This is a genomic window from Klebsiella sp. JB_Kp031 (genome assembly GCF_040064295.1).
GTDB lineage: Bacteria > Pseudomonadota > Gammaproteobacteria > Enterobacterales > Enterobacteriaceae > Klebsiella > Klebsiella quasipneumoniae.
Window position 1 is genome coordinate 55,907 of sequence record NZ_JBEAJW010000023.1, and the last position, 55,199, is coordinate 111,105.

General features: G+C 56.4%; 58 protein-coding genes, 1 pseudogene and 1 other annotated feature (2 of these 60 running past the window's edge). Of the genes and pseudogenes, 33 read left to right on the plus strand and 26 right to left on the minus strand.

Going from position 1 to position 55,199, the window contains the following annotated elements; genetic code table 11:
* The 3 genes in view from trpCF to ABLV64_RS08320 are tightly spaced (at most 3 nt apart) and all read right to left on the minus strand, a layout consistent with a single transcriptional unit that may run on beyond the window.
* Positions 1–981, minus strand: partial view of a bifunctional indole-3-glycerol-phosphate synthase TrpC/phosphoribosylanthranilate isomerase TrpF gene (gene trpCF / locus ABLV64_RS08310; RefSeq protein ID WP_004203862.1) — the 5' portion only. Its footprint begins 378 nt before the window's first position; 981 of the gene's 1,359 nt are visible here — the first part of the coding sequence; it begins with the start codon at positions 979–981; its stop codon lies beyond the left edge, outside the window.
* A gap of 3 nt (positions 982–984) precedes the next feature.
* Entirely contained in the window at positions 985–2,580 is a 1,596-nt protein-coding gene (gene trpD, locus ABLV64_RS08315) for a bifunctional anthranilate synthase glutamate amidotransferase component TrpG/anthranilate phosphoribosyltransferase TrpD (RefSeq protein ID WP_004148109.1), read from the minus strand.
* Positions 2,580–4,142, minus strand: a complete 1,563-nt coding sequence (locus ABLV64_RS08320) for an anthranilate synthase component 1 (RefSeq protein WP_023289326.1) — start codon at positions 4,140–4,142, stop codon at positions 2,580–2,582. Before ABLV64_RS08320 ends, trpD begins: the two co-directional genes overlap by 1 nt.
* Before the next feature lie 33 nt (positions 4,143–4,175).
* Positions 4,176–4,271, minus strand: a sequence feature (Trp leader region).
* Between the two features lie 159 nt (positions 4,272–4,430).
* On the opposite strand from ABLV64_RS08320, the gene rnm reads away from it, so the two are divergent.
* On the plus strand, positions 4,431–5,294 hold the full coding sequence (rnm, locus tag ABLV64_RS08325; RefSeq protein ID WP_004203866.1) for an RNase AM: 864 nt from the start codon (positions 4,431–4,433) through the stop codon (positions 5,292–5,294).
* A 16-nt stretch (positions 5,295–5,310) separates the two neighbouring features.
* Positions 5,311–5,931, plus strand: coding sequence for an L-threonylcarbamoyladenylate synthase (locus ABLV64_RS08330; RefSeq protein WP_002901738.1), 621 nt, complete (start codon positions 5,311–5,313; stop codon positions 5,929–5,931).
* A gap of 21 nt (positions 5,932–5,952) precedes the next feature.
* Here the strand turns inward: ABLV64_RS08330 and ABLV64_RS08335 are convergent, their stop codons facing one another.
* Positions 5,953–6,861 (minus strand): DMT family transporter, encoded by a 909-nt coding sequence (locus ABLV64_RS08335; protein WP_053810527.1) that lies wholly within the window; start codon positions 6,859–6,861, stop codon positions 5,953–5,955.
* Positions 6,862–6,972: 111 nt separating this feature from the next.
* On the opposite strand from ABLV64_RS08335, the gene gcvA reads away from it, so the two are divergent.
* On the plus strand, positions 6,973–7,869 hold the full coding sequence (gcvA, locus tag ABLV64_RS08340) for a transcriptional regulator GcvA (RefSeq protein WP_069135682.1): 897 nt from the start codon (positions 6,973–6,975) through the stop codon (positions 7,867–7,869).
* A gap of 287 nt (positions 7,870–8,156) precedes the next feature.
* Positions 8,157–9,059: a 23S rRNA pseudouridine(2605) synthase RluB gene (rluB, locus tag ABLV64_RS08345; RefSeq protein ID WP_004203870.1), complete on the plus strand. Its 903-nt coding sequence runs from the start codon at positions 8,157–8,159 to the stop codon at positions 9,057–9,059.
* A 60-nt stretch (positions 9,060–9,119) separates the two neighbouring features.
* Here rluB and cobO read toward each other — a convergent pair whose 3' ends face one another.
* Both cobO and ABLV64_RS08355 read right to left on the minus strand, forming a co-directional pair.
* Positions 9,120–9,710: a cob(I)yrinic acid a,c-diamide adenosyltransferase gene (cobO, locus tag ABLV64_RS08350; RefSeq protein ID WP_004203871.1), complete on the minus strand. Its 591-nt coding sequence runs from the start codon at positions 9,708–9,710 to the stop codon at positions 9,120–9,122.
* Complete coding sequence (locus ABLV64_RS08355; protein ID WP_004203872.1) at positions 9,707–10,468, minus strand: YciK family oxidoreductase; 762 nt, start codon at positions 10,466–10,468, stop codon at positions 9,707–9,709. The genes cobO and ABLV64_RS08355 overlap by 4 nt, the downstream gene beginning before the upstream one ends.
* 254 nt (positions 10,469–10,722) lie before the next feature.
* Here ABLV64_RS08355 and sohB point away from each other — a divergent pair, with 254 nt between their 5' ends.
* A complete protein-coding gene (sohB, locus tag ABLV64_RS08360; RefSeq protein WP_136084526.1) occupies positions 10,723–11,769 on the plus strand; it encodes a protease SohB in 1,047 nt (348 codons plus the stop codon).
* Positions 11,770–11,831: 62 nt separating this feature from the next.
* Here sohB and ABLV64_RS08365 read toward each other — a convergent pair whose 3' ends face one another.
* A complete protein-coding gene (locus ABLV64_RS08365; protein WP_002901761.1) occupies positions 11,832–12,083 on the minus strand; it encodes a YciN family protein in 252 nt (83 codons plus the stop codon).
* Between the two features lie 406 nt (positions 12,084–12,489).
* On the opposite strand from ABLV64_RS08365, the gene topA reads away from it, so the two are divergent.
* The 4 genes from topA (at position 12,490) to acnA (ending at position 19,880) form a co-directional block, all read left to right on the plus strand.
* On the plus strand, positions 12,490–15,087 hold the full coding sequence (gene topA, locus ABLV64_RS08370; protein WP_136084525.1) for a type I DNA topoisomerase: 2,598 nt from the start codon (positions 12,490–12,492) through the stop codon (positions 15,085–15,087).
* A 343-nt stretch (positions 15,088–15,430) separates the two neighbouring features.
* Entirely contained in the window at positions 15,431–16,405 is a 975-nt protein-coding gene (gene cysB, locus ABLV64_RS08375) for an HTH-type transcriptional regulator CysB (protein ID WP_004203875.1), read from the plus strand.
* Between the two features lie 245 nt (positions 16,406–16,650).
* A complete protein-coding gene (locus ABLV64_RS08380) occupies positions 16,651–16,818 on the plus strand; it encodes a YmiA family putative membrane protein (RefSeq protein ID WP_017898677.1) in 168 nt (55 codons plus the stop codon).
* Positions 16,819–17,207: 389 nt separating this feature from the next.
* Positions 17,208–19,880: an aconitate hydratase AcnA gene (gene acnA, locus ABLV64_RS08385; protein WP_049116277.1), complete on the plus strand. Its 2,673-nt coding sequence runs from the start codon at positions 17,208–17,210 to the stop codon at positions 19,878–19,880.
* Positions 19,881–19,927: 47 nt separating this feature from the next.
* Here the strand turns inward: acnA and ribA are convergent, their stop codons facing one another.
* Positions 19,928–20,530: a GTP cyclohydrolase II gene (ribA, locus tag ABLV64_RS08390; RefSeq protein ID WP_004203877.1), complete on the minus strand. Its 603-nt coding sequence runs from the start codon at positions 20,528–20,530 to the stop codon at positions 19,928–19,930.
* Between the two features lie 163 nt (positions 20,531–20,693).
* Here ribA and pgpB point away from each other — a divergent pair, with 163 nt between their 5' ends.
* The 5 genes from pgpB to yciH all read left to right on the plus strand — a co-directional run bounded on the left by pgpB (position 20,694) and on the right by yciH (position 24,336).
* On the plus strand, positions 20,694–21,461 hold the full coding sequence (gene pgpB, locus ABLV64_RS08395; RefSeq protein WP_217324970.1) for a phosphatidylglycerophosphatase B: 768 nt from the start codon (positions 20,694–20,696) through the stop codon (positions 21,459–21,461).
* A 135-nt stretch (positions 21,462–21,596) separates the two neighbouring features.
* The gene (locus ABLV64_RS08400) at positions 21,597–21,905 is read left to right on the plus strand and encodes a LapA family protein (RefSeq protein ID WP_002901780.1); all 309 of its coding nucleotides are present in this window, start codon (positions 21,597–21,599) and stop codon (positions 21,903–21,905) included.
* 6 nt (positions 21,906–21,911) lie between these two features.
* A complete protein-coding gene (lapB, locus tag ABLV64_RS08405; RefSeq protein ID WP_004203879.1) occupies positions 21,912–23,081 on the plus strand; it encodes a lipopolysaccharide assembly protein LapB in 1,170 nt (389 codons plus the stop codon).
* A gap of 191 nt (positions 23,082–23,272) precedes the next feature.
* Positions 23,273–24,010 (plus strand): orotidine-5'-phosphate decarboxylase, encoded by a 738-nt coding sequence (gene pyrF, locus ABLV64_RS08410; RefSeq protein ID WP_069135680.1) that lies wholly within the window; start codon positions 23,273–23,275, stop codon positions 24,008–24,010.
* On the plus strand, positions 24,010–24,336 hold the full coding sequence (yciH, locus tag ABLV64_RS08415) for a stress response translation initiation inhibitor YciH (RefSeq protein ID WP_004203881.1): 327 nt from the start codon (positions 24,010–24,012) through the stop codon (positions 24,334–24,336). The genes pyrF and yciH overlap by 1 nt, the downstream gene beginning before the upstream one ends.
* 129 nt (positions 24,337–24,465) lie before the next feature.
* Here the strand turns inward: yciH and osmB are convergent, their stop codons facing one another.
* The 7 genes from osmB to ABLV64_RS08450 form a co-directional block, all read right to left on the minus strand.
* Entirely contained in the window at positions 24,466–24,684 is a 219-nt protein-coding gene (osmB, locus tag ABLV64_RS08420; RefSeq protein ID WP_002901783.1) for an osmotically-inducible lipoprotein OsmB, read from the minus strand.
* Between the two features lie 275 nt (positions 24,685–24,959).
* A complete protein-coding gene (locus tag ABLV64_RS08425) occupies positions 24,960–25,709 on the minus strand; it encodes a DNA-binding transcriptional regulator YciT (RefSeq protein ID WP_004203882.1) in 750 nt (249 codons plus the stop codon).
* Between the two features lie 73 nt (positions 25,710–25,782).
* Positions 25,783–25,962, minus strand: a complete 180-nt coding sequence (locus ABLV64_RS08430) for a hypothetical protein (protein WP_004203883.1) — start codon at positions 25,960–25,962, stop codon at positions 25,783–25,785.
* 161 nt (positions 25,963–26,123) lie between these two features.
* Positions 26,124–28,058 (minus strand): exoribonuclease II, encoded by a 1,935-nt coding sequence (locus ABLV64_RS08435; RefSeq protein WP_004203886.1) that lies wholly within the window; start codon positions 28,056–28,058, stop codon positions 26,124–26,126.
* A gap of 81 nt (positions 28,059–28,139) precedes the next feature.
* The gene (locus ABLV64_RS08440; RefSeq protein WP_004203887.1) at positions 28,140–29,297 is read right to left on the minus strand and encodes a carboxymuconolactone decarboxylase family protein; all 1,158 of its coding nucleotides are present in this window, start codon (positions 29,295–29,297) and stop codon (positions 28,140–28,142) included.
* 188 nt (positions 29,298–29,485) lie between these two features.
* Positions 29,486–30,274 carry an enoyl-ACP reductase FabI gene (gene fabI, locus ABLV64_RS08445; protein ID WP_064189265.1) on the minus strand — a complete coding sequence of 263 codons (789 nt, stop codon included), beginning with the start codon at positions 30,272–30,274 and terminating at the stop codon, positions 29,486–29,488.
* A gap of 198 nt (positions 30,275–30,472) precedes the next feature.
* Positions 30,473–31,015, minus strand: coding sequence for a HutD family protein (locus ABLV64_RS08450; protein ID WP_062913813.1), 543 nt, complete (start codon positions 31,013–31,015; stop codon positions 30,473–30,475).
* 209 nt (positions 31,016–31,224) lie between these two features.
* Between ABLV64_RS08450 and ABLV64_RS08455 the strand changes: the two genes are divergently transcribed.
* From ABLV64_RS08455 to hutH, 5 genes are read left to right on the plus strand one after another with little or no spacing between them, the layout of a single operon-like run.
* The gene (locus ABLV64_RS08455) at positions 31,225–32,070 is read left to right on the plus strand and encodes a transporter substrate-binding domain-containing protein (protein WP_004203890.1); all 846 of its coding nucleotides are present in this window, start codon (positions 31,225–31,227) and stop codon (positions 32,068–32,070) included.
* A gap of 11 nt (positions 32,071–32,081) precedes the next feature.
* Positions 32,082–32,801, plus strand: coding sequence for an ABC transporter permease subunit (locus tag ABLV64_RS08460; protein ID WP_004203892.1), 720 nt, complete (start codon positions 32,082–32,084; stop codon positions 32,799–32,801).
* 9 nt (positions 32,802–32,810) lie between these two features.
* On the plus strand, positions 32,811–33,542 hold the full coding sequence (locus ABLV64_RS08465) for an ABC transporter permease subunit (RefSeq protein WP_004203893.1): 732 nt from the start codon (positions 32,811–32,813) through the stop codon (positions 33,540–33,542).
* A gap of 1 nt (position 33,543) precedes the next feature.
* On the plus strand, positions 33,544–34,338 hold the full coding sequence (locus ABLV64_RS08470; RefSeq protein WP_060657071.1) for an ATP-binding cassette domain-containing protein: 795 nt from the start codon (positions 33,544–33,546) through the stop codon (positions 34,336–34,338).
* Positions 34,335–35,834: a histidine ammonia-lyase gene (gene hutH, locus ABLV64_RS08475; RefSeq protein WP_023318042.1), complete on the plus strand. Its 1,500-nt coding sequence runs from the start codon at positions 34,335–34,337 to the stop codon at positions 35,832–35,834. Before ABLV64_RS08470 ends, hutH begins: the two co-directional genes overlap by 4 nt.
* A 29-nt stretch (positions 35,835–35,863) precedes the next feature.
* Here hutH and sapF read toward each other — a convergent pair whose 3' ends face one another.
* The 3 genes from sapF to sapC are packed head-to-tail and all read right to left on the minus strand — an operon-like array spanning position 35,864 to position 38,557.
* A complete protein-coding gene (gene sapF, locus ABLV64_RS08480; RefSeq protein WP_004203898.1) occupies positions 35,864–36,673 on the minus strand; it encodes a putrescine export ABC transporter ATP-binding protein SapF in 810 nt (269 codons plus the stop codon).
* A gap of 1 nt (position 36,674) precedes the next feature.
* On the minus strand, positions 36,675–37,667 hold the full coding sequence (gene sapD / locus ABLV64_RS08485; RefSeq protein WP_004203899.1) for a putrescine export ABC transporter ATP-binding protein SapD: 993 nt from the start codon (positions 37,665–37,667) through the stop codon (positions 36,675–36,677).
* The gene (gene sapC / locus ABLV64_RS08490) at positions 37,667–38,557 is read right to left on the minus strand and encodes a putrescine export ABC transporter permease SapC (RefSeq protein ID WP_004151901.1); all 891 of its coding nucleotides are present in this window, start codon (positions 38,555–38,557) and stop codon (positions 37,667–37,669) included. The genes sapD and sapC overlap by 1 nt, the downstream gene beginning before the upstream one ends.
* A 146-nt stretch (positions 38,558–38,703) precedes the next feature.
* On the opposite strand from sapC, the gene ABLV64_RS08495 reads away from it, so the two are divergent.
* Positions 38,704–39,921 carry a site-specific integrase gene (locus ABLV64_RS08495; RefSeq protein ID WP_038991425.1) on the plus strand — a complete coding sequence of 406 codons (1,218 nt, stop codon included), beginning with the start codon at positions 38,704–38,706 and terminating at the stop codon, positions 39,919–39,921.
* A gap of 220 nt (positions 39,922–40,141) precedes the next feature.
* Here the strand turns inward: ABLV64_RS08495 and ABLV64_RS08500 are convergent, their stop codons facing one another.
* The 5 genes and pseudogenes from ABLV64_RS08500 to ABLV64_RS08520 form a co-directional block, all read right to left on the minus strand.
* Complete coding sequence (locus ABLV64_RS08500) at positions 40,142–40,381, minus strand: DUF4060 family protein (protein WP_022631172.1); 240 nt, start codon at positions 40,379–40,381, stop codon at positions 40,142–40,144.
* A gap of 40 nt (positions 40,382–40,421) precedes the next feature.
* Positions 40,422–41,581, minus strand: a pseudogene (locus tag ABLV64_RS08505) (RecT family recombinase).
* On the minus strand, positions 41,544–44,540 hold the full coding sequence (locus tag ABLV64_RS08510) for a RecE family exodeoxyribonuclease (protein WP_348843057.1): 2,997 nt from the start codon (positions 44,538–44,540) through the stop codon (positions 41,544–41,546). Before ABLV64_RS08510 ends, ABLV64_RS08505 begins: the two are co-directional and overlap by 38 nt.
* A gap of 137 nt (positions 44,541–44,677) precedes the next feature.
* A complete protein-coding gene (locus ABLV64_RS08515) occupies positions 44,678–44,833 on the minus strand; it encodes a YdaE family protein (RefSeq protein ID WP_265240764.1) in 156 nt (51 codons plus the stop codon).
* An 8-nt stretch (positions 44,834–44,841) separates the two neighbouring features.
* Entirely contained in the window at positions 44,842–45,033 is a 192-nt protein-coding gene (locus ABLV64_RS08520; protein WP_004179600.1) for a YebW family protein, read from the minus strand.
* 292 nt (positions 45,034–45,325) lie between these two features.
* On the opposite strand from ABLV64_RS08520, the gene ABLV64_RS08525 reads away from it, so the two are divergent.
* Positions 45,326–45,556 (plus strand): hypothetical protein, encoded by a 231-nt coding sequence (locus tag ABLV64_RS08525; RefSeq protein WP_153591391.1) that lies wholly within the window; start codon positions 45,326–45,328, stop codon positions 45,554–45,556.
* 452 nt (positions 45,557–46,008) lie between these two features.
* On the opposite strand, the gene ABLV64_RS08530 is transcribed toward ABLV64_RS08525, so the two are convergent.
* The 3 genes from ABLV64_RS08530 to ABLV64_RS08540 form a co-directional block, all read right to left on the minus strand.
* Positions 46,009–46,842 carry a hypothetical protein gene (locus tag ABLV64_RS08530; RefSeq protein WP_123806441.1) on the minus strand — a complete coding sequence of 278 codons (834 nt, stop codon included), beginning with the start codon at positions 46,840–46,842 and terminating at the stop codon, positions 46,009–46,011.
* Positions 46,805–46,984, minus strand: a complete 180-nt coding sequence (locus ABLV64_RS08535) for a hypothetical protein (protein ID WP_072044363.1) — start codon at positions 46,982–46,984, stop codon at positions 46,805–46,807. Before ABLV64_RS08535 ends, ABLV64_RS08530 begins: the two co-directional genes overlap by 38 nt.
* A gap of 193 nt (positions 46,985–47,177) precedes the next feature.
* Positions 47,178–47,591 carry a helix-turn-helix domain-containing protein gene (locus tag ABLV64_RS08540; protein WP_040206289.1) on the minus strand — a complete coding sequence of 138 codons (414 nt, stop codon included), beginning with the start codon at positions 47,589–47,591 and terminating at the stop codon, positions 47,178–47,180.
* 72 nt (positions 47,592–47,663) lie between these two features.
* Between ABLV64_RS08540 and ABLV64_RS08545 the strand changes: the two genes are divergently transcribed.
* The 12 genes from ABLV64_RS08545 to ABLV64_RS08600 all read left to right on the plus strand — a co-directional run.
* Positions 47,664–47,891: a YdaS family helix-turn-helix protein gene (locus tag ABLV64_RS08545; protein WP_117130946.1), complete on the plus strand. Its 228-nt coding sequence runs from the start codon at positions 47,664–47,666 to the stop codon at positions 47,889–47,891.
* 2 nt (positions 47,892–47,893) lie between these two features.
* Positions 47,894–48,430, plus strand: a complete 537-nt coding sequence (locus tag ABLV64_RS08550) for a toxin YdaT domain-containing protein (protein WP_117130947.1) — start codon at positions 47,894–47,896, stop codon at positions 48,428–48,430.
* Positions 48,431–48,558: 128 nt separating this feature from the next.
* On the plus strand, positions 48,559–49,353 hold the full coding sequence (locus ABLV64_RS08555; protein WP_040199677.1) for a ParB/RepB/Spo0J family partition protein: 795 nt from the start codon (positions 48,559–48,561) through the stop codon (positions 49,351–49,353).
* Between the two features lie 17 nt (positions 49,354–49,370).
* On the plus strand, positions 49,371–50,258 hold the full coding sequence (locus ABLV64_RS08560; protein ID WP_207770034.1) for a hypothetical protein: 888 nt from the start codon (positions 49,371–49,373) through the stop codon (positions 50,256–50,258).
* A gap of 2 nt (positions 50,259–50,260) precedes the next feature.
* The gene (locus ABLV64_RS08565; protein ID WP_023322443.1) at positions 50,261–51,010 is read left to right on the plus strand and encodes an ATP-binding protein; all 750 of its coding nucleotides are present in this window, start codon (positions 50,261–50,263) and stop codon (positions 51,008–51,010) included.
* A 7-nt stretch (positions 51,011–51,017) separates the two neighbouring features.
* Entirely contained in the window at positions 51,018–51,386 is a 369-nt protein-coding gene (locus ABLV64_RS08570) for a DUF977 family protein (RefSeq protein WP_053810491.1), read from the plus strand.
* Positions 51,386–51,643 (plus strand): hypothetical protein, encoded by a 258-nt coding sequence (locus ABLV64_RS08575; protein ID WP_108433268.1) that lies wholly within the window; start codon positions 51,386–51,388, stop codon positions 51,641–51,643. Before ABLV64_RS08570 ends, ABLV64_RS08575 begins: the two co-directional genes overlap by 1 nt.
* Positions 51,640–53,493, plus strand: coding sequence for a DNA cytosine methyltransferase (locus ABLV64_RS08580; protein WP_265240768.1), 1,854 nt, complete (start codon positions 51,640–51,642; stop codon positions 53,491–53,493). Before ABLV64_RS08575 ends, ABLV64_RS08580 begins: the two co-directional genes overlap by 4 nt.
* Positions 53,494–53,920: 427 nt before the next feature.
* Entirely contained in the window at positions 53,921–54,154 is a 234-nt protein-coding gene (locus tag ABLV64_RS08585; RefSeq protein WP_023304767.1) for a hypothetical protein, read from the plus strand.
* 35 nt (positions 54,155–54,189) lie between these two features.
* A complete protein-coding gene (locus ABLV64_RS08590) occupies positions 54,190–54,786 on the plus strand; it encodes a DUF1367 family protein (protein ID WP_108433266.1) in 597 nt (198 codons plus the stop codon).
* A complete protein-coding gene (locus tag ABLV64_RS08595; protein WP_108433265.1) occupies positions 54,786–54,992 on the plus strand; it encodes a hypothetical protein in 207 nt (68 codons plus the stop codon). The genes ABLV64_RS08590 and ABLV64_RS08595 overlap by 1 nt, the downstream gene beginning before the upstream one ends.
* A 2-nt stretch (positions 54,993–54,994) precedes the next feature.
* On the plus strand, positions 54,995–55,199 hold the 5' portion of the coding sequence (locus tag ABLV64_RS08600) for a DUF1364 domain-containing protein (protein ID WP_348843056.1). Its footprint extends 92 nt past the window's final position; 205 of the gene's 297 nt are visible here — the first part of the coding sequence; it begins with the start codon at positions 54,995–54,997; the stop codon falls past the right edge of the window.

A 55,199-nucleotide genomic window follows, 5' to 3' on the forward strand; every position in this document is an offset into this window, starting at 1 on the left:
CTCCAGGGCCTGGGCGCGGGCGACCACCTCATCCAGCGGCGCATTGCGGAAGACGCCGACGTACTGCAGCGGCGCGGCGGCGATCACCGCTTTAGCCTGGGCGTCATTTACCGCCCGCGGCGAGGTCGGGACGAAGATCAGCCCACCGTAGATGGCGCCAGACTCCCAGGCCACCTGCGCATCCTGCGGGCGCGTCAGGCCGCACACTTTGTTCTCGCCGAGCAGCACGCGCTTGACCGCCGCTTCCAGATCCGCCTGCTCCATCAGGGCGGAGCCGATCAGGAAGCCATTGGCGAAGTGGCTCAGCTCACGCACTTCGGCATAGGTATGGATGCCGGATTCGCTGATCACCGTGACATCCGGGCCGAGACGCGCCGCCAGCTGACGGGTGCGGTTGAGGTCAATCGACATATCGCGCAGGTCGCGGTTGTTGATGCCCACCACCTTCGCCTTCAGGGCGATGGCGCGCTCCAGCTCCTCATCATTGCTGACTTCTGTGAGCACGCCCATATTCAGGCTGTGAGCCACCGCCGAGAGCTGACGATACTGTTCATCGTCGAGCACCGACAGCATCAGCAGGCAGGCGTCGGCCTGATAGTAGCGCGCCAGGTAGATCTGGTAAGGGTCGATGGTGAAGTCCTTACACAGGATCGGCTGCGGCGCGACCTTGCTGACGATCGGCAGAAAATCGAAGCTGCCCTGGAAATATTTCTCATCACACAGCACCGAGATCGCCGAGGCGTAGTGTTTGTAGATGCTGGCGATCGCCGCCGGATCGAAATCTTCGCGAATCAACCCCTTCGACGGCGAAGCCTTTTTGCACTCGAGAATAAACGCGGTGCGGGTGCCGGCCAGCGCGTCATAGAAATTGCGCTGCGTCGGGACGACCTCATTCTGAAAACTGGCTAAAGGTTGTTGTTGTTTGCGGGCTTCCACCCAAATCGCTTTGTCGGCAACGATTTTTGCTAAAACGGTCTGCATTCTTTACCCTCTTGCCGCTAAGGCGGTCACTCTGTCATAGGCCGCGCCGCTGTGCAGCACATCCAGTACCTGCTGAGCGTTAGCTTTCAGATCTTCATGCCCGTGTAAACGCATCAACATGGCGACGTTGGCGGCGACGGCGGCTTCGTGAGCGGCTTCACCTTTACCTTGTAGCAAGCGCGTCAGAATGTCACGGTTTTCTTCCGGCGTGCCGCCCGCCAGCTGCGCCTGATGGTAAGGCGTCAGGCCGAAATCGTCGGCGGTCAGCTGATAGCTTTTAATTTCCCCGTTATGCAGCTCGGCGACCACCGTGGGCGCATGCAGCGAGACTTCATCCATCCCGCCGCTGTGCACCACGGCAGCGCGCTGATAACCGAGTACGCGCAAGGTTTCCGCAATCGGCAACACCAGTTCCGGGCTGTAGACGCCAATCAGCGCCAGCGGTGGATGCGCCGGGTTGATCAGCGGGCCCAGCACGTTAAACAGAGTACGGGTCTTCAGCTGCTGACGGACCGGCATCGCGTGGCGGAAACCGGTGTGGTACTTCGGCGCGAACAGGAAGCAGACGCCCAGCTCATCGAGCGCCGCGCGGGATTTATCGGCGTTCATATCGAGATTAATGCCGAAGGCCGCCAGCAGGTCAGAAGAGCCTGATTTACTGGAAACGCTGCGGTTGCCGTGCTTCGCCACTTTCAATCCACAGGCAGCGGCGACAAACGCGCTGGCGGTGGAGATATTAATGCTGTTGCTGCCGTCGCCACCGGTGCCGACGATGTCGGCAAACAGGTAGTCCGGGCGCGGGAACGGCGCGGCGTTTTCCAGCAGCGCGGTGGCGGCGCCGGCAATTTCCTGCGGCTGCTCGCCGCGCACTTTCATACTGACCAGCGCGGCGGCCAGCTGTTCAGGCTTCACTTCGCCGCGCACGACGGCGGAGAACAGCTGGTGGCTCTCCTGCTGGCTCAGGGTTTCCGCCTGGTACAGCTTCTCAAGGATCGGCTGGAGGGTGTTGGTATGCTCCAGCTTCTGCAGCGCCCAGGCCAGGGTCTGCTCCAGCAGTCGCGCGCCCTGGGTGGTGAGGATCGATTCCGGGTGGAACTGGAAGCCGCACACCCGATCCGCATCGTGACGCACCGCCATCACCATGCCATTGAAATTGGCGTTAATCGTCAGCCCGGCGGGAATATTGCTGCCGACCAGCGAGTGGTAGCGCGCCACCGGCAGCGGGTTAGCCAGACCGGCAAACATCGCCTGGCCGTCGTGCTCAATGCTGGAGGCTTTACCGTGAAGGATCTCGCCCGCCTGGCCGACATAGCCGCCGTAGGCTTCGACAATGGCCTGGTGGCCGAGGCAGATGCCGATGATCGGCAGCTTGCCCCGCATGCGGGTCAGCAATTCCGGCATGCAGCCGGCTTCGCTTGGCGTACCCGGGCCAGGGGAGAGCATCAGCACCGGATTGTCCATGGTGCCCAGACGCTCAATCAGCGCCTGCGCCGGAACGGAGTTACGGTAAATCACCACGTTATGGCCGTTGGCGCGCAGCTGGTCTGCCAGGTTATAGGTGAAAGAATCGATATTATCGAGCAGCAGAATGTCAGCCATCAGAAAATCTCCTTCGCGTGATGGGCCTGGGCAATGGCGCGCAGCACCGCGCGGGCTTTATTTCGGGTCTCATCCGCTTCCGACTGGGGAACCGAGTCGAGCACAATGCCGGCTCCGGCCTGGACGGTAGCGATACCCTCCTGCACGTAGGCGGAACGGATGACGATGCAGGTGTCGAGGTCGCCGTGGGCAGTGAAATAGCCCACCGCGCCGCCGTAGCTGCCGCGTCGTTTACCTTCGGCGGCGGCAATCAGCTGCATGGCGCGAACCTTCGGCGCGCCGCTGAGAGTGCCCATGTTCATGCAGGCGCGGTAAGCGTGCAGCACATCGAGATCCTGACGCAGTTCACCCACCACCCGGGAGACCAGATGCATCACGAAGGAGTAACGGTCAACCTTGGTTAAATCGGCGACATAGCGGCTGCCCGGGGTACAGATGCGGGCCAGATCGTTGCGCGCCAGGTCCACCAGCATCAGGTGCTCGGAAAGCTCTTTGTGATCGGTACGCATTTCCAGTTCGATACGGCTGTCGAGATCGCGATCCAGCGAACCGTCGGCGCGGCGGCCGCGCGGCCGGGTGCCGGCGATGGGGTAGATCTCAATCTGACGGCTGACGGCATCGTACTTCAGCGAGCTTTCCGGCGAGGCGCCGAACAGGGTGAAATCGTTGTCCTGCATAAAGAACATATACGGGCTGGGGTTGCTCTTCTTCAGCACATCATACGCGGCCAGCGGCGACGGGCAGGGAAGCGAGAAGCGGCGGGAAGGGACCACCTGGAAGATTTCCCCGGCGCGGATCGCGCGCTGCATTTTGCGCACCACCGCGCCGTACTCTTCATCGCTCTGGTCAACGTCGCAGCGCATTTCGGCCACGGTAGTGACCGGCAGCGGCAGCGGTGGCTCGTTCAGCTGCTGGCGCAGCTGGCTCAGGCGCTGCTCCAGGCGCTGTTTTTCACTCTCCAGCGGCGTGAACAGGCTCGCCTGGATGCGGGTATGCTTGGTCTGATGGTCGATGACCAGCAGGGTCTCCGCCAGATAGAAGCAGTAGTCCGGGCAGGCGGTGTCGCTCTGCAGGGGCGGCAGATCTTCAAAGCCGGCCACCAGGTCATAGGCGAACAGGCCGCCAAAGAACATCGCTTCACGCTCGTTGGCAGGGACGGTCACCAGCTCCTGCAGGAGACGGAAGGCGTCAAACACTGACAGCGAGCAGAGGCGGGCGTCTTCATCGAGCAGGGAACTGACCGCCGGGAAGGTCAGGATCCGGCCGTTGGGCTGGCGCTGATTGGCGATCCCGGAGGGCAGCGCGCCGTCCAGCAGCTCCAGCAGCGCGGCGCCGTTGGCGGAGAGGGCCTGAATGGTGACAGTGTCACCGAGAGCGGTGATGCGCAGCGCGCTGTCCACCAGCAGCAGGCTTTTTAAGTCATCTTTGCTGTCGATGTCAGCCGATTCCAGCAGCAGCGTGGCCGGACGGGCGCCGCACAGTTGGTGGAATAACGCCGTCGGGTTCTCCCGGTAGATGGCGTCGCTGGTGAGAAGCTCGAGTGCCGGTTTGGATGTTTGCATTATTGTTCTCGCCTGTTCGTATTATTTTTGTCCAATAAAAAGCCCGCTCATTGGCGGGCCGGGTATCTGTATGCTGAATGCAAAACGCGATCACGCCGCCCGTTATCAGGAGGTGCGCCACCAGCTGTGCAGAGTGATAAAGTGCATTTTCATCGTGATACCCCTTCATGTGAACTTGCGTACTAGTTAACTAGTTCAATGGAATAAAGTCAACCCTTGTTTGCAGATTTTCTCTGCCTGTCGGTATGATAATGCGCTTATTTACGTTGATGTCCAGCAGGAGTCCTTTTGAGCGACAGCCAATACGCAGTGATTTACGATCTGCACAGCCATACCACCGCCTCTGACGGGCGGCTGACTCCGCAGGAACTGGTCCATCGCGCCCATGAAATGCGCGTAGGCACGCTGGCGATCACCGACCATGACAGCGTGGCGGCGATCCCCGCGGCCCGGGAGGAGATCGCCCGCGCCGGATTACCCTTGACCCTGGTGAACGGCGTCGAGATTTCCACCCTCTGGGAGAATCACGAGATTCATATTGTGGGTCTCAATATTGATATTGCGCACCCTGCGATGACCGCCCTGCTGGAGGAGCAGAAAGCGCGGCGCCAGCAGCGCGGCCAGATGATTGCCGAGCGTCTGGAGAAGGCGCGCATCCCCGGCGCCTGGGAAGGGGCGCTGCGGCTGGCGGACGGTGGCGCCGTCACCCGCGGCCATTTTGCCCGTTTTCTGGTGGAGGCCGGCCACGCGAAGAACATGGCGGAGGTCTTCAAAAAATACCTTGCCCGCGGGAAAACCGGTTACGTGCCGCCGCAGTGGTGTACAATAAAACAAGCAATTGATGTCATTCATCATTCTGGCGGTAAGGCGGTGATAGCCCATCCCGGGCGTTACGATCTTTCCGCCAAGTGGCTTAAGCGGCTGTTGGCCCACTTCAGCGAGCAGGGCGGTGATGCCATGGAAGTGGCCCAGTGTCAGCAGGCGCCCCATGAACGCGCCCAGCTGGCCGCCCTGGCCGTGCAGTTTGGTCTTCTGGCGTCGCAGGGTTCCGATTTCCATCAGCCCTGCGCGTGGATCGAACTTGGCCGTAAGCTCTGGCTCCCTGCCGGCGTGGAAGGCGTCTGGCACAGCTGGGAAGCGGCCACCGAATAAAAATTGAGAGGGAAGTATGAGCCAGTTTTTTTATATCCATCCGGATAACCCGCAGGCGCGGTTGATTAACCAGGCGGTGGAGATTGTGCGTAAGGGCGGGGTGATCGTATATCCTACCGACTCCGGCTACGCGCTGGGCTGCAAAATTGAAGACAAGGGCGCGATGGAGCGGATCTGCCGCATCCGTCAGCTGCCGGACGGCCACAACTTCACCCTGATGTGCCGCGACCTGTCCGAACTGTCAACCTACGCTTTTGTGGACAACGTGGCGTTTCGCCTGATGAAAAACAATACGCCGGGCAACTACACCTTTATCCTCAAAGGAACGAAAGAGGTACCGCGCCGGCTGCTGCAGGAGAAGCGTAAAACCATTGGTATGCGCGTCCCGTCCAACCCCATCGCTCAGGCGTTGCTTGAGACCTTAGGCGAACCGATGCTCTCTACCTCGCTGATGCTGCCCGGCAGCGACTTTACCGAATCCGACCCGGAAGAGATCAAAGATCGTCTGGAGAAAGTCGTGGACCTCATTATCCACGGCGGTTTCCTGGGGCAGCAGCCGACCACGGTTATCGACCTGACGGAAGATACCCCGGTGGTGCTGCGCGAAGGCGTGGGCGACGTGAGGCCGTTTCTCTGACACTACCTGCCGGGCGGTGCCTCATGCGCCGCCTGGTACCCTCTCTTTTCTCCCCGACGGCACGACCATCATCCACAGCGCCAGGCAGACCAGCAGCGCGCCGAGAATTAACCCACTCTCCACAATCTCTCCAAGAAAAAGATAGCCCCACAGCACCGCAAAAGGCGGGATCAAAAAGGTCACGGACAGTGAACGCAGCGGTCCAATATCAGCGATCAGGCGGAAATAGAGGATATACCCTGCCGCCGTGCAGACGACACCCAGCATAAGCATTGCCATCCACGGCAGGCCCTGACCCCAGTCCACAGCCAGCCCATGCCCGCAGGACCAGAGAAAGAAGGGGCATAAAAACAGCGTGGCGCCGATTTGGCTGCCCAACGCGACGCGCTCCGCTTCGAGGCCGCCGCGCTGTTGGATCCAGCGGCGGGTCAGAAAGCCGGCCAGGCCATAGCAGGCGGTGGCGGTCAGACAGGCGCCGACGCCCGGCAGCAGCTGGGCGGCGCCGAGGCCGGTAGTCGGGCGCGCGATCACCGCCACGCCAATAGCGCCCAGCGCCGCGCCAGCGCCTTTGCGCAGGGTCAGCGGTTCCGCAAAGCAGAGTGCGCCAATCAGCACCCCCATCATCGGCGCCGTGGCGTTGAGCGTGGCGGAGTACCCTGCCGGTAGCCATTGCGCGGCAAGGCAGTACATCAGAAAAGGGAGGCCGGAATTGATGACCCCCAGCTTCAGAGTGGCGATGAATTTACCCTCATACCCGCCCCATTTTCCGCGCGCGCCGGCCAGCAACCCTAAAGCGACGGCGGCGAACAGCACGCGCAGAAAGGCGCTGTTTACCGCGCCGAAAGCCGGGGTGGTGATGCGCATAAACAGAAAGCTGGCACCCCAGAGGGCGGCAAGCAGCAGCAGGCGACCACAGTCGATAACACGCATGATTGACTCCTTGTGAACGGTAAGGAAGCTAACTGTAGAGCTCTCGTGCAATGGCCGACAAACGCGTTATGCTTACATGATTAAGTTTTTCTTAACTGAGGTTCCATAGCCATGAAACTCCCGCCGCTGAATGCGTTGCGCTGTTTTGAGGCGGCGGCGCGGCTGCTCAGCCTGAAGCTGGCCGCCAGTGAACTTTGCGTCACACCCAGCGCTGTCAGCCAGCAGATTGCCCGCCTGGAGGAGGCGCTGAATGTCCCGCTATTTATCCGTACCCCCCGACGGTTACAGTTAACGGAGGTGGGGGAGATCTACCTCCGGGCCGTGCAGCCCGCGTTTCATCAGATAGCTGCCGCCACCCGGCGTCTGCAGGTGCCCCCGGGGCCGGAAAAAGTGACTGTCAGTTGTACCAGCGGCTTTGCTATTCAATGGCTGCTGCCGCGGCTGGCTGATTTTGAACGGCGCTATCCACAGATAGAGATCCTGATCGGCACCACCAACCGGCGAGTGGATTTGCTGAGCGAAGAGATCGATTTTGCCGTGCGGCATGGCGTCGGGGGCTGGCCGGAACTGCAGGCTTATCGTCTGCTGGATGACGATCTGATGCCGGTCTGTAGTCCGCAGCTGATTACTCCGCACCGGACCCTCGCCGATGCCAGCGGTCTGCTAGAGTATCCGCTGCTGCACGATGAACATCGTGAGGACTGGGCGCTGTGGTGCGAGGCCGTGGGGCTGGAAGCGCACCGCGCGCGCCGTGGCCCGGTGTTCACTGATTGCAACGGCGTAACGGAGGCGGCATTAGCCGGTATGGGGATGGCTTTACTGCGACGTTCATTCATAGCGCCTGCGCTGACGCAGGGGCGGCTGGTGAATCCTCTGGCGCAGCCCATCGCCTGTCCGCTGGCCTATCATCTGGTTTACCACGAGACCGCGCTGCTGGCCCCTGCCAACCGCTGTTTTCGTGACTGGCTGCTCGCCCAGCACTCTGCCGTCGCGCAAGAGCAGGCGTAGCGCAGGGAGGCGCTCTCTGTCCGACTAAGACCAACACAGGTGAGGGTAGACAGGAGAATAAGGAAAATCTGTTCCATACTAAAGGCGCGGTGTGGCGAACAGAAGCTTTCCCGGCGAAGTTAGTGTAGTATGTTCGGCCACGAATACGGGCTCGCGGCGAATGTTTTGCGCATGCCGGCGAGACTTTACGTACAAAGTATATACGTAACAATGAGTTGCTGATACAGGCCTCATTGTTTCATAAAGCATACCAGACGCCTGGGAAGGCGACACCTTAAGGAAGCTCAATGAGCGAGAAACTGCAAAAAGTGCTGGCCCGCGCCGGCCACGGCTCCCGCCGTGAAATTGAAGCGAAAATCGAAGCTGGCCGCGTCAGCGTCGACGGCAAAATCGCCACCCTCGGCGACCGTGTGGAAATCGTCCCCGGTTTAAAAATTCGTATCGATGGCCATCTGATCTCGGTGAAAGAGTCCGCCGAGCAGATCTGCCGCGTGCTGGCGTACTACAAGCCGGAAGGCGAACTGTGCACCCGTAACGATCCGGAAGGACGCCCGACGGTGTTCGATCGTCTGCCTAAACTGCGCGGCGCGCGCTGGATTGCCGTTGGTCGTCTGGACGTCAACACCTGTGGCCTGTTGCTGTTCACCACCGACGGCGAACTGGCAAACCGCCTGATGCACCCGAGCCGTGAAGTCGAGCGTGAGTACGCCGTTCGCGTTTTCGGCCAGGTAGATGAAGATAAGCTGCGCCAGCTGTCGCGCGGCGTACAGTTAGAAGATGGCCCGGCGGCGTTTAAAACCATCAAATTCACCGGCGGCGAAGGGATTAACCAGTGGTATAACGTTACCCTGACCGAAGGGCGTAACCGCGAAGTGCGTCGCCTGTGGGAAGCGGTCGGCGTGCAGGTCAGCCGCCTGATCCGCGTGCGCTATGGCGATATTCTGCTGCCGAAAGGCCTGCCGCGCGGCGGCTATACCGAGCTGGACCTGGCGCAGACCAACTATCTGCGCGAACTGGTGGAACTTACTCCGGAAACCAGCTCCAAGGTCGCCGTTGAAAAAGATCGTCGCCGGTTGAAAGCCAATCAGATCCGCCGGGCGGTGAAGCGTCACAGCCAGACCAGCGCTAACCCGCGCCAGGGTAATAACAGCAACCGCCGTTCCAGTACCCGCAATAAGACCAACGGTTAATGTTGCGCGTTCCGGTGGTTTTGCGCCGGAACGCGGACTTCCTTTCGCCGTATCCGGTCCTCAGTAGTCAATCCCCATCTGCGCTTTAATGCCGGCATCAAAGGCATGTTTCACCGGGCGCAGCTCGCTGACGGTATCCGCCATTTCAATAATATCGCGATGACAGCCGCGGCCGGTGATGATCACCGACTGGTGGGCAGGACGCTCACGCAGAGCGCTCAGCACCGCCTCCAGCGGCAGGTAATCGTAGGCCACCATATAGGTCAGCTCGTCCAGCAGCACCAGATCGAGCTGGTCGTCGGCAAGCATACGGCGGGCATGTTCCCAAACCGCCAGACAGGCGGCGGTGTCGCTGTCGCGGTCCTGAGTGTTCCAGGTAAAGCCTGTCGCCATCACCTGGAATTCGACGCCGTGGGGCTCCAGCAGATTACGCTCGCCGTTAGGCCAGGTCCCCTTGATAAACTGGATCACGCCGACTTTTTTGCCGTGGCCGACGGCGCGGGTCGCGGTGCCAAAGGCGGCGGTAGTTTTTCCTTTGCCGTTGCCGGTAAAGACCATCACAATGCCGCGCTCGTCCTGGGCCGCCGCCACCCGGGCATCCACTTTATCTTTCAGCCGCTGCTGGCGTTCGCGGTAGCGTTCATCACTCATTGGGCAATTCCTGGTTTACGCCCCGGTTGGGCGTCGAAGGTCATTCCCGTCTTGCGACGACTGTCGTCGCCCATCAGCCACAGATAGACGGGCATAATGTCAGCGGGGGTTTTCAGTTTCAGCGGATCTTCCGTCGGGAACGCGCTGGCGCGCATGCCGGTGCGGGTGCCGCCGGGGTTGATACAGTTCACCCGCAGGTGGCGGCTTTGGTACTCGTCGGCCAGCACCTGCATCATCCCTTCGGTGGCGAATTTGGAGACGGCATAGGCGCCCCAGTTGGCGCGACCCTGACGACCGACGCTGGATGAGGTAAAGACCAGCGAACCAGATTCGGAACGGAGTAATAAAGGAAGAAGCGCCTGGGTCAGCATAAAGGTGCCATTGACGTTCACCTGCATCACCTGCTGCCAGACCTCCGGTTTCTGTTCATCCATCGGGCAGATGTCGCCGAGCAAGCCAGCATTGTGCAGCACGCCGTCAAGGCGGGGATAGTGGATGCTGATCTGCTGCGCCAGCTGCTGGCACGCCTGCGGCGTGCAGGTGAGCAGGTCGAGAGTAAACCAGCGGGGAGGAATACCGCCCTCACGCTCAATCTCCTCGGCGACGGCGCGCAGTTTGTCGTCGTTGCGACCCAGCAGGATAACGCTGGCGCTGTAGCGGGCGTAGGTCAGGGCCGCTTCACGACCAATTCCATCGCTGGCCCCGGTGACCAGAATGATGCGATCTTTCAGCAAGTGGCGTTGCGGTTGATAATGCACGGCGACTCCTTTGGCGATCGGCTCTCGATCGCGCTTCATCTTTGGTATCTCACTTTTGCGCTGTTATGCCTGAAAGCGCCCGCCATTGCAATCGGCGAAGCGGAAAGTATTCACAAAATTAATATCTTGCAACGATTTCAGCCTCGCCTAAAAAAACGGAATCCGCTGCGCAGAGGACACAAAGCACAAAGACTTCTCGCCAGGGGCTGATGTACACTGTGAAGCAACGTCAGTGCTTTACACAAGGTGAAAACGTGGAATTACTTGCTCAATATGGCTTATTTTTAGCCAAGATCGCGACCGTTGTCGTCGCTATCGCGGTGATTGCCGCTATTATCGTCAACCTGGCCCAGCGCAAGAAACAGCGCGGTGAGCTGCGGGTAACGAATCTTAGCGAGCATTATAAAGAGATGAAGGAATCGCTGGCGGTGGCCCTGCTGGACGGCCCGCAGCAGAAGCAGTGGCATAAGTCGCAGAAGAAAAAGCAAAAACAAGAGGCGAAGGCGGCGAAAGCGCGGGCGAAGCTGGGTAATACCGAGCCGGAAGGCAAGCCGCGCGCCTGGGTGCTGGATTTCAAAGGCAGTATGGATGCTCATGAAGTCACCAGCCTGCGGGAAGAGATCACCGCGGTGCTGGCGGCGGCGAAAGCGCGCGATCAGGTGGTGATTCGTCTGGAAAGCCCCGGCGGGGTGGTGCACGGCTACGGGCTGGCTGCCTCTCAGCTGCAGCGCTTGCGTGACAAACAGATCCCGCTGACGGTGGCGGTCGATAAAGTGGCGGCCAGCGGCGGCTATATGATGGCCTGCGTGGCGAACAAAATTGTCTCGGCGCCGTTTGCGATCCTCGGCTCTATTGGCGTGGTGGCGCAGATCCCAAACCTGCACCGTTTCCTGAAGAACAAGGATATTGATATCGAACTGCACACCGCCGGACAGTACAAACGAACGCTCACGATGCTGGGTGAAAACACTGAAGAAGGACGGCGCAAGTTTCGCGAAGACCTTAATGAGACGCACCATTTGTTCAAGGATTTCGTCCAGCGGATGCGCCCGGGCCTTGATATTGAGCAGGTGGCCACTGGCGAGCACTGGTACGGGGTACAGGCGCTGGAAAAAGGGCTGGTGGATGCGGTTGAAACCAGTGATGAGCTGCTGCTGGGACTCATGGAGAGCCACGAGGTGATCGGAGTGCGTTATCAACAGCGTAAGAAAATGCTCGATCGCTTCACCGGTAGCGCGGCGGAGAGTGCCGATCGACTGCTGCTGCGCTGGTGGCAGCGCGGACAGAAGCCGCTGATGTAGATGATAAAACGCGAGGCTCTGCCTCGCGTTCTCGTTTAGAGCGGTCTTAATCTACGCCGGTCTTAATCGACCAGGTGATATTTGTCCGACAGCTCATGGGCGAGGTACTTAAACATATTAAATACCGCTGTACTCTTTGGCGTCGGCAGACCCTGCTCATCAAGATAAAACTCACCGCTAAACACCAGGACATTGTTGCGCTGAACGACGTCGGTGGCTTCGATACCGGCTAACGTATCCTCATGTTCGCGAATAAGTTTGTTGGCTTTTTCGAGCAGCGTCTGGCGATCGATTGGTTGGGTTGTACCTTGCATAACGGACTCCTCTTTTTCTCCGGGCGTAGTTTACGCCGCGCGGCGGCGCGGGGCAAATTTTCCATGGACAAAACAGGGGTAATCGTAACCAGTGGAGAAACAGCCGTTTACTGGCGTGATTCGCTTTTGCATGCTAATAAAGTTGCGTAACGAATTTTATCAGGTACAGTGTGACGCTTTCGGCGATCTGGCAACAGATTTGCTTGACATTCGGCCAAAAATTCTTCGTGCTATGTCACCTGACGAAAAAAGGTCAGTAAACTCAAGCGCCTGGTTTTACGGAGATGAAACAGGTGTTCTGGGTTGATATTCACCGACGGTGCCGCAACATATGAGGCAGTCGCCAGTGGAGGGTGTATGAATGTGCGATGTATTCCTGGATGAATCAAATTAGGTAAAGGTGAATATGGGTAAAGCTCTCGTTATCGTTGAGTCCCCGGCAAAAGCCAAAACGATCAATAAGTATCTGGGTAATGACTACGTGGTGAAATCCAGCGTCGGTCATATCCGCGATTTGCCGACCAGTGGATCAGCTTCCAAAAAGAGCACCGACTCTACCGCCACCAAAGGGGCTAAAAAGCCTAAAAAGGACGAACGTGGTGCTCTGGTTAACCGCATGGGCGTGGACCCATGGCATGACTGGAATGCGCACTATGAAGTACTTCCGGGTAAAGAAAAGGTAGTTTCAGAACTCAAACAGTTGGCGGAAAAAGCTGACCACATCTATCTCGCAACCGACCTTGACCGCGAAGGGGAAGCCATTGCCTGGCACCTGCGGGAAGTTATCGGCGGCGATGAACAGCGTTACAGCCGCGTGGTGTTCAATGAGATCACCAAAAACGCCATTCGTCAGGCTTTCGAAAAGCCGGGCGAACTGAATATCGATCGGGTTAACGCCCAGCAGGCGCGTCGCTTTATGGACCGCGTGGTGGGTTATATGGTTTCGCCGCTGCTGTGGAAAAAAATCGCCCGTGGTCTTTCTGCCGGGCGCGTACAGTCCGTCGCGGTCCGCCTGGTGGTGGAGCGTGAGCGTGAAATCAAAGCATTCGTCCCGGAAGAGTACTGGGAAGTTGATGCCACCACCACCACGCCGGGCGGCGACGCGCTGCCGCTGCAGGTGACCCATAAGGACGATAAGCCGTTCCGTCCGGTCAGCCGCGATGAGACCATGGCGGCGGTATCGCTGCTGGAAAAAGCCAGCTACAGCGTACTGGAGCGGGAAGACAAGCCGACCAGCAGCAAGCCGGGCGCGCCGTTCATCACCTCCACCCTGCAGCAGGCGGCCAGCACCCGTCTCGGCTTCGGCGTGAAAAAGACCATGATGATGGCTCAGCGCCTCTATGAGGCGGGGCACATCACCTATATGCGTACCGACTCCACCAACCTGAGTCAGGATGCGCTGAACATGGTTCGCGGCTACATCAGCGACAAGTTTGGTAAAAAATATCTGCCGGAAAGCGCGAATCAGTACGCCAGCAAAGAAAACTCACAAGAAGCACACGAAGCGATTCGTCCGTCTGATGTGAACGTGCTGGCGGAAACGCTGAAAGATATGGAAGCGGATGCGCAGAAGCTGTATCAGCTGATCTGGCGCCAGTTTGTCGCCTGTCAGATGACGCCGGCGCAGTACGACTCCACGACGCTGACCGTGGCGGCGGGCGATTACAAACTGAAAGCGCGCGGTCGTACCTTACGCTTTGACGGCTGGACCAAAGTGATGCCGGCCCTGCGCAAGGGCGATGAGGACCGGACTCTGCCGCTGGTCAAACAGGGCGACCAGCTGAGCCTGGTCGAGCTGACGCCTGCCCAGCACTTTACCAAACCGCCGGCTCGCTTCAGCGAAGCCTCGCTGGTTAAAGAGCTGGAAAAACGCGGTATCGGTCGTCCGTCCACCTATGCCTCGATTATCTCCACCATTCAGGATCGTGGTTACGTGCGAGTGGAAAACCGTCGTTTCTACGCGGAGAAAATGGGCGAGATCGTCACCGACCGACTGGAAGAGAACTTCCGCGATTTAATGAACTACGACTTCACCGCGCAGATGGAAGATCGTCTCGATCAGGTGGCTAACCACCAGGCCGAGTGGAAAGAGGTGCTGAACCACTTCTTTGGCGATTTTACCGCCCAGCTGGAGACGGCGGAGAAAGATCCGGAAGAGGGCGGCATGCAGCCGAACCCGATGGTGCTCACCAGTATCGACTGTCCGACCTGTGGCCGTAAAATGGGCATCCGTACCGCCAGCACCGGCGTGTTCCTCGGCTGTTCGGGCTATGCCCTGTCGCCGAAAGAGCGCTGCAAAACCACCATTAACCTGGTGCCGGAAAACGAAGTCCTCAACGTGCTGGAAGGCGATGACGCCGAAACTAACGCGCTGCGCGCTAAACGCCGCTGCCAGAAGTGCGGTACGGCGATGGACAGCTACCTTATCGATCCCAAGCGTAAACTGCACGTCTGCGGTAACAACCCGACCTGCGATGGCTATGAGATTGAAGAGGGCGAGTTCCGCATCAAGGGCTATGACGGTCCGGTAGTGGAGTGCGAGAAGTGCGGCTCCGAGATGCACCTGAAGATGGGGCGTTTTGGGAAGTACATGGCTTGTACCAACGACGAGTGTAAGAATACGCGTAAGATCCTGCGCAATGGCGAAGTGGCACCGCCGAAGGAAGATCCGGTGCCGCTCCCGGAGCTGCCGTGCGAGAAGTCTGACGCCTATTTCGTGCTGCGTGACGGGGCCGCGGGCGTCTTCCTGGCGGCAAACACCTTCCCGAAATCACGGGAAACGCGTGCGCCGCTGGTGGAAGAGCTGTACCGCTTCCGCGACCGTCTGCCGGAAAAACTGCGTTATCTCGCCGATGCGCCGCAGCAGGATCCGGAAGGCAATAAGACGCTGGTGCGCTTTAGCCGTAAAACGAAGCAGCAGTATGTGGCGTCCGAAAAAGAGGGCAAAGCGACCGGCTGGTCAGCCTTCTTTATCGACGGCAAATGGACGGAAGCTAAAAAGTAACTGACCATTATCAGGCAGGAAAAGGGCGCTTTTCCTGCTCTGGCGGCCGACAGGGGCCATGGATGCCTCTGCCGTGTCGTTTTCCTTTCTCTCCGCGCTTTCCGCCCCCTTATAACCACCTATATTATTTTTCGTTACCGGCTATACACTGTTGGTATAAATGATATAGTGGTTATAGTTAATACCTTTTTTATTATTAAAACGTCTTATACATCATCGCTTTCAGGATGCGTTGCGGCGCCACTATGGCCAACTGCCGGGAGGCCTGGCCTTCACAGGCGACAAGTTGCCTGAACGTAAAGTGTATTAAGCGGCTTCATTTTACGCGCAAACGGATATCAGCATGAAACTACAACAGCTTCGCTACATCGTTGAGGTGGTTAACCATAACCTGAATGTTTCATCCACCGCCGAAGGGCTTTATACCTCCCAGCCAGGCATCAGTAAGCAGGTGCGTATGCTGGAAGATGAGCTCGGCATCCAGATCTTTGCCCGCAGCGGCAAGCATTTGACTCAGGTGACCCCTGCCGGGCAGGAGATCATCCGTATTGCCCGCGAGGTGTTGTCGAAAGTCGATGCCATCAAATCTGTCGCCGGGGAGCATACCTGGCCGGACAAGGGGTCGCTGTATGTGGCGACCACCCATACCCAGGCGCGCTATGCCTTGCCGGGGGTGATCAAGGGCTTTATTGAACGCTATCCGCGGGTGTCGCTGCATATGCATCAGGGTTCGCCAACCCAGATCGCCGAAGCCGTGTCGAAAGGCAACGCCGACTTCGCTATTGCTACTGAAGCGCTGCATCTGTATGACGATTTGGTGATGCTGCCATGCTATCACTGGAACCGGTCGATCGTGGTGACGCCGGAGCATCCTCTGGCCTCCAGGGGCTCGGTGTCAATTGAAGAGCTGGCGCAGTATCCGCTGGTAACCTATACCTTTGGCTTCACCGGCCGTTCGGAACTGGATACCGCGTTTAACCGTGCGGGCCTGACGCCGCGCATTGTTTTTACCGCCACCGATGCCGATGTCATCAAAACCTATGTTCGCCTGGGACTCGGGGTAGGGGTGATTGCCAGTATGGCGGTGGATCCGGTCTCCGATCCGGACCTGGTGAAGCTGGATGCGAACGGTATCTTCAGCCACAGCACCACTAAAATAGGCTTCCGCCGTAGCACTTTCTTACGAAGCTACATGTATGATTTTATTCAACGTTTTGCACCCCATTTGACCCGGGATGTGGTGGATACCGCGGTGGCCTTGCGGTCGAATGAAGATATTGAAGCGATGTTCAAAGATATAAAACTACCGGAAAAATAACCCTGTAAAAAATAATGGCATTCCCTGTGGGGAGTGCCATTAACTAGCATGGTCCTTATTTAACAACTTAAACCTCGAACCAATCACAAAATTAATAATTTCTCGCAACACGTTTGTCATTATGCCCACCGCGATCAAATAACCGGTTAAATATATTCCATCAGACCTAATTTAGCTGGATTAATCTTTTATCCATAATTAAGATTTATCTGTACCTGATGATTTGAGCAATTGGTGGTGACAATATGATAAGTAATCTCGATTACATGAAACTGGCGATGTCATACGAAAATGACAAAACCGAAATCGATCCCGTTCTGCGTAGTCGCGTATGGGGCGTAGTGTTGGTAGGGCTGGCGATGTTCTGGAGTATCATCGCGCTCACCATCTGCAACATCTGGATTGTCAGCTAAAGCTGTAGGTCATCGTTGTAGATACATGTCATTTTTATGACAGTGAAAGGAAACTGTAATATAAAATCAGCGACCGGCAATACAGGGAGAATATATTTTGCCGTGGGATTCATCCAACCTGAAATCAATCACAAGAGCTAATCAGCCAACAGGCAATGATTAGCTCTTTTTTTGTCCTCGTGTACTAATACAATATCGCTTAAACGACTCCTCTGCACTATTTTGGTGCTATTTCCTCTGCGCTCTGATAATTGTCTTTTAATCCCTCTCCGTCCTATCGCATTTAGCAATTTGGGTTGTTATCAAAGTGTTATGCCCAGCATGTGTTATCTTTAATGGAGACCCTGAGGAGAATCGGGGTATGCCATCCCTGAGATAAAGGAGGAGCTATGTCGTCAACCCTACGAGAAGCCAGTAAGGACACGCTGCAGGTCAATGAGAAAACCTGGCATTACTACAGTCTGCCGTTGGCGCAGAAGCAGCTGGGCGATATCAGTCGACTGCCCAAGTCGCTGAAGGTGCTGATGGAGAACCTGCTGCGCTGGCAGGACGGTGACTCGGTAACTGAAGAAGATATTCGTGCCCTTGCCGGTTGGCTGAAACAGGCCCATGCCGACCGGGAGATCGCCTACCGTCCGGCTCGCGTCCTGATGCAGGACTTTACCGGCGTGCCGGCGGTAGTGGATCTGGCCGCCATGCGCGAGGCGGTGAAACGCCTGGGCGGCGATACCGCGAAGGTGAACCCGCTTTCGCCGGTCGACCTGGTGATCGACCACTCGGTGACCGTCGACCGCTTCGGCGACGACGAGGCCTTCGAAGACAACGTCCGCCTGGAAATGGAGCGGAACCACGAACGCTACGCATTTTTGCGTTGGGGGCAGCAGGCCTTCAGCCGCTTCAGCGTGGTGCCGCCGGGCACCGGGATTTGCCACCAGGTCAACCTGGAATATCTCGGACGGGCGGTGTGGAGCGAAGAGGTGAACGGAAAGTGGATGGCGTGGCCGGATACCCTGGTGGGCACCGACTCCCATACCACCATGATTAACGGGCTCGGCGTGCTGGGCTGGGGCGTGGGCGGGATTGAAGCGGAAGCCGCCATGCTCGGCCAGCCGGTGTCGATGCTGATCCCGGACGTGGTCGGCTTTAAGCTCAGCGGCAAATTGCGCGAAGGCATTACCGCTACTGACCTGGTGCTGACGGTCACCCAGATGCTGCGCCAGCACGGCGTGGTCGGAAAATTTGTCGAGTTCTACGGTGACGGTCTGGATACCTTGCCCCTGGCCGATCGCGCCACCATCGCCAATATGGCGCCAGAGTATGGTGCCACCTGCGGTTTCTTCCCGATCGATGACGTGACGCTCAGCTATATGCGTCTCAGCGGACGTAGCGAAGAACAGGTAGCGCTGGTGGAAGCCTATGCCAAAGCGCAGGGCATGTGGCGCTACCCGGGCGATGAGCCGGTCTTTACCAGTACCCTGGCGCTGGATATGGGCAGCGTTGAAGCGAGCCTCGCCGGGCCGAAGCGGCCGCAGGATCGCGTGGCGCTCGGCGATGTGCCGAAAGCCTTTGCCGCCAGCGGTGAGCTGGAGGTTAACCACCTTCAGCGTCAGCGCCAGCCGGTGGCGTATACGCTGAACGGGCATCACTATTCGCTGCCGGATGGCGCGGTGGCCATTGCGGCGATCACCTCCTGTACCAACACCTCCAACCCCAGCGTGCTGATGGCCGCTGGCCTGCTGGCGAAAAAAGCCGTCGAACGCGGCCTGCAGCCGCAGCCGTGGGTGAAAGCTTCCCTGGCCCCTGGCTCGAAAGTGGTGTCGGATTATCTGGCCCATGCCGGCCTGACGCCTTACCTCGACCAGCTCGGCTTCAATCTGGTGGGGTATGGCTGTACCACCTGTATCGGTAACTCCGGTCCGCTGCCGGAACCGATTGAAGAAGCAATCAAAAAAGGCGACCTCACCGTCGGGGCGGTGCTCTCCGGTAACCGTAACTTCGAAGGGCGTATCCACCCGCTGGTGAAAACCAACTGGCTGGCCTCGCCGCCGCTGGTGGTCGCTTACGCGCTGGCGGGGAACATGAACATCGATCTCACCCGCGAGCCGCTGGGGCAGGGCAGCGACGGTGAGCCGGTCTATCTGAAAGATATCTGGCCGAGCGGGGAGGAGATTGCCCGGGCGGTGGAACAGGTCTCCACGGAGATGTTCCGCAAAGAGTACGCGGAAGTGTTTTCCGGCACTGAGGAGTGGAAGGCGATCAAGGTGGAGGCGTCAGATACCTACGACTGGCAGGAAGATTCGACCTACATTCGCCTGTCGCCGTTCTTTGACGAGATGGGCGTCGAGCCGCTGCCGGTGGAGGATATTCACGGCGCGCGGATCCTCGCCATGCTGGGCGATTCAGTGACCACTGACCACATTTCGCCGGCAGGAAGCATCAAAGCCGATAGTCCGGCAGGCCGCTATCTGCAGGAGCATGGGGTTGCCCGGCGCGACTTTAACTCCTACGGCTCCCGTCGCGGTAACCATGAGGTGATGATGCGCGGCACCTTCGCCAATATCCGCATCCGCAACGAAATGGTGCCGGGGGTGGAAGGGGGGATGACCCGCCATCTGCCGGACCGCGAACCGGTGGCGATATACGATGCGGCGATGCTGTATAAAGCCGAGGGGATACCGCTGGCGGTGATTGCCGGTAAGGAGTATGGCTCGGGTTCCAGCCGCGACTGGGCGGCGAAGGGGCCGCGCCTGCTGGGGATCCGGGTAGTGATCGCCGAGTCCTTCGAACGTATTCACCGCTCCAACCTGATCGGGATGGGTATTCTGCCGCTGGAGTTCCCGCAGGGCGTCACCCGTAAAACGCTACAGTTGACCGGTGAAGAGCGGATTGATGTCAGTAATCTGCAGTCGCTACAGCCTGGCGCCACGGTGCCAGTGACCCTCACCCGCGCTGACGGCTCGCAGGAGGTGATCGCCTGCCGGTGCCGTATCGACACGGCGACCGAGCTCACCTACTACCGCAACGACGGCATCTTGCACTACGTCATCCGCAATATGCTGTAAAACGAAGGGCCAGCATCGCTGGCCCTCTCTTTACTCTGTCGCCGGTATTATTCCGCCGGCTTGCTGTTGAGCAGGTGGCCCATCTTGGCGGCTTTAGTGTCGAGATAATGGGCGTTTTTCGGGTTGCGTCCGACGATCAGCGGCACGCGCTCCACAATGTTAATCCCGGCTTCGCTGAGGATTTCCACTTTTTTCGGGTTATTGGTTAACAGTCGCACCTGCTCTACGTTGAGCAGTTTGAACATATCGGCGCACAGGGTGAAGTCGCGCTCATCGGCGGCGAAGCCAAGCTGATGGTTCGCTTCGACAGTGTCATACCCCTGATCCTGCAGCGCGTAGGCGCGGATCTTATTCAATAAACCAATGTTGCGACCTTCCTGACGATGATAGAGCAGGATCCCCCGGCCTTCTTCGGCGATATGCGACAGGGCCGCCTCCAGCTGAAAGCCGCAATCACAGCGCAGGCTAAACAGGGCATCGCCCGTCAGACACTCTGAATGAACGCGGGCGAGCACCGGCGCCTGCCCTGAGATATCGCCGTACACCAGCGCGACATGATCCTGTCCGGTTGCCAGTTCTTCAAAACCCACCATCAGGAAATCGCCCCAGGGGGTTGGCAGTTTGGCTTCTGCCACACGTTTAAGCTGCATGTGATTCTCCAGATTCTGTCAGCACCTGAATGTGCTTTCTGTTTACCGCTATTTTGCCACAACGCCGGGACGTTCTCCTAATCGCGAACGGTTAGCCGCGCGGAAAGCGCACAAACGATCTACTTTCCGCTATGATGTTCATCTAAAAGGAGAAGGAGAGAAAATGCTGTTGATTGCCCGACGAACCGCTCTTGCGGCGGCGCTGCTGCTGGTCATGCCCCTCACGGTCTGGCTGTCTGGTTGGCTGTGGCAGCCAGGACTACCGGTGGCATGGCTGAAAAGCCTCTGGTGGGTGACGGAAACGGTGACCCAGCCGTGGGGAATCATCACCCATGTTGTGCTGTGCGCCTGGTTTCTCTGGTGCTTGCGCTTTCGCCTGCGCGCGGCGCTGATCCTGTTCCTCATTCTTGGCGCCGCCATCCTGGTGGGACAGGGGGCCAAATCCTGGGTCAAGGCGCGGGTCCAGGAGCCGAGACCGTTTGTCATCTGGCTGGAAAACACAAGGCAGGTGCCGGTGACGCAATTCTACGCGTTAAAGCGCAAAGAACGCGCTAAACTGGTGCATGAGCAGCTGGCGCAGGCGCAGGACATCCCGCCGTTTTTACGCAAACACTGGCAGAAAGAGACCGGGTTTGCCTTCCCGTCAGGCCATACGATGTTCGCCGCCAGCTGGGCGCTGCTCGCTGCCGGGCTGTTGTGGCCGCGTCGGCGCTGGGGCACGATCGCGGTGCTGCTGGCGTGGGCGACGGCGGTGATGGGCAGTCGCCTGGCGCTCGGCATGCACTGGCCGCTGGATCTTATTGTCGCTACGTTGATTTCCTGGGTGCTGGTCACGGTGGCCTGCTGGCTGACGCAGCGTCTTTGCGGGCCGCTCTCGCCGCCGGGGGAAGAGGCGCAGGATATTAAAAAACGGATGCCTGAAGCGGAATAATGTTGATTTTAGCGGCATCCGACCGCATATCCTGTAGAGTTGCCGTGCTTTTTCGTTCCACCGCTGCGGCGAAAATGATACTTTATAGGGCTGAAAGCGGGCTTTTTTCGCGCAACCCACAGAACGGGAAGTCATGTGAAATATTTACTCATTTTCTTACTGGTGTTAGCAATCTTCGTCATTTCAGTGACGCTGGGGGCGCAGAATGACCAACAGGTCACTTTCAACTATTTGCTCGCTCAGGGTGAATTCCGCATTTCGACGCTACTGGCGGTGCTGTTTGCCGCAGGCTTTGCCATCGGCTGGCTGATCTGCGGCCTGTTCTGGCTGCGGGTGCGCGTCTCGCTGGCGCGCGCGGAGCGGAAAATTAAGCGCCTTGAGCACCAGATTGCCCCTGTCAGCCCGGCGGCTGTCGACGCAGGCGTGCCTGCGGTGAAGGAATAACCTCTTATGCTGGAGTTGTTGTTTCTGCTTTTACCCGTTGCCGCCGCCTACGGCTGGTACATGGGGCGCAGAAGTGCACAACAGTCCAAACAGGACGACGCGAGCCGCCTGTCACGGGATTACGTGGCGGGGGTGAACTTCCTGCTTAGCAACCAGCAGGATAAAGCCGTCGATCTGTTCCTTGATATGCTGAAAGAGGATACCGGTACCGTTGAGGCCCACCTGACGCTCGGCAACCTGTTCCGCTCGCGCGGTGAGGTCGACCGCGCGATCCGTATCCACCAGAGTCTGATGGAAAGCGCATCGTTAACCTACGATCAGCGCCTGTTGGCCGTCCAGCAGCTGGGGCGCGACTATATGGCCGCCGGGCTGTATGACCGTGCGGAAGACATGTTCAAACAGCTGGTGGATGAGACTGATTTTCGCCTCGGCGCGCTGCAGCAACTGTTGCAGATCTACCAGGCGACCAGCGACTGGCAGTCGGCTATCGAGGTGGCTGAGCGGCTGGTGAAGCTGGGCAAAGAGAAGCATCGTGGCGAAATCGCCAACTTCTGGTGCGAACTGGCCCTGCAGCAGATGGCGGCCAACGATCTGGATAAGGCGATGGCGCTGTTGAAGAAAGGCGCCGCCGCGGACCGCAACAGCGCCCGGGTGTCGATCATGATGGGTCGGGTGTGGATGGAGAAGGGCGACTACGCCAAAGCGGTGGAAAGCCTCGAGCGGGTTATCGATCAGGATAAAGAGCTGGTGGGTGAGACGCTGGAGATGCTGCAGACCTGCTATCAGCAGCTCGGCAAAGCCGATGAATGGGAAGTTTTCCTGCGCCGCTGCGTGGAGGAGAACGCCGGGGCGACCGCCGAACTGATGCTGGCGCAGATCCTTGAGCAGCGGGAAGGGGTCGAAGCGGCGCAAAACTACGTCACCCGGCAGCTGGAACGCCACCCGACCATGCGCGTCTTCCATAAGCTGATGGACTACCATCTCAACGAAGCGGAAGAAGGGCGGGCGAAAGAAAGCCTTGGGGTGCTGCGAAACATGGTTGGTGAGCAGGTGCGCAGCAAACCGCGCTACCGTTGCCAGAAATGCGGCTTTACCGCTCATACTCTCTACTGGCATTGTCCGTCCTGCCGCTCCTGGGCGACCATCAAACCTATTCGCGGCCTCGACGGCCAGTAAGGTCAAAAAAAACCGACGCTTTAGTTACAACATACTTATCATTTCTTTCCCGTCGCCGTCTGCAGCCCCGGCATCGCCGTCGTCCGCGCAGGGCAAAACAGCAGCCTGTTATTTTGTTAGCTTCACAGGTAGAATGCTGCCCGTTTACCTTTTTTGCGCCCTCTGGCGCCCATCAACACTAAGGTCTGGTCATGACGTCAACAGCTATCCCATCTTCCCGCGCTGTCACTTCCTCTCCCGTTGTGGTTGCACTTGACTATGATAATCGCGATAAAGCGCTGGCATTTGTCGACCGCATCGACCCGCGCGACTGCCGCCTGAAGGTGGGCAAAGAGATGTTCACTCTGCTGGGACCGCAGTTTGTCAGCGATCTGCATCAGCGTGGGTTTGAGGTGTTCCTGGACCTTAAGTTTCACGATATTCCCAACACCACCGCCCGCGCGGTGGCGGCGGCGGCCGAGCTTGGCGTATGGATGGTGAATGTCCATGCCTCCGGCGGCGCGCGGATGATGACCGCGGCACGCGAAGCGCTGCTGCCTTTTGGTCAAGACGCGCCGCTGCTCATCGCCGTCACCGTCCTTACCAGCATGGAGTCCAGCGATCTGCAGGATCTGGGCATTACCTTATCTCCGGCTGATTACGCGGCGAAGCTGGCGGCGCTGACCCAACGCTGCGGCCTCGACGGGGTGGTGTGTTCAGCTCAGGAGGCGGTACGCTTTAAGCATGAGCTGGGACAGGCGTTTAAGCTGGTCACCCCGGGTATCCGTCCGCAGGGCAGCGACGCTGGCGATCAGCGGCGGATCATGACGCCTGAGCAGGCTCAGGCGTCAGGGGTGGACTATATGGTCATTGGCCGCCCGGTTACCCAGTCGATCGATCCTGCCGCGACGCTGCGGGCGATCAACGATTCTCTGCGCAAGGGGGCATAATGAGCGATTCCAACAGCCGCCTGGTCTACTCCACCGAAACCGGGCGTATCGACGAGGCGAAACCGGCGCCGGTGCGCCCGAAAGGCGACGGCATAGTGCGGATCCAGCGCCAGACCAGCGGCCGCAAGGGCAAGGGCGTCTGTCTGATTAGCGGGATTGATGCCGACGATGCGGCACTCACTGCCCTGGCGGCAGAGCTGAAGAAGAAATGCGGCTGCGGCGGCGCGGTGAAAGAGGGTGTGATTGAGATCCAGGGCGACAAACGGGATTTACTTAAGGCGCTGCTAGAGGCGAAAGGGATGAAAGTGAAGTTAGCTGGCGGCTAATCGTTTTTTCAACCCTAATTAATGGCCAGGTGAAATAACAAGGCCGCGGTGAATGCCGCGGCCTTGAATGATTTAACGTGCGTAAGTCAATTCGTATGAATTATTCTTTTATTTCGTCAGGTAATTATATTATTTGCCGACCTGGTGACCAATAATACCACCGACTGCTGCGCCACCCAGGGTACCGAGTGCGCTACCGTCAGTTAACACCGCACCGCCGATGGCGCCGGCGCCTGCACCGATTGCAGTGTTACGATCGCGTTTAGACATGTTAGAGCAAGCGCTCAGAGACATTGCTACAGTGACAGCCAGAACAACAGCAGCCATTTTTTTGCTCGTTGAAGTCATCATTTTTTTCTCCTGAATAATCTATTCATGGATTACGGCGCTCCTTTAAGCATAGCCTGATAAAGCAGCTTTAGGGCAATTCCATGAAGTTAGGGTGCGCAGGTATCACGAAAATCACGCAGGTGATAGTCACTTCCTGTTATATCGCTAATAATAATTCTACTTTTTTTTAAATTTATCGTCAGGTAAAAAATCTTAATTACCGGCTCGGAATACTCTCAGAGCGTAATTTCGCCCCGTTCGGCGCGGTGGCAGGGCACGGGGCGGGTGGAATATCAGATGTACGGCACAATATCGACGGTCAGGCCGCTGCGCAACAACTGCTCACGGCAGTCGTTCGGCAGACGATCGTCGGTGATAACGCGATTAAAGCGGCCGGCTGGGCCAAGCGGATAGGGGTGCACCGCGCTGAATTTTGAGCTGTCGCTGAGGATAATCGCTTCGCAGTGCTTCTCCAGAACGGCGTTAACCACGTCCGCACGCATCATATCGCGGCCGGTAAAGCCGGTTTCCGCCTGCCAGCCATCGATCCCGATGAAGGCCTTACTGAAATGCACCTGTTGAATGAACTGGCGGGTCAGTGGGCCAACCATACTTTCACTGCGTTTCTGGTAAATCCCGCCCAGCAGGATCACCTCTCCCGGCGTCTCTTTCAGCAGATGGGCGATATAGCTGCTGACGGTGATGATGGTGATATCGCCGCGTTCAGCCAGGGTGCGCGCCAGCAGGGCGTTGCTGCTGCCGTTTTCGATAAATACCGTTTCGCCGGCATTCACCAGCGCCGCGGCGCGGCTGGCCAGTTCACGCTTAATGGCGAAATGGGTCATCATGCGGGTTTCGACATCTTCACTGTCCAATGGGACGGCGTAGCCATGGGTGCGGCGCAGATAGCTCTGCTTCTCCAGCAGGTTTAGATCCTGACGGATGGTGACCTCTGAGACACCGGTCATCTTCGCCAGATCGGCGACGCTCATGCGGCCTTTATCGATGACCACTTGCAAAATACTTTGTTGTCGGGCGTTCATAGCAACATCACTGTTAGGGGGCTATACGGCGAGCAACCGGTCAGCATCGCCGGTTGCGGCATGTGGGCGATAATCAGATTTCCCAGGGCGCTTTGGGTGGTTTGTTTTGCTCGGCGTCGTCTGCCGCCAGCGCCAGCAGTTCCGCTTTGAGGATTTCCAGATTATGGATCGCAGAGTGGTAATCACCGGCAACCAGAATATCCAGCACGGTATCGATACGTTGGGCGAGCAGGTGGGCATTCACATCTGACATGGCATTATCCTGGTAACAAAAACGAATGAAATCAATGATGCTAAAAATGGGTGAAAAAGAGAAGCGAAAAAAACGCACAACCTTAATCGTTGCGACGGAAATGACGGGACAGGGAGGAAAGAAGGAGCGGTTCCCGAAGGAACCGCTGTGAAGAAGAGACGTCAGGCTGCCGGACGAGCAATGATGCTACGCGTTTCCATGCGGACTTCAGCGATAGTGACATCGATAACATCGGTCACTTTGTAGACCACTTCTCCCTTGATCTGCACGGTGCCGTTTTCCTGGCTGCAGACCAGTTCGTCGCGCACGGCGTGGAGGAACGGGGCCGGAATAAAGGCGACCGCGCCATTGTCCACCAGACGTACGCGCATTCCACCGCGGCTGATGTCGATGATCTCCGCCGCAAAGCGGGTGTCGGTACCGGCTTTATCGTTGAGGAAACGGGCATACAGCCAGTCGGCGACATCGCGTTCGGCCATGCGGTTGAGACGACGGCGCTCCGCCATCTGCACGGTGGCTTCATCCTGTGGGCGCGCAATGGTTTCGCCTTTGATGATGGCCTTCAGCAGACGGTGATTGATCATGTCGCCATACTTACGAATCGGCGAGGTCCAGGTGGCGTAGGCCTCAAGACCAAGACCAAAGTGGGGGCCCGGCTCGGTGCTGATTTCCGCAAACGACTGGAAACGACGTATGCGGCTGTCGAGGAAACCGGTCGGCTGAGCGTCCAGTTCGCGGCGCAGCTTGCAGAAACCTTCCAGGGTGAGCACTTCCGTTGGATCAACGTGTACGTCGTGGGTCTTCAGCAGGGCCGCCAGCTGTTCGGTATTCGCCGGGTCGAAGCCGGTGTGGACGTTATAAACGCCGAAGCCAAGCTTGTCGCGCAGCACGCGGGCGGCACAGATGTTGGCGGCGATCATCGACTCTTCGACAATACGGTTGGCAATACGACGCGGCTCCGCGACGATGTCCAGCACTTCGCCTTTTTCGCCGAGGACGAAACGGTAATCCGGGCGGTCTTTAAACACCAGCGCGTGGGTCTGACGCCATTCGCTGCGGCGCTGACACACGTCCTTCAGCAGCGTAATTTGCTGCGCGATCGCCTCGCTGCCCGGCTGCCAGCTGCCGCGGCCTTCCAGCCAGTCAGAGACATCGTCATAGGCCAGTTTGGCTTTTGATTCGATGGTAGCGGCAAAGAACTCGATATTGTCTTCGATGGTGCCATCGGCCGCCAGAGTCATCCGGCAGGCCAGCACCGGGCGCACTTCATTGGCACGCAGGGAACACAGGTCGTCTGACAGTTCGCGCGGCAGCATCGGGATGTTGAAGCCCGGCAGATAGTTGGTAAAGGCGCGTACTTTTGCGGCGTTATCCAGCTTGCTGCCTTCGGCAATCCACGCGGTCGGGTCAGCGATCGCCACCGTCAGCAACAGTTTGCCGTCGGCGCCAGATTCGACATACAGCGCATCGTCCATATCTTCGGTACTGGCGCTGTCAATGGTGACGAAGTCGAGGGCGGTCAAATCGCGGCGAGTCAGCCCTTCGTCAAGCATCTCGGTGGCGACGCCGTCCGGTGCCTCTTTCTCAAGATTATGGCGCGCCAGCGTCACCCACCACGGGACGAAGTGATCGTCGCTGAAGGTAATGAACTGGGTCAGCTCCGCGTAAAATCCGCGGTCGCCTTTTAATGGATGACGGCGCATTTCTGCGACGGCCCAGTCACCCTGTTTGAAATCATGCTCAACGCCACGGGCGGCGCGGCAGGGAATGGCGTCTTTCAGCAGCGGATGGTCAGGAACGATAGCGAGGCGATCGTCTTTCTTCTGGACTTTACCGACGAAACGGGTCAGGAAGGGCTCAACCAGCGATTCCGGTTCGGCGCTTTCGCGTTCTTTTTCAGAATGGATCACCGCAACGATACGGTCGCCATGCATCACTTTTTTCATCTGCGGCGGCGGAATGAAGTAGCTCTTCTGAGCGTCCACTTCGAGGAAGCCAAAGCCCTTTTCCGTGCCCTTAACGACCCCTTCCGCGCGCGGCGTCTGGGAATGCAGTTGCTGTTTAAGCTGCGCTAGCAGCGGGTTATCCTGAAACATAATTAGGTATTTTCGTGGCTAAAAGAGCGGCTGACATTTTTACGCGATTATGCCTGTCGCAGCAAGCGCTGTTTCAGCAATTTACGTCTGCTGACGCACATAGCCGAGGGCGATTTTCAGACGATTCATCCAGCCGCATAGTCCGCTCCAGGTTAACAGATCGATCGCCTGTTCCGCTGAGAGTCCATATTCGCCGAGGGGTGTTAACTGGGCGGCGCTAAACCGGTCCGGGGAGCGGGTTAACAACTGTACCGCGGTAACGAGCGCGCGCGACCGCGGATGCTGCCCAAGCCAGCGATGGAGAGCCTGATCGCCCTCGCGCAAATGGCTGCCGAACGCTTCTTCACCGTGCCAGTGGGAGAGCCAGGCGTCAAAACAGGTGGCGCTGCCATTGGTGCGCGCGGTGAGTAAGGCGACCTGCGGGCCAAAGGTACCGTTGCCGCTGAGCTGGCGTAACAGCGTCTCCAGAGGCGCCATCAGCTGCGGGTCGCAGGCCAGCAACGGAGCCAGCGGGCCCAGGCCGGGCAGTGACTGCCAGCTGGCGATACGCCGCTGGCGCTCGTCATCGGCATACTGCAGATCGGGATCCTCAATGTCGGTTACCCACTCTCCTGGTGGGTTGACGAACAGGTCGGCGGGCGCCTCCTCTTGCTGCGGCATACCGGGGATCCAGCGCACCGGGAAGCCCTGGGCCGCCTGCAGCACGGCAATCGCCCGCGCCTGGAAGCCGACGAAACCGATAATCTGGTTGATCAGGATAATATCCCGACTGGTCAGGCCCACTTCGTCCAGCTGGCTGCGGGAAAGGGCGTTAATGACGGAGGGTGAACCGGCGAGCTGACGAGCGTATTGGGTGATCTGCGCCAGACGACGGTTGCTCTCGCGCGAAGAGTCGGGCCCCGGCAGGGGCGCCAGGCGGGCGGCATAGTGGTTACACAGCCGCTGGACGCCGTAGACCTGGGCGACGGTGAGCGCAGTGCTCAGGCGATCGTAGGCGGTAAAGGTTTGCAGGCGGCTCACCGCCACCTGGTCGGGAAACAGCCGCTCGGCCAGCTGGCGCGCGGGGCGTAGCCAGCCTGCGTGGGCGTGTAGCCAGGCGTCCGGCAGCGTCAGGTCCAGCAAAAAGCGGTCTTCAACATGGGCGGCTTCAGGGACGAGCGGCAGGACATCCACCGGGCAGATTGTTGACTGGGTTTCGTGATACCAGTGGTTTTTGCCATTCACGCGGCGTGGCTCCATGGGCTTTCCTTGTTCGGTATGTGGCGAACCGCCGTTCCGCGGATCGTTTATGCAGAACTATCCTGGCGTAACCCGGAAGCAGGAGAAAATATTGATACGTGCTAACAAATAGCCGATTGGAATAACAGGGGGTGCACAAGGCCTCGGAAGGGAGAGCCCTCCTCACCGGGGCGAGGAGGGTAAGGAACTTATTTCAGTTCCAGCTCGTTCATGGCGGCGATGCTGAACCCGCCATCAACGTGAACGACTTCACCGGAGATACCCGCAGACAGGTTGGAGCACAGGAAGGCTGCGCTGTTACCCACGTCTTCAATGGTGACGGTGCGACGGATCGGGGTGACCGCTTCGCAGTGCGCCAGCATTTTACGGAAATCTTTGATACCGGACGCGGCCAGGGTACGGATCGGACCGGCGGAGATAGCGTTGACGCGAACGCCTTCCGGACCCATCGCGTTCGCCATATAGCGCACGTTAGCTTCCAGAGAGGCTTTCGCCAGACCCATGACGTTGTAGTTCGGGATCGCGCGCTCGGCGCCCAGGTAGGAGAGCGTCAGCAGAGCAGAGCCCGGGTTCAGCATTGTGCGGCAGGCTTTGGCCATCGCCACGAAGCTGTAGGCGCTGATGTCGTGCGCGATTTTGAAACCTTCGCGGGTGACCGCGTTGACGTAGTCGCCGTCTAACTGGTCAGCCGGGGCATAACCGATAGAGTGGACGAAACCATCGAATTTTGGCCAGACTTTTTCCAGCTCGGTGAACAGCGCGGTGATGCTCTCGTCTTCAGCAACGTCGCACGGCAGCACAATGTTAGAACCCAGCGCGGCAGCAAACTCTTCAACGCGACCTTTCAGTTTTTCATTCTGATAGGTGAATGCCAGTTCCGCGCCTTCGCGGTGCATTGCCTGCGCAATACCGTAGGCGATGGACAGTTTGCTGGCGACGCCAGTGATCAAAATGCGCTTACCGGAAAGAAAACCCATAGCTTTAATCCTTATCGTTATTGCTTATTTTTACTTTAACAATCATAACGTTAACATTGTTATTTCAAAATAACTCAAATTTAGCCAGGAATTATATCCCACTGACGACCCCTTGTGTCACGATATTTTTCAGCCGGCCCGCGCCGCGCGGGGCAAAAGCCGATCGTGATGGCTCAAGTATACCCTTTTCTCAGCTGATTATTTGAGCGCAATCGTTGCCAGCAGGAGGCGCCCATCGGCACCGAGAGGCCGCAGCTCGCCCGGGGCGTTGCCGCGCCAGCAGAGACCGCTGCCGGCGGCGCAGCGCCGCCCGGCCAGATCCCACTCCCCCTGCAGCACATAAGCGACGCCTTCGGTGGCCGCTCGCTGCCGGTCGCTCACCACTTCAACCTTCGCTGAGGCTCGACCCCGCTGGGTCATGACATTGAAGTCCAGTCCAGGCTCAACGATCCCGACGCTGGACAGCTCCCATTCGCCGGGGAATGCCCACGGCTGCCAGAGCGCCAGCGGATGGTCGATCTCCTCCCCGCGCAGCCGTAGCGGTCGCCCCGCCAGCAAGACGATCGTCCGGTCGACCCCGGGGAAGGGGGAGAAAGGGCCATCGGCCTGCAGGGTGGCAATGCTCGCGCGCCAGAGAAAAGGGGCATCTACGGAAGGAACGGCGATAATTTCGCGCGTGGCGCCGGCACCGTTCTTCCACGGCGTGACGGGTAAAGTAGCGTAATCAAAATACGTGATCATAGTTTGCTCGGCGGAAATCTGGAGTGGATAGTATTTGTTACACGCTTGTCTCAATGTGCTTACAAATTATTTACAACAGGGCTCACAAATCCATCATTGAGCGCGTGTGCGGGTTTGTCAATGCTTGTATATACATGAGCAGTCATCTGCGAATTATCTTATCGCCGTGACCAGAGCCATCATGACAAAACGCGATCGGGAGAATGAAAATGCAACAGCGTATTACTTTCCGCCAGGCCTGCCTGGTCACCCTGTTTTCGGGGCTACTGCTGTCTGGTGGCTCAACATACGCTAAAGAGTGGAAATCGATCACCATCGCTACGGAAGGCGGCTATGAGCCCTGGAATTTGACGCTTCCCGGAGGGAAACTCAGCGGCTTCGAGCCCGAGCTAATGGCGAATTTATGCCAGCGAATGCAGATCGAATGCAAACTGGTGGTGCAGAACTGGGATGGCATGATTGCCGGACTTAACGCCGGAAAATATGACGTGATCATGGATGCTATCGTCGTCACCCCAGAGCGTTCGAAGGTAGTGGCGTTTACCCAGGCATACGCTGCCACGCCGGCCTCTTTCATTGCGGTAAAAGGGTCGCTGCTACCGCCGTCCCCGGCGGTCAAACTTCATGATGATGAGAAAGAGATTCAGGCGGCGATTGCGCCTCTGCGCGCGGCGTTGAAAGGGAAAACCATCGGCATCGCTTCCGGCACCGTCTACACCCCGTTTATTGATAAGTATTTCAAGGATATCGCTGACGTCCGGGAATATAACAACTCAGCGGATGCGATCCTCGACCTGCAGGCTGAGCGCATCGATGCGGTGTTTGATGATATTACCTTTGCCAACACCACCCTGTCGCGTCCGGAGAATAGCAATCTGGCATTGAGCGGTCCGCTGATGAGCGGCCCAATCTGGGGAGGCGGTGAGGCGATGGGTGTGCGCCTTACCGATACCGATCTCAAAGCGAAACTGGATAGCGCCATTCAGGCGGCGCTGGCCGATGGGACGGTAAAAAAACTGAGTGAGAAATGGTTTAAAAGCGACGTGACTCCCTGAGCGAGGCAACCATGTTAAATCTTCTGAGTTTGGGTGAAAACGGGTGGGGGACGCTGATCCTCAGCGCAACGCTGACCACGTTGCTGCTGTCGCTTGCAGCGCTGGCCGTCGGTGCGGGCGTGGGCGGCGTCATCGCCGCCGCAAAATTGTCCCGGCACGCGCCAGCGCGCTGGTTCGGCGCCGCCTGGTCGGTGGTATTCCGCGGTATCCCTGAATTACTAGTGATCTATCTGTTCTATTTTGGCGGCTCAGGGATGATTTCATGGCTGGGTCGCCTGTTTGGCGCAGACGGCTTTATTGAGGTGCCGCCATTTCTGATTGGCGCCCTGGCGATTGGTTTGATCTCCTCCTCGTATCAGGCGGAAGTCTACCGTGCTGCTCGCCTGGCGTTGATGCCCGGTGAAGTGGAGGCAGCTACCGCCATTGGCATGCCGCGCTGGCGGATCCTGCAGCGCATCCTGCTGCCGCAGATTGTCCGTTATTCGCTGCCGGGGTTGTCCAACGTCTGGCAGATGAGCCTCAAAGATTCGGCGCTGGTATCAGTGACCGGGATGGTTGAATTGATGCGCGCCAGCCAGATTGCCGCTGGCTCTACCCGCGATTATTTCCTGTTCTATCTCATCGGCGGCGGTTGCTATTTGATCCTGACGCTGCTCTCTAACCGCGCGTTTACCCGGGCGGAGAGCCATCTGAACCGCGCCTGGCTGCGTCGCAGCGCCGCGCAGGCGTAAGGAGCCCGTATGATTATCGATTTTGCCTTCCTCGGTGAGACGTTGTTGAAGCTCGGCGCGGCGCTGCCGGTGACGCTGGGGCTCTTTATCTGCTCTTTTATGCTTGGCGGCGTGCTGGCCCTTGGCGTTCTGGCGCTGCGAATGAGCCGCTGGCCGCTGGCAAGCGGCTTCGCCAAAGGCTATATCCTCATCTTTCGCGGCTCGCCATTGCTGATCCAGTTGTTTCTCATTTATTACGGGCTGGGTCAGTTTGGGGTGATCCGCCACAGTTTCCTGTGGCCGCTGCTGCGCGAACCCTTCATCTGCGCCGTTCTGGCGCTGGCGCTCTGTACGGCGGCCTATACCGCGGAAATTCTGCGCGGCGGGTTGCTGGCGATACCGCCGGGCCAGATTGAAGCCGGCCAGGCTTGCGGTATGTCGCGCTGGCTGCTGCTGCGGCGGATCATTGCCCCGGTGATGCTGCGCTATGCGCTACCAGCCTACTCCACGGAGGCCATTTTGTTGGTCAAGTCGACGGCGCTGGCAAGCCTGGTGACCGTCTGGGACGTCACGGGGGTGGCCCAACAGATTATTCAGCGTACCTACCGGACGATGGAGGTATTTCTCTGCGCGGCGGCCATCTACCTGCTGCTCAATTTCATCATTGTGCAATTGTACGCCCTGCTTGAACGGCGTTTAACCCCGCATACCAGGCCAAATCCTGCGACCGTGTCGCTCAAGCCGATAACCAAAGGAGAGTAAGATGCTCGATTCACGTCCGGTGACCTTATCGGTCAGCGATATTCATAAGTCCTTTGGCTCCCTGGATGTCCTGAAGGGGATCACCATCCAGGCGCAGCAGGGCGATGTTATTTCGATCCTTGGCGCCAGCGGCTCCGGTAAAAGTACGCTGCTGCGCTGCATTAACCTGCTGGAAACGCCCGATGCCGGAGTGGTCAGCGTCGGCGGGGAGACGATTGAAATGAAACACCACGCTCGCGGGCATCGGCTGGCGGCGAATCCCCGGCAGATAGAACGCCTGCGCTCGCGGCTGGGGATGGTCTTCCAAAGTTTTAACCTGTGGTCGCATATGACGGTTCTGCAGAATGTCATTGAGGGGCCGCATTATGTGCTCAAACGCGATAAACGGACCTGCATTGAACAGGCCGAGCAGCTGCTGGAGCGGGTGGGGATGTTGAACCGAAAGGATTTTTATCCGGCGCAGCTCTCCGGCGGCCAGCAGCAGCGCGTGGCGATAGCCCGCGCGCTGGCGATGGAGCCGGACGTCATGCTCTTTGATGAACCCACCTCAGCGCTGGATCCTGAACTGGTCGGCGAGGTGCTAAAGGTGATGCGCAGCCTGGCGGAGGAGGGACGGACGATGCTGGTGGTCACCCACGAGCTGGGATTCGCCCGCCATGTCTCCAACCGGGTGGTCTTTATGCACCAGGGGACGATTGACTGCGACGGCGCGCCTGAGGCGCTGTTTGGCAGCAAGGGATCCGCGCGCTTTAAGCAATTTATCTCCAGCCATCAACAGCCAGGACAGGTCGTATGAAAATGATCCAGTGGGGCGATGCGCCGATACGCTGGCAGGAGGTGGCTTGCGTCGCCCGGGGCGAGGCGACCTTGAGCCTCAGCGACAGCGCCTGGGCGCGTATCGCGCAAGGACGGGCGATCGTCCAGCATATCGTTAAAGCCGGCCAGGTAGCCTATGGGATCAATACCGGGCTGGGGGCGCTGTGCAATATTACGCTGCCGGAAGCACAGCTGCACCAGCTGTCGCGCAATACGTTGCTCAGCCATGCCTGCGGGGTGGGACCGTTGCTGGAGGTCGCCCCAACTCGGGCAATTATGTGCGCCGCGGTGGCCAATTTCAGCCACGGTAAATCCGGGATCTCCGCCGGGATAGTGCAGCAGCTGTTGGCGTTTTTGCAGCATGGCGTCACCCCTCAGGTGCCCTCCCAGGGGTCAGTTGGCTATTTAACGCATATGGCGCATATTGGCCTAGCCCTGATGGGGGTTGGCGATGTGCTGTGGCAGGGGCGAACGTGGCCTGCAGCAGAGGTCCTGTCGCAGCTGAATCTGCAGCCCATCGCGCCGGGAGCGAAAGAGGGGCTGAGTCTGGTCAACGGTACGCCGTGCATGACCGGTCTGGCCTGTCTGGCGTTAGACGACGCCGAGCGCTTAATGGACTGGGCCGATGTAACCGGCGCGATGAGCTTTGAAGCGCTGCGCGGCCAGCTTGTGGCATTCGATGCCGAGATCCTGGCGCTGAAAGCCAGCCCCGGTATCCAGACCAGCGGCCAGCGGCTGCGTGAGCTGCTGGCGGACAGCCCTCTGCTGGCCGAAAGTCAAGGACTTCGCACCCAGGATGCGCTAAGCCTTCGCTCGATGCCTCAGGTGCATGGCGCTTGCCGCGATCAGTTTAGCCACGCGCAGACGCAGATAAATATCGAACTCAACGCCTGTACCGATAATCCGCTGATCCTGGGGACCGTTGAGCAGTGGCGGGTGGTCTCCCAGGCGCATCCGCACGGCGAATCAGTGGCAATGGCCTGCGATTTGCTGGCCATTGCCATGGCAGAGCTGGGCGCTATCGCTGAACGACGCCTTGACCGGCTGGTGAATCCTCTGGTGAGCGGGCTGCCGGCGTTCCTGGTCGCCCGACCGGGCGTGAATTCAGGGATGATGATTGCCCAGTACGTCGCCGCGTCGTTGTGCGCGGAAAACAAGCAGCTGGCGCAGCCAGCGGTGCTGGATAATTTTGTTACCTCGGCGTTGCAGGAGGATCATTTAAGTCTGGGCACCAGCGCTGCGCTGAAACTGCAGCGCCTGCTGGGCAACCTCTATCAGATCCTCGGCATCGAATATTTACTCGCTGCCCAGGGGCTCGATTTTCACGAGCCGCAGAAGCTGGCCGCGGGCACGCGCCGGGCGCGAGACCTGCTGCGCGAAAGCGTGCCTGGCTGGGAGGACGATCGTTGGCTGGCGCCGGACATTGCCAGCGCGGTGGCCATCCTTAAGCGAACCGCTGGCCACGCGCCGGCGTGAGGTCAGCGGGCGAGGTGAATGAGACGACGCTATTTGCCGTCTTTGCGCCAGGCGTCGGCGGTGAGAGCCTCACCGAAATGGCCGGCAATCAGACGTCGGGTCAGGTCGTGCAGCGGTGAGGCCAGCACATCGGCGGTGCTGCCGCGCTCAACCACTTCCCCGTTATGCATCACCAGCACCTGATCGCTGATGTGCTTCATCATGCCCAGGTGCTGGGTGACATAGATGTAGGAGATGCCCTGTTTCTCCTGCAGCTCCAGCATCAGGTTGATGAGCTGGGAGCGCATCGACATATCCAGCGAGGCCAGCGCCTCATCGCAGACGATGACCTTCGGGCGCAGGATCAGCGCCCGGGCGAGGCCAAGACGCTGCTTCTGACCCGGGGCCAGCATATGGGGATAGTAGCTGACGTGGTCCGGCAGCAGGCCGACCATGCGCAGGGTGTCGATGATCTGCTTCTGTCGCGCTTCGGCGTCGAGATCGGTATTCAGCCGCAGCGGAAAATCGAGGATCTGCGAGATGCGCTGGCGCGGGTTTAGCGACGTCGACGGATCCTGAAAGATCATGCGAATTTTCTGGCTGCGGTAGGAGTAATCCCCGAAGGTCAACGGATGGTCGTCGATCAGCACCTCGCCGCTGGTGGGCTCCACCATGCCCGCCAGCATCTTCGCGAGGGTGGATTTTCCGGAGCCATTCTCGCCGATAATCGCCAGCGTCTGCCGTTCGCGCAGGGTAAAACTCAGCGGCTTAACCGCCTCCACCGTCTGGCGGTGAAACCAGCCGGTGCGGTAGCGAAAGGTCTTACTGAGTTGGCGCACTTCCAGCAATGTTTCGACCATTTCACTCTTTCTCCATGTTCAGCGGGAAATGACAGGCGTACAGGTGATTGCGCACTCCGGTAAGACGCGGCGTTTCAATACACTCGCGCTGGGCGTACGGGCAGCGGGGCCCCAGCCGGCAGCCGATGGGCAGCTGCTCCAGCAGCGGGATCGCCCCCGGCAGGGTGTTGAGGCGGCTTTTATGCGGCATGGCGCTGCCAAAATCCGGGATAGCGCGGATTAACGCCTGGGTGTAGGGGTGATGCGGCAGGGTGATCAGCTCTTCGCTGGGCCCGCTCTCCACCGTCTGCCCGCAGTACATGACGTTGATTTTATCCGCCCATTTGCTGAGCATCTGCAGGTCGTGGCTGATCAGCAAAATGGTGGTGTTGTTGTTCTGGTTGAGCCGCGTCAGCAGGCGGATAATCTGCGCCTGAGTCGTTGGCTCCATGGCGTTGGTCGGCTCATCGGCGATCAGCAGGCGTGGCTGGTTGGCCAGGGCGATGGCAATCATCACCTTCTGGCACTCGCCTTCGGTCAGCTGATAGGGGAAGCTGCGCATGGCGTCTTTGTGATCTTTAATCCCGACGCGGTGCAACAGCTCGATGGCCCGCCGCTTGCGCCAGCCAAGTCGCTGCCACCAGCGCCCTTTGTAAGTCCAGCCGGGAATACTCTGGATCAGCTGCTGGCCGATGCGCTCAGAGGGATCGAGGCACGACTGCGGCTCCTGGAATATCATCGACACGTTGTGGCCGATCAGTTTTCGGCGTTCGCGGTTCGACAGCCGCAGCAGGTCGATGTCGTCGAAGCGCATGCGGTCGGCCGTGACCCGCCAGTTGTCCTTTGTCACGCCGCAGATAGCTTTGGCGATCAGGCTCTTTCCGGAGCCGGATTCCCCGACCAGACCACGGATTTCGCCTTCGGTCAGGGTCAGGCTGACGCGATCGACGGCTTTCACCCAGCCTTCGTTGGTTTTAAATTCGATGGTTAAGTGACGAATATCGAGTAACGGCATTATTCTACCCCGGCAATGATCGCCCGGCGAATACCGTCGCCCAGCAGGTTGACCAGCAGTACGCTGAGCATAATCGCGGCCCCGGGCAGCATCACGGTCCACGGCGCAACATAGATAAGCTCCAGCGCATCGCCCAGCATCGCTCCCCATTCCGGCGAAGGCAGCTGAGCGCCGAGGTCAAGAAAGCCCAGCGCGGCGATATCCAGAATAGCCATCGACAGGGCGCGGGTGATCTCGGTCACCAGGCCGGAGGCGATATTGGGCAGAATGGCGAACAACAGAATATTCAGCGTCGACGCCCCGTCGAGGCGGGCGGCGATGATGTACTCTTTCTCCAGCTCATCGTGGACCATGCTGTAGACGGAACGCACCATCCGCGGCAGCAGCGCCAGCCAGACGGCAAACATCGCATGGCTGAGGTGCGGCCCGGCAAAGGCGACGACGATGATGGCCAGCAGTAGCGAGGGGATGGAGAGCAGGGTATCGAGGATATGGTTCATCACCGCCGAGCGCAGGCCGTGGGTCGATCCGGCAATGACGCCCAGCACCAGGCCAAACAGCGTGGCGCCGAGGGTGACGACAAAAGCGCCGCCGACGGTCGGCGCCGCGCCGCTCAGTAGCCGGCTGAGCACATCGCGCCCCAGGTCATCGGTCCCGAGGAAGAAAGAGACTTCGCCATAGCGCGACCACGATGGCGGCAGCAGCTGGTAGCCGAGGAACTGCTGGTCGATGCCGTAGGGGGCGAACCAGCCGCCGAAGACGCAGAGCAGCAGCAGCCCCGCGCAGCCGTACAGGCCGATCATCGCCGTGGTGTCGCCATAGAATTTACGCCATACGGTGCGCAGCGCGCCGGGCGGACGCTTTTCCAGATAAACGCTATCGTAGGGCATATGAATCCGTTTTAAGTTTGTTAGTCATGCTTTAAGTCTTTTCAAAAATCCCGCTAATAACAACATCTTGCCAGCATAGAGTGCTTTAATTTTGTGTGTTCTGCATTGATTTGAAGGTTATCAATTTAAGTAAAATGTGTACACTGATGTGTATATCGTCTTCCGGAGTGTACACATTGCTTACCGACACAAAATTAAGAAAAGCTCTTGGCAAAAAGAGAGACCAGATCGAGGTCATTTCGGACGCTCATGGTCTGAATGTCCGGTTGTCTACTTCCGGCAGTATAACATTCTTTTACCGCTACAGATGGAACGGGAAAGCCGCTCAGCTAACGATTGGCGATTATCCCACCACCTCCTTATCTCAAGCTCGCGAACGTAGACAGCAGTTCAGGGCGTGGTTGACAGAAGGACTCGATCCGAGACGGCAAACAGTTCTGGAGAAACAGAAAAAAGTCGAAGCGCTCACCGTTAAAGAGGCTTTCGATTACTGGGAAAAGTATTACTGCATCCCTGAAGGTCTTGTGAAAATCAAGGTTAACCGACGGGACTTCAATAACCATATAGCGCCTGTGCTGGGGAACATGATTGTTGATCAGACCACTAAAGCGCACTGGCTTAACCTTTTTGATGGCATGGGGCGAAGAGTTGTCACTGGTCAGATGCTTGGACTGATGCAGCGTACGTTCCGTTTTTGCTCCAATCGAGGGGTAATTAATGTGAACCCAATTGAGAGCCTTAGGCGCTCTGACGTAGGTCTCACAGCATCCGTAAAAGATCGGAGATTGAGTGATGAGGAAATCAAAACAGTTTGGAATATCCTTCCTGAATTGAAGTACAGACAACAGCTGATAATGAAGTTTCTCATCATGACTGGCTGTCGGAGTACAGAGATCAGAACAGCAAGATGGGAGTGGTTCGATTTCCATGAGCAAACGTGGACCATTCCGTCAAGCGATTATAAAACCGGGAAATCGGTCAGAAGGGCACTTCCCGAGGCAGTAGTAAGAATGATGTTAGCAGAGAAGGAAACGTCAGTTTCAAAACACGTTGTGACACTGTCACGTTACAGGGGGCCAGAAGATGACAGACCGCCACTACAACCAAACGTCGCTCTGTTTTCTGCTCAGATTATAGCTAAAACAGGCATGAAACCCTGGTCTCTCCATGACCTCAGGCGAACAGTGGCGACACGCCTTTCTGAATTAGGTGCGCCGCCACATGTTGTGGAAAAACTGCTTGGCCATCATATGGCAGGTGTCATGGCACGTTATAACCTGCATGATTATCTGGATGATCAGCGTCACTGGCTTGCTGTTTGGCAGGATCATCTTGAGAAGCTGGTTGGTCAGTCTCTGGTTTGATCCCCACGTTATCTTCCCAGGCCAGCAAGTCTGAAAGTCTCCACCTTTTAGGGCTGCCATTTATTTTAGGCTGCGGGAATGGCTGAGCAAAGTAAGAGGGCATCCGGGATGGGGTGCTCCAGAAATAGAGTGTGCTGCGCGATATTTTGTATCTGGACAGAACGTCATCGGTTATCAAAATTTCATCTGATTTATGAGATGTATTAGTCATAAAAACCCCTTAGTTACATTGTCCAGGCAGATGGTGTAGCCGGCGTGCGCAGCTCATGGCTGTGGCCACATAGCTACTTTTTCTGTTAACAACTTCTACAGTGATCTTTGAGCCTTGAACCACCACCGTATAAGTTCTCTTCGTTTTCTGTCGCCCGTAAGCTCCATAAAGCTCAACGTGTTTTGCCAGCGCGGCATCGCACGCCTGGCGGCCCAGAGGGGAGTGTCTGCTTCGGTTAATCAATCGCATATACATTCCTTTATCGGGAAAGTTTCCTCTCCCGATCTGGTTAGCCCACGTATTCCGGTTTCATGTCGTCCAGGGTGATGCGGAACTGGTCATACAGTTCATCACCGAGGTGGCGTTTCGCGCCGTTGAGAATGCCTTCAGCTTTAGCGAACAGTTCGACGGCTTCCGGTTCTCCGGGATTAGGTAGAGAGTTGATCGCGGCCTCAACTTTGTTTCTGGCGTCAACCATGAAATAACGCTGCACGGCTTTACCTTTCAGCTCGGTGAAGAGAACAGTGCCCAGCACAGCTTTCTCTTTATCCAGATCCGCCCTGATGGCTTTTGCTGCATCGACCGATTCGGCGCGCTCAATGCGGTCACGGAAATCATCTGCCAGGGAATCAATATTGAGAGCTGAATCCTGCGCGCTGGTGGTGATGTCTGTTCCGCTGGTGATCTCTGCCACAGACATTCTTTGCGCCGGCGTCGGGTTTATTTCTCGCTCGGTCCTTTGTTCAACCTCATCCGGGCTGTAAACACCCAGGATGACTTCCGGGCAATACAGCCGCGCCCAGTATTTGACGCCCAGATAAGCGATTTGCTGTTTCGGGTTAGAAACCCACAAAGGAGAATTACGTGTGACGACTCCAGAGAGATAAAGTGGCTCCCCCCAGGTGATTTCCGATTCACCGCGCAGAATCGCGCCGACCTGGACGAATAACCCGATTTCGTCCTCATCTGTCCAGCCTCGTACACGCTCGGTGACATTGTATTTCCCGTTTTTGCCGTGCTTTTCCCGGGTGACCTCTTGAGTCCTGGTGCAGCGCTCCCAGTCGCCTCCGTAACGATAGTGAAAGCGGCCATGAATGGCGCTTGAGCTGGCGATTACCGCATTGACCAATTGGGCTTCATACCCAAGCACACCGTTTACCAGATGCGTTTTTTGCGCTACTGCGTAGGGATTCATGCCCCATTGCATTGCCTGCATAACGATCGCCATGCAATCGGCTGGTTTACCCGCGAGGTGTGCAGGTACCGTCACCTGAGAATCTGCCATCAGGTTTGCAAATGCCGTTAGCTGGCCGAGTGCCTGCACGTTGAAGATGGCGTTACTGGCAGAAATGGTATTTGGAGCCTGTTGCTCAGTGGTAACAATATTGGTGTTTTCCATCGTCATATCCCCTTATGCCTGTACGCGCAGCGCTTCGAGACGGCGCACATCAAAATCGTTGAGTTCTTCGGCGTAATCCTCAGTGATTGGCGCCGGCCATTCGCCAGTGTCGAAACCGTTCGCGATCGCGCGCATAGCTTTGCGGTATTCCAGCATGCCGAGTTCCAGCAGTTCTTCGGATGCCTCGATAATGGCGATCCAGTGGTAGTTCTCGTCTTTGTTAACGAATATCCATAAGAACTGGTCAAGGGCTGCGGTTTCGCAGTACATAGCCGCGCTCAGGTGGTAATCGCGCTCGATGATTTCCCGGTGCAGTTTCGCGCGCAGGCCTTCCTGCTTGATGTTCCACATGCTGATGGTTTTAAGGTCCGCACCGATGCGCAGGCCGCCCATGTCTATCTCAAGGTCAGGACGCACGCGAACTTCCAGCCCGGTTTCCTCATCAATGCCGAAATAGCTCACCTCGACGGCACGGCTCGGGTGCGTCAACAACTTGCCAGCGGTTGGGTGATTCAACAGTGCTTTCTGAATGGCCAGTGCCGTAGCCAGCTGCTGGCGGGTAACCAGCACTTTTCCTTCCGGGTTCTCGTGCCATGCATCCAGCAGCTCATCGGCAAACACGGCATCCTGTTTTACCGATTTCACGGCCTGAATCAGATCCGCCTTAGTACCTGATACTTTCAGCGGCTGCGCCTTCTGTGCTTCCTGAGCAACCAGGTCAGGGTTAATGATTGCCAGCTGTTCCAGTAAGGCATCTCGGGTGCCGCTGGTTTTCACCTGTGCGGGCAGAGTAGCGTTATATTCCTTGATGCATGCCTTCATTGCGGTAGCGGTTTGCTTTTGACCGTCTTCAATGCGCTGGAACTCAGCAGGCAAAGACATATAACCCTGGCCGGTTTCTTCAACTGATGTACCCAAAGGAACCTGGGCGGGCAGGGTCGCGTTGTATTCTTCCAGGAATCTCTTGATGTCATCTGCGCTGAGCAAAACCGGAAGCCCGTTGTTGTATTCGTCGATAAACGCGCGGATCGTCGCAGTCGTGGTGAAGGCGCCTTCCGGGATTTCCGGCTCGATACTGAATTCTTTTTCCAGTTGTTCAGGCTGCAGTGCCAGTGCATGCACCAGATTGCCCATATCCAGAACAGGGGAGCGTACCTTCTGGATAGTTTTGGATACGTGGCGCGCCTCGAAATACATCAGCGAAACCCGCGCATCTTTAACCATCGTGGAGCTAATACCGTTAGCGGCGTGGTAGACCTCATTTGGCACGCCTTCATATCGACCTGGCTCTAAATACTCCGGCCATACTGGCGCTGCTTGTTCAGCCTCTTCCTCTTCATCGCTATGAGCACTCTCGGAAACTTGGCTTTTCAGCACTTCGGCGGTAAGATCCGGGCAGCGTTCAGCCAGTATTTTGCTCATGTTCACGGCAGTTGTTTGCGCAGGAGGTTCATCAGCGCCTTCGCCTGTTGATACCGAACTATCAATTTCGTTTTTGACTGACTGATCCGCCTCCATCTGCACATTGCTGGTGGTTCCTTCTTCGGTGGGATTAGTAGCCGGTGAAGTCATAAGGCCTTCAATTGAAAACATTCCGCCGCCGAGATTAGCAATTTCCGGGGCTCTGGGTTTGGTCAGGTCTTCGGTTATCCACTTCGGATCCGTGGGGTCACTGATACCTTCGACATATTCGCCACGTTCGGCGGCCAGAACCTGATTAGCGTCAGGACGTTTCTTTTGAGCTTCTTTCACCAGTTCGGTGCCAATTACCTGAAAGTCAGTTGGGAGAGTTTCCAGGTCAGGCACACCTTCATCTCCATCGATAGCCTTTTTCATAGCGTCCAGAGTGACGGCGGCAGATGAAATATGCCCTGCCTTGGCAAGCGTTTCAGGGGAAGGGGCGTCATGCTTATGCTCAGTCAGATTTGCGTTGATGTAGCCACGCAACCGATCTGGAAAAGGAGTTATTCCGCTGGATGCTTCCCTGATTAGTGCAAAAATCGCCGCACGCGAATAATCCAGGATGCCAGGGGTTTTGCGCAGGGCAGCCGACCATTCCTTGAACGGACTTTCTTTCTTCTGGACGATCTCTTTGGCCCGGCGGTGAATTGATGCCGGGAAATTGTAGATATCGAAATCCATTGGCATTGTGGCCAGGGCTATTTCTACATCGAGCGTATCAAGGGTATGGGTGTAGTCGGGATTGCGATCGGTTTTATTACCGCCGCCAGCATTAGTTCCTGCATCAGTTTTCATAACTGAAGAAATACAGTTACCGGCAGCCCATTCCCTGGTGAGAATGCCGCGGTCAATCGCGTTCGTGGCGAACCACAGCTTTGCAAACTGGATACGCTTGCCGAGCTCATGCCGCTTCCCTTCCGGGAAGACTTTTTTATTGGCACTGGTGAATTTCCAGAGCGCCGGCATATCGTATTTTTTGATTTCAGGGACATTCTCGGCGACCAGAATCAGATCCTGGACGGCTGCGTTATCAGTGTCCATTTCAAGAGCTGACAGCTCCTGCCGGTGAGGCATGCTGATATGATAAACGTGACGTTCTTCGGCCATGTACTGCGCCAGCAGCTGAGCGCGAAAGGGGAGCTCGGTCACGTTAAAAAGCGCGCTGGAATCGTCCTGGTATTCATCACTACCGAAAGTTTCCACGGTCTCGCCAGTAACGGCCTCAGAGGTTACTCCGGCATCATCGATGTGATGATCCGCAGGCACCTGACCTGGCTTCAGAGCCCAGGTGCGACCATCGTCGCCGAGCTGGTAGCGTTCGCACCATGAGTAATCGAGAACACCTTCCGCCGGCAGGTCATTGAATACCGGGAAATCGGTGCGAATTGGTTTTTGATAGTCTTTGCCGCGGCCTGTTTCGATCCCAGCGTCTTCCAGATCGACGTCCAGCTGCAGAAGGGCGCGAGCTTCTGATTTATTAGTGCGCCAGATTACGGCATCAGATTTACCCGATTTTTGAGTCGCTTTTATCAGATAAAAATATTCCATGTGATAGCCTCTATTTTGGATGTAGAATCCCCCGGGCCATTGGTAGCGCCCATTTAGGGTGGTCATTGGTTTTGGTAATTTCCGGTGTAACTTTGGTCGGTGGCACCGGACGTACAGCCCGCTTCGGCGGGTTTACGTTAGCTCTCGTGCGCCATCTGGTCGTAAGAGGCGCAGCGTTCAGAGCAGTACTCTTTTTGTTTCCTTGCGAGCTGGTTCCCCTGGAGGTACAACAGGGTGCTCACCACTGGTTTCCCCTCGATCGCTTTACGGCAGTAACCGCATTTTTTCTGCATTCTCCCCCCTACATTTGCACCGTGAACCCGGCCGGATGCTCGTCCAGTACGCCTTTCAGTGGATAACATTCAGCTTTCACGTGTTGCTCTTCTGCAGCAGCCTTGCAGTCATTCTCAGTGTCGTAAACGCCGAGCAGGACATCCTGATTACCGCCCGTCAGCATGCTGACGGTGAGAACCAGGGCAAACATCGTGCTCATGAAGGGGCTCCTTTTTGCGCGAGCATGTAGCACACCCGGCGGATGAAAGCTGACAGCGGACTTAAACGAATAGCTTGCTGACGAGCGGGTTTGCGTGCGAAATCATTCATAGAAACAATCCCCCCAGTGCGCTGAAAAGCGCGATCCAGATGAAGAGCCCAATAACTGCCGAAATGACCAGGGCTTTGATGCCTTGCTTGCTCATTCCAATTCCTCATTTATGCCTGTCTTTTAACCACTTCAGGCTCGGTGGTATGCTGGTAGTTCTCACACAGCCAGCAAGGAAATAAAAATGTCAAAACTGACAACGATGAAAGTTGCTTGCCCTGATTGCGGAAGCGAGATGCTCAAGCGTCCCGATGATTTCGACTTTGATACAAATTTTGTTGGCGTCAGTTGTGCCAACTGTGGTCGAGAAATCACTAAGGACGATGTCGTTAAGCAAGGGACGGATGTTGTCAAAAAGCAGGTTGACGACATCCTCAGGGATGCCTTCAAGGGAACGGGCTGGAAGCTCAAGTAACCCCAGTAGTTCCTCGACCTGATTGATTACCTCCGTGGCGTCTATTTCGAGTTCAATAGGCGCCACCTTTACCTTACTCATCTCACCCTCATTGCCTTGTCGCCGGCCAGCGGAACGTTTAAACCTACTGCGCGTTGATCTCCCACCTCATCCGGTGATTCGTATGCCGCCGGCAGCTACTTCGTGGGCGTCCTGCCTGGGTGGTTCGTGGTGCGTCTTAGAGATTAACATTAAATCACTGGTTTATATTTGTGTCAATGGTGGGTTTACGCGCGGAGTAAATCATAGGTTTGCATACGTGTTTTTTGAGAGATGGTCGGTGAATCGCAGGCAAAAAAAACCCGACACAATGGCCGGGAGTGGTGAAATTGAGACAAAGTTTTGAAGCGATAGGAAATTTAAGATGTTTATATAAAATCTAGCACAGTGGCTGGATTGCTATAAAAGTAGGGTTAATGATTAGCGACCCCGCGAAATATTATCAACGGTGTAATCCCGAATGAACCTAACGGGCGCCCCATTAGACCTCTCATCATCAATAACATAGGTTCCATTCCGCGCTTTAATTCATTTGTAACATCGGGGTATGGCGCATCAGGATTATCGACCTTATTATCATCAGCGTACGCATCGACGATGCAAAGAATATACCACTCCCCTGGTATAAATGGTCCGTATTTTAATGATACATCACTTAGTGTAGTTGTTAAGTTAGATGGTTCGACAGACATCCAGCTTAGATTTCCAAAAGAATCGGCAAAATCAATGTGTGTAGTTGGAGGCAGTATTTTTACCATTTCCTCGGCATTTTCAAGACCCGCAATCTCTTGTTTTAAAGTGTTTTTTTCTTGATTATTCTTTGCCGATTTCAACTCGTTTAACTTAATTTTTTTTATTATTGGCATGCAAAGATGAACCATCTGGGCATCAAATATTTTCATCATGCCTTTAATTAATACTATATCTCCAAGTTTAGCTTCATGAAGGTTTGTTTTAATTCTGTTGGTCTCTGAAAGCTTATCCAAAAGGTTTAATGGAAGACTCCATGAAGAATCGAAAACTTGTTCCTGTCCACGCGCCGATGCTTCAGCAGCATTGGTTCGTGCTCCAATTAGAGGTAGTCCAGCTTTTAATTCTTTAAGACCATTTTCAGATTCATGTGATGTTTTTTTTACTGAGTTCAAAACACCTGCAGGAAATAATTGAGCAGTTAAAGCACTCACTCGTTCCTTGTCAAAGTAAAAATAATCAAATAGTGAATCGATGTTTTGTGAGTCTTGAGCCATCACGATGTTCCTCTTTGATTTTAGTTCTTTCCTCAGCAATTTTTTGTTGCTGTTCCTCTATCTCGTCATAAATCTGCTGCAACTCATCCACGCCTGCTTTTGGTGGATCATTTTTGAGTTGTTTTAATAGCTTACGAATCATGACTTTTCTCCCAGAGAACACTTGGTTAAATTATGTTCTCTTCAGTCTTCAAATTCAACTTGACTCACAATTTTTCCTTCGTATTGTTCCACCAACACATCTTGGGCACTAACCTGCTTCACTTTATCGAACCAACTACAAAGAAAGGACCGGAAAAAACTAAGTAGATTGGTATAAATTGATTTATAGCTTACTAAACATCATCTTTTTTGATACGTCGCCCCATATACTTAGCGTACAGCACGTCGAGTTCCTTAAGGCGCAGAGAGACGATCCGAAGCATGTTCTGTTGTTCTTCTTCTGGCAATTGGCGATAGAGCTCCAGTAGGCGCTGTTCGTCTGGCTTGAGTCCGTCTTTTTCGCCAACGTCTTCACCGAGTAGCCATGCAACAGAAATACCAACAGCGTCAGCTATTGCTAGTGCTGATTTTTTACTAATCACGCCTTTTTTGAACCAGCCGTTTACGGCCTGAGGGGTGACTCCAGCTATACGTGCCATGTCTGCTTTAGTAACGCCGCGATCAGTGATCTCGGTAAGGCGCTCTACCAGAACGAGGTTGGGTTCTTCTTTTCTCATAAAATCATTGTAAATATTTGGTTTATACATGCAATAAACCTATTCTTTGCATATAATATAAATCTGTGGTTTACTTCTGTTGTTGTTTAACAGGAGAAACATATGTCCGCACTAGATAAAGCAATAAAAGCCGCTGGTTCAGCTAGGAAACTAAGTGTCGCGCTTGGCGTAACGAGTATGTCCGTTAGTCACTGGAAGAATCGGAATCATGGGATCGTCCCGCCAAGCTATATCTTCCCAATTTTCAAAATAACAGGTGTCACTCCCCACGAATTGCGCCCAGATCTCTATCCAAATCCAACAGACGGCCTGCCGAAACAGGAAGGTTGACCATGCAAATCATGTCCTTTCAACAAAATACCGGATTCAAGACCGGCGCTTTGATAAAGCGAAATCAGCCGATAGTCGCAGAGCACGACAACATTCGCTCAGCCGTTCGCGCCTGGGCTGCAGCTGCTGGGCAGGATGTTGTATCTGCGTACATCGTCGAGGAATGGCGACAGCAGGGCGGCGAGGAGATCGCGTTTCCTGATGACATCAGCCGTGCCCGACAGAAGCTTTTTCGCTACCTGGACAACCCGGCCGAGTCTGAGCGCTATCGCGAGTACGTTCGCCTTCTTACACCGGCGATCATGGCCGTTCTTCCTCTGGAATACCGACACCGCCTATTGCCCGAAGAGAGTTTTATGTCCCGACTGGCTCGTCTGGAGAAAGAAACCAGCGAAGCGAAGGTTGCCGTTGTTATGGGGGCACCACGCCATCAGAAGTTGAAAGAACTGAGCGAGGGAATAGTCGAGATGTTCCGAATAGATCCGGAGTTAACAGTGCCACTGATGGCCATTGTCACTTCAATGCTGGGGGTGACGTGATGCTGGAGTTCAGAAAGGTGAAAGCCGCGGTGCTGCAACACCTACGGCTTTCGTTGCGAATTAACTGGATAAATTCACAGGGGAAATTATGAACACGAACCAACTGAATATCAATAACGAGGGCGCCCATGGCTAAAAATTCTATCGACGCTTATGGCGCCAGCGGCAAAAGCAATGTTCTGTTTTTCGAACCGGAAAGTTTGCATCTGGTTACCGATACAACACACCCGCTGTACGACGAACGAGTACACCTACCGCTTAATGAAGCTGTGATCCTCAACATCATGGAGCTTGGGGTACTCGAACCGATTATCGTGTGGAAGGACCCAGAGACAGGGAAAACCTGCGTGGTGGCAGGTCGGCAGCGCGTAAAGAACGCTAAGGAAGCAAACGCCAGGAGAAAGCGGGCAGGGCTGGAACCCTGGCCGGTACCCGGTATAGCTAAGCGCGGCTCAGCAATTCAAATGGCCAAATACATGGTCAGCGAAAACGAGATAACGCAACCAGATACCCCACTGGGCCGGGCCAAAAAAATGGTTCAGCAGATGGAATACGGTCATGACGAAAATGACATTGCCCTGCTTTTTGGCTGCAGCGTAAAAACGGTTCAGGCAACCGTGGCTCTACTGGATGCGACGCAGGCCGTCCAGGCGGCGGTTGAGGCTGGAAAAGTCACTGTCACTCAAGCGCGTCAGCTGGTCGATATGCCACCGGAAAAGCAACGGGAAACTGTCAAACAGTTAGAGGCAGCGGCAGAGGGTGTAACTGGCCACGAGAAAGCTCGCCGCCAGCGCGCTGTCCTCGGCAACACAAAGCCTCGTCTCAAATCCCGTAAGGAAATCACCCAGCAACTTCAAACCGCCAGCGGCGAATACGCAGCGGCTTTGCGGTGGGTGCTTGGTGATGAAAATACACCAGTTTAAGCAACAACGGGGTCTCTATGCGTGATTACGGCAAGGTGCATACATCATTTTGGATAAGCGATGGAATGCGCCGGGTATCGGATGATGCCAGGTTGCTGGCGCTGTATCTGCTCACAGGGCAACACACGAACATGATCGGATGCTTCAGGCTGCCTGATGGATATGTTTCGGAAGACTTAGCCTGGACTCCTGAAAGGGTTTCGAAAGGGTTTGATGAGCTATCGGCTAACGGTTTCGCAACGCGTGATTCGTCATCGAAATGGGTGCTAATTCGTAACTTTCTGACCTGGAATTCAGTTGAAAACCCAAACCAGGGAATTGCAGCACTTCGTTTGTTTGATCAGGTCCCGGACAAATCTACGGTGAAGCCAGAGCTGGCGCGGGTTTTAGCATCGGCAATATCCCACATCGGTATCGCAAAACTAAAGGGTTCCGAAAGGGTTCTCGAACCGTTCCTTAACCAGGAACAGGATCAGGAGCAGGAACAGGATCAGGAAGAAGATAGTTCGGGGCATGGCTCCGCCACACCCCCAGACGATCAGAAACAGGACGAAGGCGATAAACCTGAACCCCAAAAAATATACCCGAATGAGTTCGAGCAGGTCTGGTCGGTTTATCCCAAGCGGGCAGGGGGAAACAGCAAGTCAGATGCTTTCAAAGCCTGGAATGCCCGAATCAGGGATGGAACCACTACGGCGGAAATCCTCGCAGGTGTGGAGCGTTACGCGGCTTTCGTTGAAGCCGAGGGAATCCTCAACACGCAGTACGTGAAACAGGCGAAAACGTTTTTTGGCCCTGGCATGCATTTCAGCGAACCGTGGGCGATTCAGCAGGCGCCAGGCGCACGAGATCCCAATCAGATTTCGGAACCTGACAAAACCATCCCATCGGGATTCAGGGGGTAGCGATGAAAAACATGATTGGTACCGGGAATGCACTGGAGCGACTGAAAAAACTCATTCCCCATGGCGTTCAGCCAAAATTTGGCAGCGTTGATGAATGGCGTGCCTGGCAAGCCGAAGAAGGCCGTAAGCGCTGTGAGGAACTGGAAAAACAAAACCAGCGCGCACGTGCAGAGAAAATCTTTGGACGTGCAGGAATTCAGGATCTGCACCGCGGCTGCACATTCGCTAACTATCAGGTTGAGTCGGATGGCCAGCGTCGGGCGCTCTCGATGGCGAAGAGTTACGCGCAGCAATTCGGCTCAGGGTTTGCGAGCTTCGTATTCAGCGGAGCGCCAGGCACCGGGAAAAACCATCTGGCGGCGGCAATCGGAAATCACCTGCTGGCTGGTGGCCGCTCTGTGCTGGTGGTAACCATTCCGGATCTCATGCTGCGTGTTCGGGAATGTTATGACGGAGGGCAGTCAGAGGCGTCATTGCTGGATGATTTATGCCATGTGGACCTGCTTATTCTGGATGAGGTGGGTATTCAGCGCGGAAGCAGCGGTGAAAAAGTCATCCTGAATCAGGTTATCGATCGCCGGCTGTCCTCCATGCGACCTGTCGGCATCCTAACCAACCTGAACTATGAATCGCTGAAGGAAACACTGGGTATGCGGATCCTTGACCGTCTCCAGATGGACGGCGGTATGTGGGTGAATTTTGAATGGGACAGCTATCGCAAAAACGTGCGCCATTTGCGTGTCGTTAAGTGAGGTATGTATGGCAAGAGCATTGTCAGCAGTTGAGCGCAGAGAGTACGTCCGCGCAGTGATTCGGATCACCAGACATCAGGGGCGACTCACGACCGCCGAGGCAATGAAAAAACTTGGGCTGAGCCGCGCTACTGTCCAGCGGTATTTTTCCGAAGCAGAAGCGACTGGCGAGGTTGTCCGGCATGGTCGTCTGGGATTGTTCCGCGATCAGCGCGCCGTGATCGATTTTGACATGAAACGGCTTGGGATGGTGCCAAAGGCCGCTACCGGGATGAATTACAGCCTGCTTGGCAGCCCTGTATTTCAGCGTGTTTTGGATGTGCAAGAAGTAATTTCTGCGGGTAAACCGATAGCCGCCCCGCAGGAGGTGAAATAGTGGATCCTTCACTGGAATATGCCTGTAAGCGAATTCTGGAGCTGGAGCAGTTGTTGCTGGTGGATGTTCCTGAAACCGTTTGGCCCGCCGAGGTTGCAATGGTTCTGTCTCAAGTAGAAAGCGCCGGGGTTCTCCATGCGCACCACAAGCAACGACTGCAGCACCATATCAACAGAATGTGGCTCGAAAAAATGCCGGTACCGTCAATTATCGCCGCGGCCCGTTCGCTGGCCAGCACCATGGAGAAATACGTGTGAGAGAGAGCGAAATCATCGTTGATAACTTTGCCGGCGGCGGCGGGGCGAGTACGGGCATCGAGATGGCGATTGGGCGTAGCGTGGACATCGCGATAAACCACGACCCAAACGCTGTAGCTATGCATACCACCAATCATCCGGGAACTCTGCACTATTGCGAGTCTGTTTATTCAGTGCGTCCAAAAGTAGCGACTGCCGGCCGCAATGTTGGTTTGGCCTGGTTCTCGCCGGACTGCCGCCACTTTTCCAAAGCAAAAGGGGCTAAACCAGTTGAAAAAGCGATTCGTGGGCTGGCGTGGATCGTTATCCGCTGGGCGCTGGATGTTGGTCCGCGGGTAATGATGCTGGAGAACGTTGAAGAGTTTAAAACGTGGGGTCCACTACTGGCGGCGGAAATGCGTCCGGATCCGGACCGTGTTGGCGAAACGTTCCTGGCATTCGTCGGCATGCTGACATCCGGAGTTCCTGCGGATCACCCTGCGTTGTTGGAATGCTGCGAGTTTCTGGAGTTGTCGCCGGATAGCGAACAGGCGAGGCGCTTGATTACCGGGCTGGGCTATGACATCGATTATCGCGAGCTGCGCGCCTGCGACTATGGTGCACCAACTATTCGTAAGCGCTTTTTCATGGTGATGCGAAGGGACGGAAAACCGATAGTCTGGCCAGAAGCTACTCACGGGGATCCGAAATCACCGGCGGTGCAGGCTGGAAAATTGACGCCATGGCGGACAGCTGCTGAATGCATCGACTGGTCTATTCCTGCACCATCGATATTTGACCGCAAAAAGCCGCTTGCAGTTAATACGTTGAAGCGTATAGCACGGGGTATCCAGAGATTTGTGGTCGATAGCGATAACCCATTCATCGTTAAATGCAACCACACTACGACACGCGGTAAATATGATTGTTTCCGTGGGCAGGGGTTATATTCACCAATACAGACAATCACCAAAACTCATGGTTACGCGTTGGCGGTACCTACTCTGGCACCGTTTATGGCTGGAAATGGTGGTAGCCAGTACCAGGCTAAACCGCGTCCACTCAACAAACCAGTTCATACCATCTTAAAGCAATCCCGAGCATGCGTGGTTGCCCCGGTTATCGCCCGCCAGTTCGGCGCAAGCATTGGCCACCGGGCAGATGAGCCTAGCGCCACGATTACCGCTGGTGGAGGGGGTAAGTCTCAGTTAGTCACCGCTACGCTTATTCAGATGGGGTATGGCGAGCGGGTAGGGCAATCGCCGCGGGTTCTCAATCTTGGTAAACCGTTGGGTACGGTTACAGCTGGGGGCAATAAGTTTGCCGTAACAACTGCGTTCCTGGCGAAACACTATGGCGGGAACTACGCCGGTCCAGGCGTTGCGCTTGATGAGCCAGCTCACTCAGTGACTACCGTCGATCATCACGCTTTTGTGACATCGCACCTGGTAAAATTGCGTGGTACCTGCCGTGATGGTCAGCGCACCAATGAACCGATGCCGACAATCACCGCTGGAGGTCAGCATGTGGGAGAGGTTAGCGCGCTGCTGGCGGCTAATGATTACGACGAGCGGCGTGCGGACCAAGTTAAAAAGTTCCTAAATTCTTTTGGCGTCAGCGAACTGGTGACGATTAAGGGCATTGTTTACCGCATCGTTGATATCGGGATGCGAATGCTGCAACCGCATGAGCTTTACCGGGCGCAGGGCTTTCCGGAGTGGTACATCATTGACCAGGATTACCGCGGCGTAAAATACGCGAAGGACAAGCAAGTGGCTCGCTGCGGTAATGCCGTCCCGCCGCCGTTCGCTGAAGCGCTGGTGCGGGCCAATTTGCCGGATCTATGTCAACAGAAGGGAATGGCTGCTTAATAAACTTCTATCAATTCAACCCGCGCCGGCGGGTTTTCTTTGTTGTCCTGGTAAATAGGGGATTGCACACTACACAAATTGTGCATCCTAAGACTCAGTAGTTTTTTCTGCTACACCAATACATCTGAAATTAATTAAATTCTGAAATTGGCCTTTTCCATTTGATCGAGTGAAATAGGGGCTTGTACGATACACAAAATATGCCGTCGACAACCGCGCAAAGCTTTTAACTCCGTTAGCCATGAAAGTTAAACAATACTCCCAAACTTTCAATTTCGATAATCTCTTTTGAAAATAGGGGCTTGTAGGACGATCTTCATCTGCCATCATATCTTCCGCTACCGTGAAATTTTCACATGTAAGTGATTTAACATTAATTTATACTGTATAAAAACACAGTATATGGTTTTGCTTCCGGGAGGTAGGGATGCGCAATGAGAGTAATGAGTACTACGATCTGGTTAAACGTTCTACAGGTGAAGTTGTTGGCAGCATCAGGGCAGCAGGCCGGGTTCTGGTATACACGGCAAATGGTGTTACTTCTATGCGACCACTGCTTGAGGACGAGGGAGTATTTAATCTCAACGCAATGACCAGTTTTCTGCATCGCCTCGGCTACCGAGTTATCCCGCCTTCTGATAATATGAAATCAACGGCCTGAACAACCGTTGACCTACTGCGCCACGGAGGGAAACCATGGCGCAATTGCACTTAATAAAGCAGTCACAAGGTTTACTGATCCCTGCCACGCAGGAGACCAGCGAATTTCTACAATCAAAATGCAAGCTCGGCTGCGTTCTGGAGGCCGACTTTAAGCTTGTCCGCAATCCGGCGTTTCACCGCCGTTACTTTGCTTTACTCAATCTCGGTTTTGAATATTGGGAGCCTACCGGCGGGGCGATTTCGTCTAATGAGCGCAGGCTTATCACAGGTTACGCCAAATACCTTGCTGCATATGGCGGGAGTGAATCGGCGTTACTTGATGCCGCCGGGCAATATCTCGACCGAATAGCCGAGAAGCGATCCGGCTATATCAGTATTTGCAAATCTTTCGATGCTTACCGGGCGTGGGTCATCGTAGAAGCAGGCCACTATGACGCCATACAGCTGCCGGACGGCACGCTGAAAAAACACCCTCGCAGCATTTCTTTCGCCAGCATGGACGAATGCGAATTTCAGGAACTGTACAAAGCATCGCTCGATGTTCTCTGGCGGTGGATCCTCTCTCATTCGTTCAACAGCCTGCAGGAAGCTGAGAACGCCGCAAACCAGCTTTTAAGTTTTGCGGGGTGATGCCGATGAAACACTCATGGTTTCACCATCACGAATGCACAACACAGCAGGCCGACGAACTGATGGCGAGATATCGCCAGCGGGGCGTAAAGGTCGAACGAAGCTTAAACCCTGACTTTATGACATGGACCGTTAGCGCGCAGCTGGTGGAGGACAAAACTCCGCCGCGGCCAGACTCTCGCTGGCGCAACAGGATGTGGGAGTGAGTATGGCGAACCTTCGCAAAGCGGCCCGAGGCCGCGAATGCACAGTGCGGATCCCCGGGTACTGCAACGGCAACCCGGAAACCAGTGTACTGGCGCATTACCGTCTGGCTGGCACCTGCGGAACTGGATTCAAGCCGGACGATACCCAGGCGGCTATTGCCTGTAATGCATGCCACGATCTCATCGATGGCAGAAAGAAAACCACAG

Bases quoted from the DNA above. Each gene is read 5' to 3' on its own strand.
- trpD (WP_004148109.1), bottom strand. From the start codon at position 2,580: ATGGCTGACATTCTGCTGCTCGATAATATCGATTCTTTCACCTATAAC.
- ABLV64_RS08320 (WP_023289326.1), bottom strand. From the start codon at position 4,142: ATGCAAACATCCAAACCGGCACTCGAGCTTCTCACCAGCGACGCCATC.
- ABLV64_RS08330 (WP_002901738.1), top strand. From the start codon at position 5,311: ATGAGCCAGTTTTTTTATATCCATCCGGATAACCCGCAGGCGCGGTTG.
- ABLV64_RS08335 (WP_053810527.1), bottom strand. From the start codon at position 6,861: ATGCGTGTTATCGACTGTGGTCGCCTGCTGCTGCTTGCCGCCCTCTGG.
- gcvA (WP_069135682.1), top strand. From the start codon at position 6,973: ATGAAACTCCCGCCGCTGAATGCGTTGCGCTGTTTTGAGGCGGCGGCG.
- rluB (WP_004203870.1), top strand. From the start codon at position 8,157: ATGAGCGAGAAACTGCAAAAAGTGCTGGCCCGCGCCGGCCACGGCTCC.
- cobO (WP_004203871.1), bottom strand. From the start codon at position 9,710: ATGAGTGATGAACGCTACCGCGAACGCCAGCAGCGGCTGAAAGATAAA.
- ABLV64_RS08365 (WP_002901761.1), bottom strand. From the start codon at position 12,083: ATGCAAGGTACAACCCAACCAATCGATCGCCAGACGCTGCTCGAAAAA.
- topA (WP_136084525.1), top strand. From the start codon at position 12,490: ATGGGTAAAGCTCTCGTTATCGTTGAGTCCCCGGCAAAAGCCAAAACG.
- cysB (WP_004203875.1), top strand. From the start codon at position 15,431: ATGAAACTACAACAGCTTCGCTACATCGTTGAGGTGGTTAACCATAAC.
- ABLV64_RS08380 (WP_017898677.1), top strand. From the start codon at position 16,651: ATGATAAGTAATCTCGATTACATGAAACTGGCGATGTCATACGAAAAT.
- acnA (WP_049116277.1), top strand. From the start codon at position 17,208: ATGTCGTCAACCCTACGAGAAGCCAGTAAGGACACGCTGCAGGTCAAT.
- ribA (WP_004203877.1), bottom strand. From the start codon at position 20,530: ATGCAGCTTAAACGTGTGGCAGAAGCCAAACTGCCAACCCCCTGGGGC.
- pgpB (WP_217324970.1), top strand. From the start codon at position 20,694: ATGCTGTTGATTGCCCGACGAACCGCTCTTGCGGCGGCGCTGCTGCTG.
- lapB (WP_004203879.1), top strand. From the start codon at position 21,912: ATGCTGGAGTTGTTGTTTCTGCTTTTACCCGTTGCCGCCGCCTACGGC.
- pyrF (WP_069135680.1), top strand. From the start codon at position 23,273: ATGACGTCAACAGCTATCCCATCTTCCCGCGCTGTCACTTCCTCTCCC.
- yciH (WP_004203881.1), top strand. From the start codon at position 24,010: ATGAGCGATTCCAACAGCCGCCTGGTCTACTCCACCGAAACCGGGCGT.
- osmB (WP_002901783.1), bottom strand. From the start codon at position 24,684: ATGACTTCAACGAGCAAAAAAATGGCTGCTGTTGTTCTGGCTGTCACT.
- ABLV64_RS08425 (WP_004203882.1), bottom strand. From the start codon at position 25,709: ATGAACGCCCGACAACAAAGTATTTTGCAAGTGGTCATCGATAAAGGC.
- ABLV64_RS08430 (WP_004203883.1), bottom strand. From the start codon at position 25,962: ATGTCAGATGTGAATGCCCACCTGCTCGCCCAACGTATCGATACCGTG.
- ABLV64_RS08435 (WP_004203886.1), bottom strand. From the start codon at position 28,058: ATGTTTCAGGATAACCCGCTGCTAGCGCAGCTTAAACAGCAACTGCAT.
- ABLV64_RS08440 (WP_004203887.1), bottom strand. From the start codon at position 29,297: ATGGAGCCACGCCGCGTGAATGGCAAAAACCACTGGTATCACGAAACC.
- fabI (WP_064189265.1), bottom strand. From the start codon at position 30,274: ATGGGTTTTCTTTCCGGTAAGCGCATTTTGATCACTGGCGTCGCCAGC.
- ABLV64_RS08450 (WP_062913813.1), bottom strand. From the start codon at position 31,015: ATGATCACGTATTTTGATTACGCTACTTTACCCGTCACGCCGTGGAAG.
- ABLV64_RS08455 (WP_004203890.1), top strand. From the start codon at position 31,225: ATGCAACAGCGTATTACTTTCCGCCAGGCCTGCCTGGTCACCCTGTTT.
- ABLV64_RS08460 (WP_004203892.1), top strand. From the start codon at position 32,082: ATGTTAAATCTTCTGAGTTTGGGTGAAAACGGGTGGGGGACGCTGATC.
- ABLV64_RS08465 (WP_004203893.1), top strand. From the start codon at position 32,811: ATGATTATCGATTTTGCCTTCCTCGGTGAGACGTTGTTGAAGCTCGGC.
- ABLV64_RS08470 (WP_060657071.1), top strand. From the start codon at position 33,544: ATGCTCGATTCACGTCCGGTGACCTTATCGGTCAGCGATATTCATAAG.
- hutH (WP_023318042.1), top strand. From the start codon at position 34,335: ATGAAAATGATCCAGTGGGGCGATGCGCCGATACGCTGGCAGGAGGTG.
- sapF (WP_004203898.1), bottom strand. From the start codon at position 36,673: ATGGTCGAAACATTGCTGGAAGTGCGCCAACTCAGTAAGACCTTTCGC.
- sapD (WP_004203899.1), bottom strand. From the start codon at position 37,667: ATGCCGTTACTCGATATTCGTCACTTAACCATCGAATTTAAAACCAAC.
- sapC (WP_004151901.1), bottom strand. From the start codon at position 38,557: ATGCCCTACGATAGCGTTTATCTGGAAAAGCGTCCGCCCGGCGCGCTG.
- ABLV64_RS08495 (WP_038991425.1), top strand. From the start codon at position 38,704: ATGTGTATATCGTCTTCCGGAGTGTACACATTGCTTACCGACACAAAA.
- ABLV64_RS08500 (WP_022631172.1), bottom strand. From the start codon at position 40,381: ATGCGATTGATTAACCGAAGCAGACACTCCCCTCTGGGCCGCCAGGCG.
- ABLV64_RS08510 (WP_348843057.1), bottom strand. From the start codon at position 44,540: ATGGAATATTTTTATCTGATAAAAGCGACTCAAAAATCGGGTAAATCT.
- ABLV64_RS08515 (WP_265240764.1), bottom strand. From the start codon at position 44,833: ATGCAGAAAAAATGCGGTTACTGCCGTAAAGCGATCGAGGGGAAACCA.
- ABLV64_RS08520 (WP_004179600.1), bottom strand. From the start codon at position 45,033: ATGAGCACGATGTTTGCCCTGGTTCTCACCGTCAGCATGCTGACGGGC.
- ABLV64_RS08525 (WP_153591391.1), top strand. From the start codon at position 45,326: ATGTCAAAACTGACAACGATGAAAGTTGCTTGCCCTGATTGCGGAAGC.
- ABLV64_RS08530 (WP_123806441.1), bottom strand. From the start codon at position 46,842: ATGGCTCAAGACTCACAAAACATCGATTCACTATTTGATTATTTTTAC.
- ABLV64_RS08535 (WP_072044363.1), bottom strand. From the start codon at position 46,984: ATGATTCGTAAGCTATTAAAACAACTCAAAAATGATCCACCAAAAGCA.
- ABLV64_RS08540 (WP_040206289.1), bottom strand. From the start codon at position 47,591: ATGTATAAACCAAATATTTACAATGATTTTATGAGAAAAGAAGAACCC.
- ABLV64_RS08545 (WP_117130946.1), top strand. From the start codon at position 47,664: ATGTCCGCACTAGATAAAGCAATAAAAGCCGCTGGTTCAGCTAGGAAA.
- ABLV64_RS08550 (WP_117130947.1), top strand. From the start codon at position 47,894: ATGCAAATCATGTCCTTTCAACAAAATACCGGATTCAAGACCGGCGCT.
- ABLV64_RS08555 (WP_040199677.1), top strand. From the start codon at position 48,559: ATGGCTAAAAATTCTATCGACGCTTATGGCGCCAGCGGCAAAAGCAAT.
- ABLV64_RS08560 (WP_207770034.1), top strand. From the start codon at position 49,371: ATGCGTGATTACGGCAAGGTGCATACATCATTTTGGATAAGCGATGGA.
- ABLV64_RS08565 (WP_023322443.1), top strand. From the start codon at position 50,261: ATGAAAAACATGATTGGTACCGGGAATGCACTGGAGCGACTGAAAAAA.
- ABLV64_RS08570 (WP_053810491.1), top strand. From the start codon at position 51,018: ATGGCAAGAGCATTGTCAGCAGTTGAGCGCAGAGAGTACGTCCGCGCA.
- ABLV64_RS08585 (WP_023304767.1), top strand. From the start codon at position 53,921: ATGCGCAATGAGAGTAATGAGTACTACGATCTGGTTAAACGTTCTACA.
- ABLV64_RS08590 (WP_108433266.1), top strand. From the start codon at position 54,190: ATGGCGCAATTGCACTTAATAAAGCAGTCACAAGGTTTACTGATCCCT.
- ABLV64_RS08595 (WP_108433265.1), top strand. From the start codon at position 54,786: ATGCCGATGAAACACTCATGGTTTCACCATCACGAATGCACAACACAG.